The sequence below is a fragment of the Geodermatophilus sp. Leaf369 genome, from assembly GCF_001424455.1.
Lineage (GTDB): Bacteria > Actinomycetota > Actinomycetes > Mycobacteriales > Geodermatophilaceae > Klenkia.
In genome coordinates, this window is record NZ_LMQA01000001.1 from 1361072 (window position 1) to 1417703 (window position 56632).

The 56632-nt window shown below is 74.2% G+C and carries 51 protein-coding genes, 4 tRNA genes, 1 other RNA gene and 1 pseudogene (1 of these 57 only partly in view); 23 read left to right on the top strand and 34 right to left on the bottom strand.

The genetic code is table 11. From position 1 onward, the window contains the following. Positions 1-55: 55 nt before the first annotated feature. Positions 56-1057, top strand: coding sequence for a type IV toxin-antitoxin system AbiEi family antitoxin domain-containing protein (locus ASG36_RS06795; RefSeq protein ID WP_055761062.1), 1002 nt, complete (start codon positions 56-58; stop codon positions 1055-1057). Positions 1058-1134: 77 nt separating this feature from the next. Here the strand turns inward: ASG36_RS06795 and mnhG are convergent, their stop codons facing one another. The 6 genes from mnhG to ASG36_RS06825 are packed head-to-tail and all read right to left on the bottom strand — an operon-like array spanning position 1135 to position 7624. Beyond that, positions 1135-1563 carry a monovalent cation/H(+) antiporter subunit G gene (gene mnhG / locus ASG36_RS06800; protein WP_055761065.1) on the bottom strand — a complete coding sequence of 143 codons (429 nt, stop codon included), beginning with the start codon at positions 1561-1563 and terminating at the stop codon, positions 1135-1137. After that, positions 1560-1901, bottom strand: coding sequence for a monovalent cation/H+ antiporter complex subunit F (locus tag ASG36_RS06805; protein WP_082522831.1), 342 nt, complete (start codon positions 1899-1901; stop codon positions 1560-1562). Before ASG36_RS06805 ends, mnhG begins: the two co-directional genes overlap by 4 nt. Further along, the gene (locus ASG36_RS06810; protein ID WP_055761068.1) at positions 1898-2479 is read right to left on the bottom strand and encodes a Na+/H+ antiporter subunit E; all 582 of its coding nucleotides are present in this window, start codon (positions 2477-2479) and stop codon (positions 1898-1900) included. The genes ASG36_RS06805 and ASG36_RS06810 overlap by 4 nt, the downstream gene beginning before the upstream one ends. Then, the gene (locus ASG36_RS06815; protein WP_055761071.1) at positions 2476-4056 is read right to left on the bottom strand and encodes a Na+/H+ antiporter subunit D; all 1581 of its coding nucleotides are present in this window, start codon (positions 4054-4056) and stop codon (positions 2476-2478) included. The genes ASG36_RS06810 and ASG36_RS06815 overlap by 4 nt, the downstream gene beginning before the upstream one ends. Then, positions 4056-4652, bottom strand: a complete 597-nt coding sequence (locus ASG36_RS06820; RefSeq protein ID WP_082522832.1) for a Na(+)/H(+) antiporter subunit C — start codon at positions 4650-4652, stop codon at positions 4056-4058. The genes ASG36_RS06815 and ASG36_RS06820 overlap by 1 nt, the downstream gene beginning before the upstream one ends. Further along, entirely contained in the window at positions 4649-7624 is a 2976-nt protein-coding gene (locus tag ASG36_RS06825) for a Na+/H+ antiporter subunit A (RefSeq protein ID WP_082522833.1), read from the bottom strand. Before ASG36_RS06825 ends, ASG36_RS06820 begins: the two co-directional genes overlap by 4 nt. 152 nt (positions 7625-7776) lie before the next feature. Between ASG36_RS06825 and ASG36_RS06830 the strand changes: the two genes are divergently transcribed. Beyond that, a complete protein-coding gene (locus tag ASG36_RS06830; protein ID WP_055761074.1) occupies positions 7777-8076 on the top strand; it encodes an excisionase family DNA-binding protein in 300 nt (99 codons plus the stop codon). Positions 8077-8163: 87 nt separating this feature from the next. Here the strand turns inward: ASG36_RS06830 and ASG36_RS06835 are convergent, their stop codons facing one another. The 5 genes from ASG36_RS06835 to ASG36_RS06855 form a co-directional block, all read right to left on the bottom strand. Next, the gene (locus tag ASG36_RS06835; protein WP_055761077.1) at positions 8164-9963 is read right to left on the bottom strand and encodes an ABC-F family ATP-binding cassette domain-containing protein; all 1800 of its coding nucleotides are present in this window, start codon (positions 9961-9963) and stop codon (positions 8164-8166) included. Positions 9964-10012: 49 nt separating this feature from the next. Beyond that, on the bottom strand, positions 10013-10900 hold the full coding sequence (locus ASG36_RS06840; protein WP_055761080.1) for a transglutaminase family protein: 888 nt from the start codon (positions 10898-10900) through the stop codon (positions 10013-10015). A 5-nt stretch (positions 10901-10905) separates the two neighbouring features. Continuing rightward, the gene (locus ASG36_RS06845; RefSeq protein WP_055761083.1) at positions 10906-11856 is read right to left on the bottom strand and encodes an alpha-E domain-containing protein; all 951 of its coding nucleotides are present in this window, start codon (positions 11854-11856) and stop codon (positions 10906-10908) included. Then, entirely contained in the window at positions 11850-13433 is a 1584-nt protein-coding gene (locus ASG36_RS06850; protein ID WP_055761086.1) for a circularly permuted type 2 ATP-grasp protein, read from the bottom strand. Before ASG36_RS06850 ends, ASG36_RS06845 begins: the two co-directional genes overlap by 7 nt. A 65-nt stretch (positions 13434-13498) precedes the next feature. Beyond that, complete coding sequence (locus ASG36_RS06855) at positions 13499-14527, bottom strand: LacI family DNA-binding transcriptional regulator (RefSeq protein ID WP_055761089.1); 1029 nt, start codon at positions 14525-14527, stop codon at positions 13499-13501. A gap of 189 nt (positions 14528-14716) precedes the next feature. Between ASG36_RS06855 and ASG36_RS06860 the strand changes: the two genes are divergently transcribed. The 8 genes from ASG36_RS06860 to ASG36_RS06895 all read left to right on the top strand — a co-directional run bounded on the left by ASG36_RS06860 (position 14717) and on the right by ASG36_RS06895 (position 23100). Then, positions 14717-16036, top strand: coding sequence for an extracellular solute-binding protein (locus tag ASG36_RS06860; RefSeq protein WP_055761092.1), 1320 nt, complete (start codon positions 14717-14719; stop codon positions 16034-16036). Positions 16037-16133: 97 nt separating this feature from the next. Next, positions 16134-17138, top strand: coding sequence for a carbohydrate ABC transporter permease (locus ASG36_RS06865; RefSeq protein ID WP_235494658.1), 1005 nt, complete (start codon positions 16134-16136; stop codon positions 17136-17138). Then, complete coding sequence (locus ASG36_RS06870; RefSeq protein WP_055761095.1) at positions 17135-18022, top strand: carbohydrate ABC transporter permease; 888 nt, start codon at positions 17135-17137, stop codon at positions 18020-18022. Before ASG36_RS06865 ends, ASG36_RS06870 begins: the two co-directional genes overlap by 4 nt. A gap of 38 nt (positions 18023-18060) precedes the next feature. Next, complete coding sequence (locus ASG36_RS06875) at positions 18061-19134, top strand: ABC transporter ATP-binding protein (RefSeq protein WP_055761099.1); 1074 nt, start codon at positions 18061-18063, stop codon at positions 19132-19134. 24 nt (positions 19135-19158) lie between these two features. Beyond that, complete coding sequence (locus ASG36_RS06880) at positions 19159-20547, top strand: GH1 family beta-glucosidase (RefSeq protein ID WP_055761102.1); 1389 nt, start codon at positions 19159-19161, stop codon at positions 20545-20547. Then, entirely contained in the window at positions 20544-21074 is a 531-nt protein-coding gene (locus ASG36_RS06885; RefSeq protein ID WP_055761105.1) for a TMEM175 family protein, read from the top strand. The genes ASG36_RS06880 and ASG36_RS06885 overlap by 4 nt, the downstream gene beginning before the upstream one ends. A 69-nt stretch (positions 21075-21143) precedes the next feature. Further along, positions 21144-22130, top strand: a complete 987-nt coding sequence (locus ASG36_RS06890) for a pirin family protein (RefSeq protein WP_055761108.1) — start codon at positions 21144-21146, stop codon at positions 22128-22130. A gap of 1 nt (position 22131) precedes the next feature. Beyond that, the gene (locus ASG36_RS06895; RefSeq protein WP_055761111.1) at positions 22132-23100 is read left to right on the top strand and encodes a pirin family protein; all 969 of its coding nucleotides are present in this window, start codon (positions 22132-22134) and stop codon (positions 23098-23100) included. 85 nt (positions 23101-23185) lie between these two features. Here ASG36_RS06895 and ASG36_RS06900 read toward each other — a convergent pair whose 3' ends face one another. From ASG36_RS06900 to ASG36_RS06930, 7 genes are all read right to left on the bottom strand, one after another. Next, entirely contained in the window at positions 23186-25198 is a 2013-nt protein-coding gene (locus ASG36_RS06900) for a TPM domain-containing protein (protein WP_055761115.1), read from the bottom strand. Positions 25199-25238: 40 nt separating this feature from the next. Continuing rightward, the gene (locus tag ASG36_RS06905) at positions 25239-27197 is read right to left on the bottom strand and encodes a TPM domain-containing protein (protein WP_055761118.1); all 1959 of its coding nucleotides are present in this window, start codon (positions 27195-27197) and stop codon (positions 25239-25241) included. Positions 27198-27244: 47 nt separating this feature from the next. After that, positions 27245-28372, bottom strand: coding sequence for an ABC transporter ATP-binding protein (locus ASG36_RS06910; RefSeq protein WP_055761120.1), 1128 nt, complete (start codon positions 28370-28372; stop codon positions 27245-27247). After that, on the bottom strand, positions 28369-29403 hold the full coding sequence (locus ASG36_RS06915) for an ABC transporter ATP-binding protein (protein WP_235494660.1): 1035 nt from the start codon (positions 29401-29403) through the stop codon (positions 28369-28371). Before ASG36_RS06915 ends, ASG36_RS06910 begins: the two co-directional genes overlap by 4 nt. Next, the gene (locus tag ASG36_RS06920) at positions 29400-30353 is read right to left on the bottom strand and encodes an ABC transporter permease (RefSeq protein WP_055761123.1); all 954 of its coding nucleotides are present in this window, start codon (positions 30351-30353) and stop codon (positions 29400-29402) included. The genes ASG36_RS06915 and ASG36_RS06920 overlap by 4 nt, the downstream gene beginning before the upstream one ends. Continuing rightward, positions 30350-31354: an ABC transporter permease gene (locus ASG36_RS06925; RefSeq protein WP_055761126.1), complete on the bottom strand. Its 1005-nt coding sequence runs from the start codon at positions 31352-31354 to the stop codon at positions 30350-30352. The genes ASG36_RS06920 and ASG36_RS06925 overlap by 4 nt, the downstream gene beginning before the upstream one ends. Before the next feature lie 99 nt (positions 31355-31453). Beyond that, positions 31454-33133, bottom strand: coding sequence for an ABC transporter substrate-binding protein (locus ASG36_RS06930; protein WP_235494662.1), 1680 nt, complete (start codon positions 33131-33133; stop codon positions 31454-31456). Positions 33134-33368: 235 nt separating this feature from the next. Here ASG36_RS06930 and ASG36_RS06935 point away from each other — a divergent pair, with 235 nt between their 5' ends. Next, positions 33369-34274 carry an aldo/keto reductase gene (locus ASG36_RS06935; protein WP_235494664.1) on the top strand — a complete coding sequence of 302 codons (906 nt, stop codon included), beginning with the start codon at positions 33369-33371 and terminating at the stop codon, positions 34272-34274. Between the two features lie 12 nt (positions 34275-34286). On the opposite strand, the gene recR is transcribed toward ASG36_RS06935, so the two are convergent. The 3 genes from recR to ASG36_RS06950 form a co-directional block, all read right to left on the bottom strand. Next, positions 34287-34880 carry a recombination mediator RecR gene (recR, locus tag ASG36_RS06940; RefSeq protein ID WP_055761134.1) on the bottom strand — a complete coding sequence of 198 codons (594 nt, stop codon included), beginning with the start codon at positions 34878-34880 and terminating at the stop codon, positions 34287-34289. 58 nt (positions 34881-34938) lie between these two features. Then, positions 34939-35271: a YbaB/EbfC family nucleoid-associated protein gene (locus ASG36_RS06945; protein WP_082522835.1), complete on the bottom strand. Its 333-nt coding sequence runs from the start codon at positions 35269-35271 to the stop codon at positions 34939-34941. Between the two features lie 124 nt (positions 35272-35395). Beyond that, positions 35396-36049 carry a TetR/AcrR family transcriptional regulator gene (locus tag ASG36_RS06950; protein ID WP_055761140.1) on the bottom strand — a complete coding sequence of 218 codons (654 nt, stop codon included), beginning with the start codon at positions 36047-36049 and terminating at the stop codon, positions 35396-35398. Positions 36050-36143: 94 nt separating this feature from the next. Here ASG36_RS06950 and ASG36_RS06955 point away from each other — a divergent pair, with 94 nt between their 5' ends. After that, entirely contained in the window at positions 36144-37655 is a 1512-nt protein-coding gene (locus ASG36_RS06955) for an MFS transporter (protein WP_055761143.1), read from the top strand. Between the two features lie 73 nt (positions 37656-37728). On the opposite strand, the gene ASG36_RS06960 is transcribed toward ASG36_RS06955, so the two are convergent. From ASG36_RS06960 to ffs, 3 genes are all read right to left on the bottom strand, one after another. Further along, positions 37729-40008 (bottom strand): DNA polymerase III subunit gamma and tau, encoded by a 2280-nt coding sequence (locus ASG36_RS06960; protein WP_055761148.1) that lies wholly within the window; start codon positions 40006-40008, stop codon positions 37729-37731. Between the two features lie 34 nt (positions 40009-40042). After that, positions 40043-40711 (bottom strand): YceI family protein, encoded by a 669-nt coding sequence (locus ASG36_RS06965; protein ID WP_055761152.1) that lies wholly within the window; start codon positions 40709-40711, stop codon positions 40043-40045. 48 nt (positions 40712-40759) lie between these two features. Beyond that, an RNA gene (gene ffs, locus ASG36_RS21425) (signal recognition particle sRNA small type) lies at positions 40760-40855 on the bottom strand. 57 nt (positions 40856-40912) lie between these two features. On the opposite strand from ffs, the pseudogene ASG36_RS21430 reads away from it, so the two are divergent. Then, positions 40913-41704: pseudogene (locus tag ASG36_RS21430) on the top strand (DMT family transporter); the annotation flags it as partial. Between the two features lie 63 nt (positions 41705-41767). On the opposite strand, the gene ASG36_RS06975 reads toward ASG36_RS21430, so the two are convergent. After that, a tRNA-Ser gene (locus tag ASG36_RS06975) sits at positions 41768-41852 on the bottom strand. 184 nt (positions 41853-42036) lie between these two features. Between ASG36_RS06975 and ASG36_RS06980 the strand changes: the two genes are divergently transcribed. Together ASG36_RS06980 and ASG36_RS06985 are read left to right on the top strand one after the other, a co-directional pair. Further along, entirely contained in the window at positions 42037-42387 is a 351-nt protein-coding gene (locus ASG36_RS06980) for a hypothetical protein (protein ID WP_055761158.1), read from the top strand. A gap of 34 nt (positions 42388-42421) precedes the next feature. After that, positions 42422-43936, top strand: a complete 1515-nt coding sequence (locus ASG36_RS06985; RefSeq protein ID WP_055761161.1) for a serine/threonine-protein kinase — start codon at positions 42422-42424, stop codon at positions 43934-43936. Between the two features lie 51 nt (positions 43937-43987). Here ASG36_RS06985 and ASG36_RS06990 read toward each other — a convergent pair. The 4 genes from ASG36_RS06990 to ASG36_RS07005 all read right to left on the bottom strand — a co-directional run bounded on the left by ASG36_RS06990 (position 43988) and on the right by ASG36_RS07005 (position 45686). Next, a tRNA-Ser gene (locus tag ASG36_RS06990) sits at positions 43988-44076 on the bottom strand. Between the two features lie 10 nt (positions 44077-44086). After that, the gene (locus tag ASG36_RS06995) at positions 44087-44545 is read right to left on the bottom strand and encodes a nucleoside deaminase (RefSeq protein ID WP_082522836.1); all 459 of its coding nucleotides are present in this window, start codon (positions 44543-44545) and stop codon (positions 44087-44089) included. Beyond that, positions 44542-45180, bottom strand: coding sequence for an HAD-IA family hydrolase (locus ASG36_RS07000; protein ID WP_055761164.1), 639 nt, complete (start codon positions 45178-45180; stop codon positions 44542-44544). The genes ASG36_RS06995 and ASG36_RS07000 overlap by 4 nt, the downstream gene beginning before the upstream one ends. Further along, positions 45177-45686: a tRNA adenosine deaminase-associated protein gene (locus ASG36_RS07005; protein ID WP_235494665.1), complete on the bottom strand. Its 510-nt coding sequence runs from the start codon at positions 45684-45686 to the stop codon at positions 45177-45179. The genes ASG36_RS07000 and ASG36_RS07005 overlap by 4 nt, the downstream gene beginning before the upstream one ends. Here ASG36_RS07005 and ASG36_RS07010 point away from each other — a divergent pair. Genes ASG36_RS07010 through ASG36_RS07020 form a run of 3 tightly spaced genes read left to right on the top strand, consistent with a single transcriptional unit; the run spans position 45685 to position 47503 of the window. Next, positions 45685-46278 (top strand): PaaI family thioesterase, encoded by a 594-nt coding sequence (locus ASG36_RS07010; protein WP_157498595.1) that lies wholly within the window; start codon positions 45685-45687, stop codon positions 46276-46278. The genes ASG36_RS07005 and ASG36_RS07010 overlap by 2 nt on opposite strands. Further along, positions 46275-47195, top strand: coding sequence for a prephenate dehydrogenase/arogenate dehydrogenase family protein (locus tag ASG36_RS07015; protein ID WP_055761167.1), 921 nt, complete (start codon positions 46275-46277; stop codon positions 47193-47195). Before ASG36_RS07010 ends, ASG36_RS07015 begins: the two co-directional genes overlap by 4 nt. A gap of 56 nt (positions 47196-47251) precedes the next feature. Beyond that, positions 47252-47503: a DUF2630 family protein gene (locus tag ASG36_RS07020; protein WP_055761169.1), complete on the top strand. Its 252-nt coding sequence runs from the start codon at positions 47252-47254 to the stop codon at positions 47501-47503. Positions 47504-47528: 25 nt separating this feature from the next. On the opposite strand, the gene ASG36_RS07025 is transcribed toward ASG36_RS07020, so the two are convergent. Further along, positions 47529-48638: a hypothetical protein gene (locus ASG36_RS07025; protein WP_157498596.1), complete on the bottom strand. Its 1110-nt coding sequence runs from the start codon at positions 48636-48638 to the stop codon at positions 47529-47531. 147 nt (positions 48639-48785) lie between these two features. On the opposite strand from ASG36_RS07025, the gene ASG36_RS07030 reads away from it, so the two are divergent. The 3 genes from ASG36_RS07030 to ASG36_RS07040 all read left to right on the top strand — a co-directional run bounded on the left by ASG36_RS07030 (position 48786) and on the right by ASG36_RS07040 (position 51974). Beyond that, entirely contained in the window at positions 48786-50066 is a 1281-nt protein-coding gene (locus ASG36_RS07030; protein WP_055761175.1) for an alpha-hydroxy-acid oxidizing protein, read from the top strand. A 131-nt stretch (positions 50067-50197) separates the two neighbouring features. Further along, a complete protein-coding gene (locus tag ASG36_RS07035) occupies positions 50198-50479 on the top strand; it encodes an MSMEG_0570 family nitrogen starvation response protein (RefSeq protein ID WP_055761177.1) in 282 nt (93 codons plus the stop codon). 28 nt (positions 50480-50507) lie between these two features. After that, positions 50508-51974, top strand: a complete 1467-nt coding sequence (locus ASG36_RS07040) for an NAD-dependent succinate-semialdehyde dehydrogenase (RefSeq protein ID WP_055761182.1) — start codon at positions 50508-50510, stop codon at positions 51972-51974. Between the two features lie 68 nt (positions 51975-52042). Here ASG36_RS07040 and ASG36_RS07045 read toward each other — a convergent pair. The 3 genes from ASG36_RS07045 to ASG36_RS07055 all read right to left on the bottom strand — a co-directional run bounded on the left by ASG36_RS07045 (position 52043) and on the right by ASG36_RS07055 (position 53521). After that, a tRNA-Arg gene (locus ASG36_RS07045) sits at positions 52043-52115 on the bottom strand. Positions 52116-52140: 25 nt separating this feature from the next. Further along, positions 52141-52229, bottom strand: a tRNA-Ser gene (locus ASG36_RS07050). A gap of 77 nt (positions 52230-52306) precedes the next feature. Beyond that, positions 52307-53521: an MFS transporter gene (locus ASG36_RS07055; RefSeq protein ID WP_235494667.1), complete on the bottom strand. Its 1215-nt coding sequence runs from the start codon at positions 53519-53521 to the stop codon at positions 52307-52309. A 126-nt stretch (positions 53522-53647) separates the two neighbouring features. On the opposite strand from ASG36_RS07055, the gene ASG36_RS07060 reads away from it, so the two are divergent. Beyond that, positions 53648-54175 carry a CGNR zinc finger domain-containing protein gene (locus ASG36_RS07060; protein ID WP_055761185.1) on the top strand — a complete coding sequence of 176 codons (528 nt, stop codon included), beginning with the start codon at positions 53648-53650 and terminating at the stop codon, positions 54173-54175. A gap of 1 nt (position 54176) precedes the next feature. On the opposite strand, the gene ASG36_RS22285 is transcribed toward ASG36_RS07060, so the two are convergent. Continuing rightward, positions 54177-55196 carry a hypothetical protein gene (locus ASG36_RS22285; RefSeq protein ID WP_055761187.1) on the bottom strand — a complete coding sequence of 340 codons (1020 nt, stop codon included), beginning with the start codon at positions 55194-55196 and terminating at the stop codon, positions 54177-54179. 123 nt (positions 55197-55319) lie between these two features. On the opposite strand from ASG36_RS22285, the gene ASG36_RS07070 reads away from it, so the two are divergent. Beyond that, positions 55320-56632, top strand: partial view of a bifunctional phosphatase PAP2/diacylglycerol kinase family protein gene (locus tag ASG36_RS07070; protein WP_055761190.1) — the 5' portion only. The gene runs 112 nt beyond the window's last position; 1313 of the gene's 1425 nt are visible here — the first part of the coding sequence; it begins with the start codon at positions 55320-55322; its stop codon lies off the right edge, out of view.

Sequence of the window (56632 nt, forward strand, 5' to 3'; positions counted from 1 at the left end):
CCACAGATGCGCCCGGCCCCGCCGCGGGTAGCCCCTGCACCAGCACGCTCGAGGCATGACCGCCCTCCAGCCCCGCCCCTCCACCACCTGGACCGAGCAGGTCTTCAGCCGAGGTCAGGCGCGCGCCGCCGGGTGGACCGACGCGGAGGTGCGCGCGCGGTTGAGCTCCGGCACCTGGACGACGCTCCGCCGGGGTCTCTACTGCGTGACCACCGATCTCGCCGACGAGGTCCGCCGCTTCCACCTGGAGCTGCTCGCCCTGCAGCGTCACCTGGACCGACCGTCGGCTGTCTTCAGCCACCGCACGGCAGCCCGTCTGTCCGGGATCACCACCTTCGGGTGGGGGGCCACGGAACACCGGCTGGTCGACCCGAGCCGATGGCGGACAGGCGTGGGCTACCGGATGACCCGAGCCGGACTCCCCGCCGCCCATCTCGCCCGTCGCGGTCCGTTCCCGGTGACGGCGGCTGCCCGGACCCTCGTCGACCTGTGTCGCGACCTGCCCGAGCTCGACGCGGTGGCCACGCTCGACCGCGCGCTGCTCCGTGGGCAGGTCCATCGGGGGCAGCTGGACGACGCGCTGGAGCGGGCCCGCTTCGCCATCGGCACACCGATCGCCCGACGGGCGGTGGAACGGTCGAACGGCCGGTCCGAGTCGTGGCTCGAGAGCGCCTGGCGGGTCCGTCACCTGGCCGCGGGCCTGCCCGAGCCGGAGCTGCAGGTGGAGATCTGGGCCGACGGGAAGCTCGTCAAGGTCGTCGACGGCTGGCTGCGTGGACACGCCATCGCCTTCGAGGGCGACGGGAAGGTGAAGTACACCGACCCGTACGGCAGGAAGGACCCGGCAGAGGTGCTCTGGGCGGAGAAGCTGGCCGAGGACGCGGTGCGCGCGCTGGGGATCCGGGTCCTGCGGCCGACGATGGCCGACGTCGGGTCGGGGTGGCCCGCCTTCGCCGCCCGGGTGGCTCGGGAGGTGGCGGCGCCCGTGCCCCCGCTGCAGCCGTTCACCGCCGTCCAGCGCGACGTGGGCCGGTTGCGGCCACCGTCCCGCCCCTGAGCCGGGTCGCGGTGGGGTGAGCCGGAGTCGACCGCGGCGCACCCCACCGCACCGCGGCTCACCCTGGGGCGGGGGGGCTAGGAGGTGGTGCGGGGGGTGGCGTCGGGGCCGTCGGCGGGCTCGTCGACGTCGGGGTCGCCCTCGGGGTGCTCGGGGTGCGGGCGGCTGGGCAGCGGGTCCGCTGGCTTGCCGAGCTCGTCGACCAGCAGCAGGTCGCGGCGCACGTGCCGGCGGCGGTAGGCGATCCGGCTGACCATGTGCGCGCTGACCGGGGCGGTGAGCAGCTGGAAGACCCCGACCAGGACCAGCATCCAGACGATCGGCTGGCCGGCGAGCCGGATCACCGCGCCGGTCATCACCAGCAGCACACCGAGCACCTGGGGCTTGGTGGCCGCGTGCATCCGGTTGAGCACGTCGGGGAAGCGGATGAGGCCCAGGCCCGCGGTGAGGCAGAGGAAGCAGCCGGCGACCAGGCAGACCGAGGCGACGACGTCGGCGACGCTCACGACGTCCCCTCGCTCCGTGCGTCGGGCCGACCGGAGAGGTCGGCGTCGCCCCCGCGGGTGGCCGGGTCCCCGGTGCTCACCAGCATGCCGCCGATGTAGCGGGCCACCGAGACCGACCCGACGAAGGCCAGCAGGGCGACGACCAGCAGCACCGGTTCCAGTGAGATGTCCTCGTAGACCGCGCAGTACACGGCGATGCCGCAGGCGATGGTCACCAGCAGCGCGTCGGTGGCGACCACCCGGTCCAGCAGGGAGGGGCCCATCGCGAGGCGGGCGAGGATCAGCACGGCGCCCACCCCCAGCAGGGCGAAGCAGACGAGGGGGACCACGGTCGTCATCGCTGGCTCAGCCTCTCGGTGCCCTGGGTCTCCGGGGTGTCGGTGTCGGGACGGTCGAGCCGGGCGATGTCCTCGGCCGAGCCGAAGGCGCGCACCACGCGGTCCTCCATGCCCAGCACGTTGGCCCGCTGCCGCTCGACGTGCGCCAGGTCGCGCACCTGCACCAGGTGCAGGGCGAGCACCTGCTCCTCGCGGTCCAGGTCGAGCACGAGCGACCCGGGCACCAGCGACAACGCCTCGGCGATGACGGTCAGCAGCAGGTCGGAGTCGGTGCGCAGCTGCACGGTGATGATCGCCGAGCGGTGCCGGCCGGGCCGGAACGCCAGCCACGACACCTCGGCGCTGGACACCAGCAGGTCGACCACGAACCGGCCCAGGAAGCGCAGCGCGGCCAGCGGCCGGAAGCGCCCGGAGGCGGGCACGCTGGGCAGCGGCAGCAGCGTCGTCGCCACGATCGCGATGAGCAGCCCGCTGAGCAGGTTCGCCCAGCTGAACGTGCCCCACAGCATGTTCCAGACCAGCACCAGCCAGACCAGCAGCGGCACCTGCTGGCGCAGCCGGGTCACCCGCGCGGTCACTCGACCACCCGGTCGCCGAAGACCGACTCCAGGTAGGGCGTGCGGTCGACGAGGTCGTCGGCGGCCCGGTCGGCGACGCCGTAGAGCACCCCGCCGAACACGGTGATCGCGACGGTGATGGCGACGAAGCCGGCGGTGGCCGCGACCATGGTCTTGGGGAGCTTGGCGGCCTGCAGCTGCTCGGTGGTGACGGCGGTGCCGGCGGCCGGCCGGATCGCCTCGAGGTCCTCGTCGGCGGTGTCCACCGCACGGGGGCGCCAGAAGGCACGGCCCCAGACGCGGGCGATGGCCACCAGGGTCAGCAGGCTGGTGACGACCGCGCCACCGACCAGCACGTAGGGCCCGACCCCGCCTACGGCGACGCCGGCCTCGATGAGCCCGAGCTTGCCGATGAAGCCCGACAGCGGCGGGATCCCGGCCAGGTTCATCGCCGGGACGAAGAACAGGATCGCCAGCAGCGGGGACGCCTTGGCCAGGCCGCCCAGCTTCTCGGTGTTCGTCGTCCCCCCGCGGCGTTCGACCAGGCCGGTGGCCAGGAAGAGCGTGGTCTGGATGGCGATGTGGTGGACGACGTAGAAGATCGCCCCGGCGAAGCCCGCCGTCGTCCCGAGCGCGACGCCGAAGACCATGTACCCGATGTGGCTGACCAGGGTGAACGACAGCATCCGCTTGACGTCGGTCTGCGCGACCGCACCCAAGATGCCGATGACCATGGTCGCCAGCGCGGCCCACAGCAGCAGGTCGTTCAACGCACCGCTGGGGAACAGCAGCGTGTTCGTCCGGATGATCGCGTAGACGCCGACCTTGGTGAGCAGCCCGGCGAACACCGCGGTGACCGGGGCCGGCGCGGTGGGGTAGCTGTCGGGGAGCCAGGCCGAGAGCGGGAACACCGCTGCCTTGATCCCGAACGCGACCAGCAGCATGGACTGCAGCAGCAGCTGGGTGCCGTCGGGCAGCTCCCCCAGGCGGACGGCGAGCTGGGCCATGTTGACCGTGCCGGTGGCGGCGTAGACCAGCGCGATCGCGGCCAGGAAGACCAGCGAGCTCATCAGGCTGACCACCACGTAGGTGATGCCGGCCCGGATGCGCCCGGCGGTGCCGCCCAAGGTCAGCAGCACGTAGCTGGCGGCCAGCAGCACCTCGAAGCCGACGTAGAGGTTGAAGAGGTCCCCGGCGAGGAACGCGTTGCTCACGCCGGCGACCAGCACCAGGTAGGTCGGGTGGAAGATCGACAACGGGGTGTCGGTCTCGTCGCCGTCGGCCACACCCTGCCCGACGGCGAAGACGAGCACGCCGAGGGTGACGGTGTTCGCCACGACCAGCATCAGCGCGCTGAGCCGGTCGACCACGAGCACGATGCCCAGCGGCACCGGCCACCCGCCGACCGACACCGAGGTGGCGCCCTCGGCGTCGGCGAGGAACAGCAGCGACACCGAGACGGCGAGCACCGCGGTGAGCACCAGGATGCTCAGCGTCCGCTGGAGCTGGGGGTGCCTGCCGACCAGCAGGGCCCCGGCGGCACCCAGCAGCGGCAGCAGCACCGGCAGCGGGGTGAGCACGCGGATCAGGTCGTCCATCAGTGCTCCTCCTCCCGTCGGGCCGACCGGCCGCCGGCCGGGGTCGCGCTGACGTCGCCGACGGCGGCTGCCTCGGCGGACTCGTTCTCGGCCGCCTCGGCGCCGGCCAGGCCCAGCGCGACGTCGTCCGAGGGGGTGTCGGTGTCGGGGTGGTGCGGGGGCGCCTCGACGGTGAGCCCGTCGCCGGGGCCGCGCTCGGCCGGGTGCAGCAGCTCGGGGTCGCGGTCGTCGGCGTCGATCTCCTCGCGGGTGGCCACCCGGAGGTCCTCGGCGTCGTCCTGCACGACCTCGTCACGCACCAGCCGCCACGAGCGGTAGATCATCGCCAGCACGAACGCGGAGATGCCGAACGTGATGACGATGGCGGTGAGCACCAGCGCCTGGGGCAGCGGGTCGTTGATCTGCGACTCGTCGTCGACGGGGAGGATCGGGGCGAGCCCGGCCACCCCGCCGGCCGACAGCAGCAGCACGTTGGTCGCGTTGCCCAGCAGCAGGAACCCCAGCAGCACCCGGGTCAGGCTGCGGTCCAGCAGCAGGTAGACGCCGGCGGCGTAGAGCCCGGCGATGATCACCGGCAGGACGACGGTGGGGGTCATCGGGGTCCTCCCGGGGCGAGGGCGCCGGAGGACTCGCGGGACGACGCGACCGGGCCGCCGTCCTCGACGTGGTGCACGCCGCCGGTGCCCGTGCCGTCGCCGTCCTCCTGCTCGCGGTCGTCGTCCTCGTCGTCGGCGTCGATCTGCGCGCCGAGGCTGCGCAGCACGTCGAGCACGAGGCCGATGACGATCAGGTAGACGCCCATGTCGAAGAACAGCGAGGTGACCAGCTTGACGTCGCCCAGCAGCGGCACGGTGCGCTCGAGGATGGTGGTCTGCAGCGCGTCGGCGCCGAGGACGAGGCCGGCGATGCCGGTGGTGCCGGCCAGCAGCAGGCCGCCGCCGAGCAGCTTGCCGGGGTCGACCGGCGCCGCCTCGCCGAGCTCGTACCGGCCACCGGCCAGGTAGCGCAGCACGAGCGCGAGCCCGGCCACCAGACCGCCGGCGAAGCCGCCACCGGGCACGTTGTGCCCGCTGAACAGCAGGTAGACGCTCAGCACGATGATCGTGTGGAACAGCGCCCGGGTGATCACCTCGAGGATGACCGAGCGGCGCTGCGGGGCCAGGGTCGCGCTCGCGGCCAGCCAGCGGTCGCGCGGTGCGCGGCGGGCCGCGGCGGCGCCGACGTCGGGGGCGTGGGTCGCGCGGGCGACGGCGCCGGTGCGCTCGCGGAGGAAGACCAGGCTGGCCACGCCGGTGGCGACGACGACGAGCAGCGACACCTCGAGCATCGTGTCCCAGGCCCGGATGTCGACCAGGGTCACGTTGACGATGTTCTCGCCGCCGCCGAAGTCGTAGGCCTGCTGGGGGTAGTCCACCGAGACCGGGGTGGCGGTGCGGGCGCCGAGGGCGACCACGCCGACCCCGCCCATGAGCAGGCCGACCGCGACGGCGATGAGGCCGCGGGCGGTGCGCTCCTTGGCCTGGTGCCGGTCGGAGATGTCCTTGGGCAGCTTGCGCAGCACGAGCACGAACGTGACCAGGGTGAGCGTCTCGACCAGGAACTGGGTGAGCGCGAGGTCGGGGGCGCCCTGCAGGGCGAAGAGGACGCCGATGCCGTAGCCGGTGACACCCACGACCAGCACGGCCGACAGCCGCTGCCGGATCCGCACGGCCAGGGCGGCGGCCCCGAGGACGACGACGCCGACCAGGGCCTGCACCGGGGTGTCCCAGAGCCGGACGTCGTCGGGCCAGGGCGCCCGGAACACCAGGATCGAGCCGGGCAGCGCGACCAGCACCACCAGGATCACGCCCAGGTAGGTGGGCAGCGAGCCGCGCTGGGTGGTGCGGGTGGTGACCTGTGCGACGACGTCCAGGCCGCGCATGGTGTGCCAGTAGCCCTCGTCGGCCGAGGCGTCCATGGCGACCCGGCGCTGGAGCCGGGCGACCAGGTCGCGGGCGGCGAACAGCGCCAGACCGCCGACCAGGGTGACCAGCGAGAGCAGCAGCGCCGGCTGCAGGCCGTGCCACAGCGCGAGGGACTCGGCCTCCTCGGCGACCAGCGGCAGCGTGTCGGCGTAGGGGGCGACCAGCGGCTCCAGGGAGGAGCTCAGCGGGCCGGCGGCCAGGCCGAGCAGCGCCAGGACGACGGGGGCGGCGAGGAACGCCGGACCCGGCCGGTGCAGGTGCTCGGGGCTGGGGCGGTCGGCCGCGCAGTGCCGCAGCGAGCCGCCGGTGCCGAAGGCGCCCCAGAGGAAACGGGCGGTGTAGGCCACGGTCAGCACCGAGCCCAGCAGCAGGCCGAGCAGGGTGACCATCGCCCAGACCCGGCTCTCCAGGCCGCCGTCCAGGAACGCGGTGAAGGCCGCCTCCTTGCCGACGAAGCCCAGCAGCGGGGGCAGCCCGGCCATCGAGGCGCCGGCCAGCCCGGCGACGACGGCCAGCACCGGCACCCGGCGTCCCAGGCCGTTGATCTCGCGCAGGTCGCGGGTGCCGCAGGTGTGGTCGATGACGCCGACGGTGAGGAACAGCGTGGACTTGAAGAGCCCGTGCGCCAGGAGCATCGCGATCCCGGCCGCCGCGGCCTCCCGGCTGCCGGTGCCCACCAGCACCATGAGGAAGCCCAGCTGGCTGACCGTGCCGAAGGCCAGCAGCAGCTTGAGGTCGTACTGGCGCAGCGCGCGGTAGCCGCCGAGCAGCATCGTGGCCAGGCCCAACCCGAGGACGACGGGCTTCCAGCCGGGGGTGTCGGCGAACCCGGGGGCCAGCCGGGCGATCAGGTAGATGCCGCCCTTCACCATCGCCGCGGCGTGCAGGTACGCGCTGACCGGGGTGGGGGCCTGCATGGCGCCGGGCAGCCAGAAGTGGAACGGGACCATCGCGGACTTGGTGACCGCGCCGGCGATCACCAGCAGCACGCCGACGGTGACCACCGGGCCGGTGCCCGGGTCCGCCACGACCTCGCTGAGCAGGTAGCTCCCGCTGGCCTGCCCGATCATCACCAGCCCGACGAGCATCGCCAGCCCGCCGGCGGTGGTGACGATCAGCGCCTGCTGGGCGGCCCGCCGGGCGGCCACCGCGGCACCGCTGCCACCGATCAGCAGGAAGGAGAAGACCGTGGTCAGCTCCCAGAACACGTAGAGCAGCAGCATGTCGTCGGCCACGACCAGGCCCAGCATCGACCCGGCGAAGGCCATCAGGACGCCGGCGAAGCGCCGCAGGCCCTCGTCGTCGGGCTCGAAGTAGCGGGCGCAGTAGACGAAGACCAGTGCGCCCACGCCGGTGACCAGGGCGGCGACGGACAGCGCGAGGGCGTCCAACCGCAGGGTGACGTCGAGGTCCAGCGCCGGGATCCACGTGGTGACCTCGTCGACGGTGCCGCCGTCCAGCACCGTGGACAGCTGGGCCATCAGCCAGCCGAAGGCGGCCGCCGGGACCAGGGCGAGCACGTAGTAGGCCGAGCGCCCCCACCAGCGCACCAGGACGGGCGCCAGCACGGCGGCCACCAGGTGTGCGAGGAGGAGCAGGCCCACGGGTCTCCAGGGGGTCTCGGGATGCGGCCGGGCGTGATCACGGCGCGCGCGTTCGATTCGTTCGATTTACAGTCTGCCCCGTGGACCACGGCCTGCGCGAGTCGACGGTGCACCCGCCTGCCGTGTCGCCCCCGTTGCCTGCGGGTCCGTGGGTGCTCACGGGCCCGGACGGGACGGAGATCACGCTGCCGACCGAGCTGGCCGAGGCCCTGGAGTTCGTCGCCGACGCCTTCACCGACGGCGCCGCGGTCACCCTGAGCCGGCACGAGCGGATGGTCACCACCCAGGAGGCCGCCGACCTGCTCGGGGTCAGCCGCCCGACGCTGGTCCGGATGCTCGACCACGGGCTGATCCCCTACGACCAGCCCGGCAGCCACCGGCGGCTGCGGCTCTCCGACGTGCTCGCCCACCAGGCCCGCTGCCACCACGAGGACCCCGCCACCCCGCGCTGACTGCCCCAGGCAGGGGAAGCCCTGCACACACCTGCGGGGCTCCCGGGTGTGTGCAGGGCTTCCCCTGCCTGACGGTGGGCCCGGGTCCTAGGCGAGGTCGGAGGCGACGAGCCAGTCGGTCTCGACCTGTTCCTTCTCGGCCTGCAGCTGCAGCAGCTGGGCGTTGAGGGTGGCGACCTTGGCGTGGTCGGTCGCGGCCGCGGCGAGCTGGTCGTGCAGCTTCTTCTCGTCGCCGTCCAGCTTGAGCATCCGGCGCTCGAGCTTCTGGACCTCCTTGCGGGCGGCGCGGGCGTCGGCGGCCGACACCGCGGGTGCCTGCGCCGTCGTCCCCAGGCCGGACTGGGCCCCGGACGCCGTGGTCAGCGGGGCACCCCCGGCGGCGCGGCGCCGCAGGTACTCCTCGACGCCGCCCGGGAGCTGGGCCAGGGACCCGTCGCCGAGCAGCGCGACGACGGTGTCGCAGACCCGGTCGACGAAGTACCGGTCGTGGCTGACGACCAGCACCGTGCCGGGGAAGGAGTCGAGCAGGTCCTCCAGCGCGGTGAGGGTGTCGATGTCCAGGTCGTTGGTCGGCTCGTCGAGGATCAGCACGTTGGGCTCGGCCATCAGCAGCCGGAGCAGCTGCAGCCGGCGCCGCTCGCCACCGGACAGGTCGCCCACCGGGGTCCACTGCCGGCTCGCCGCGAAGCCGAAGCGCTCGGCCAGCGTGGACGCGGAGATCTCCTGGTTGCCCAGCCGCGCGACGCGGGCGACGTCCTGCACGGCCTCGAGCACGCGCGCCTTGGGCGGCAGCTCGGTGACGTGCTGGGAAAGGTAGGCCTGCGAGACGGTCTGGCCGACCTTGATCGTCCCGGAGTCCGGCCTGTTCTCCCCCACCAGCAGCTTGAGCAGGGAGGTCTTGCCGGCGCCGTTGACCCCGACGATGCCGATCCGGTCGCCCGGGCCGACGTTCCAGTCGAGGTCGGCGAACAACGTGCGCGGGCCGTCCTCGGTGGGGACGGCGTAGTCGACGTGCTCGAGCTCGTAGACCGTCTTGCCCAGCCGGCGGGCGGCGAAGTTCGACAGCGCGAGCTTGTCGCGGGCCGGCGGCTCGTCGGCGATGAGCGCCTGGGCGGCGTCGATGCGGAACTTGGGCTTGCTGGTGCGGGCCGGCGGGCCCCGGCGCAGCCAGGCCAGCTCCTTGCGCACCAGGTTCAGCCGGCGCTCCTCGGTGACGCTGGAGATCCGGGCACGCTCGGCCCGGGCCAGCGTGTAGGCGGAGTAGCCGCCGTCGTAGGCGTAGACCGAGCCGTCGGCGACCTCCCACGTGGTGGTGCAGACCTCGTCGAGGAACCACCGGTCGTGGGTGACGACCACCATGCCGCCGGCGCGCTGCTTGACGTACTCGGCCAGCCACGCGACGCCCTCGACGTCCAGGTGGTTGGTGGGCTCGTCGAGGACCAGCAGGTCCAGCGGCCGCACCAGCTGCGCGGCCAACGCGACGCGGCGGCGCTCGCCACCGGACATCGGGGCGACCGGGGCGTCCAGGCCGAGCCGGTCGAGCTCCAGGCCGGTGAGCACGGAGCGGACGGCGGGGTCGGCGGCCCACTCGTGCTCGGCGGCGTACCCGGAGAGGACGACGTCGTGCACGGTCGTGCCCGCCGGCAGCGTGCCGGCCTGGTCGAGCACGCCCATCGCGATGTCGTTGCGCATGGTGACCCGGCCGGAGTCGGGGGGCTCCACGCCGGTGAGCACCGACAGCAGGGTCGACTTGCCCCCGCCGTTGCGGCCGACGACGCCGATCCGCTCGCCGGCGGAGATGCCGAGGGAGACGTCGTCGAGCAGGGAGGTCGTGCCGTGGGCCTTGGAGACGCGTTCGAGCGAGACCAGGTTGAGCGGAGTCGTCATGAGGACCTCAGTCTCCCAGGTCCCTGCCACCGGACCGACGGCCCCGGCATCAGGCGAGCCGGGTGACCTCCACGACGACCGAGTGCCCCTGGCTGCGCGGCCCGGAGAAGATCCCCTTCAGCGGGGGCACGTCGCGGTAGTCCCGGCCGCGACCCAGGGTCACGTGCCGGGTGCCGATCTCCACGACGTTGGTGGGGTCGTAGCCGGTCCAGCTGCCGTCCCACCACTCGACCCAGGCGTGGCTCTCGCCCTTGACCGGCTCGCCGATCGCCGCGCCGGGCTTGGGGTGCAGGTAGCCCGACACGTAGCGGGCCGGGATGCCGAGTGAGCGCAGCAGCCCGACCGACACGTGCGCCATGTCCTGGCAGACGCCCTTGCCCGACGTCCACGCCTGCATGGCGTTGGTCTTCACGTTCGTCGAGCCGGACAGGTACTGCATGTGGTCGTGCACGAACCGGCACACCCGGTGGCCGGCCTCGCGCGGGTCGGCGTCGCCGACGACGTCCCGGACGGCACGGACGACGGGGGCGTCCATCGCGGTCAGCGGGGTCGGCCGCAGCATCTCCCCGAACCGGTCGACGACGTCGGCGTCGGCCAGCCCCTCCCAGGACACCACCGGCGCCTGGTCGGGCTCGGGCCCGGCCTCGACCACCGAGGTGGCGACGACGGCCAGCTCGCGGTGCGGGCCGTGCAGGTCGAACGCGGTGACCGTGGAGCCCCAGTAGTCCCGGTAGGCGTGGATCGAGGCCGCCGGTTCCACCTCGACCCGGGAGCGCAGCGTGGTCTGCCGGGTGGTGTTCTCCGGGGTCATCCGGGCCTCGTTGTAGGAGGACCGCACGGGCCCGGCGTACTCGAAGCGGGTGCGGTGCACGACCTGCAACCGCCACCGGTCCGGCGCCGGGCGGGACTGGGACTGGGACTGGGACTGCGCGCTCATCGGGCTCATCCCACGCCTTCCGGCACCCACACCTGGGGCGCCTGCTCGGTGAAGAACCTGCTGGTCACGGCCTCACTGGCCGCCGAGCAGGTGCGCTGCAGCTCGTCGAGCCGGGTGGGCAGCTTGGCGAGGATCTCGTCGGTGCCCATGAACTCCAGCATCGTCCGGGCCCGTCCGACGATCCGGTGGGCCTCCCCCGCGACGCCGATCCGGTGCCCGTCGCGGACGTTGGAGCGCTCGAGCTCGGCCAGGCAGCCCTCGGCCTGCTCCAGCGCGGCGAACACCGAGCGGGGGAAGAGCCGGTCCAGCAGCAGGAACTCCGCGGCCCGGCTGGAGTTGACCGCACCCCGGTAGGTGCGCAGGTAGGGCTCGTAGGCCCCGGTCGAGCGCAGCACCAACGTCCAGGACGGCGCCGCGTCACCGGCCAGCACCCGGGTGGAGAGCATCCGGCTGGTCATGTCCACCCGCTCCAGCGAGCGGCCCAGGATGAGGAACAGCCAGCTCTCGTCCCGGCTCATCGTGGCGTCGGCCAGCCCGAACACCATGGCCGAGCGCTCCCGGACGAACCGGAACAGCGAGTGCGGGCCGTAGCGGCGGGCCATCGTGCGCTGCTGGGGCAGCGCGTTGTGGGTGACGTTGAGGGACTCCCAGATCTCCGCCGACAGCACCTCGCGGGCGCCGCGGGCGTTCTCCCGGGCCGCGCTCAGCGCACCGACGATCGAGCTCGGGGCCACCCGGTCGAAGGCCAGCGTGCCGAGCACCCGCTCGGTGTCGGCCTCCTCCAGCGGGCAGGGCACGCCCATCAGCGCGAGCAGGTTGTGGCAGGCCCGCTGCTCGTCGATCCACGGGTCCTCGACCAGCCGCTGGGTGTGCACGTCGAGGATCCGGGCGGTGTCGTCGGCCCGCTCCACGTAGCGCCCGATCCAGAACAGCGACTCGGCGATGCGGCTCAGCACTGCGACACCCCTTGCTGCTGCTGTTGGCCCTGGGCGACGGCGTTGTCGTTGGCCGGGCCGGGGTCCTGGGCGGGGGGCTCGGCGGGCAGGTCGGCGGTGGTGAACTCGATCTGGGTGCGATCGGGGGTGGGCTCGGCCTGTGGGCGGGAACCGGAGATGACCCAGGTGTCCTTGGACCCGCCGCCCTGGCTGGAGTTGACCACCAGCTCGCCCTCGGGCAGCGCGACCCGGGTCAGCCCGCCGGGGAGCACCCACACGTCGGTGCCGTCGTTGACCGCGAAGGGCCGCAGGTCGACGTGCCGCGGGGCGATCTTGCCGTTGATCAGCGTCGGGGACGTCGAGAGCCCGATCGGCTTCTGCGCGATCCAGTCCCGGGGGGAGGCGCGCACCTTCACCGCGAGCTCGGCGAGGGTCTTCTCGTCGGCACGCGGGCCGATCACGATGCCCTTGCCGCCGGAGCCGTCGACCGGCTTGAGCACGAGCTGGTCCAGGCTGGACAGCACCCACTCGGTGGCGTCGGCGTCGTCCAGGCGGTAGGTGTCGGCGTTGGCGAGCACCGGCTCCTCGCCCAGGTAGTAGCGGATGAGGTCGGGCACCCACGTGTAGATGAGCTTGTCGTCGGCTACGCCGTTGCCCACCGCGTTCGCGATGGTCACCCGGCCGGCGCGGGCGGCGTTGAGCACGCCGGCGCAGCCGATCACGGAGTCCGAGCGGAAGTGCACCGGGTCGAGGAACTCGTCGTCGATGCGCCGGTAGACCACGTCCACGCGCTGCTGGCCGTCCGTCGTCCGCATGCTGACCTGGCCGCCGGAGCAGACCAGGTCGCGGCCCTCGACCAGCTCGACGCCCATCTGGCGGGCCAGCAGGGCGTGCTCGAAGTAGGCCGAGTTGTAGACACCGGGGGTGAGGACGACGACGGTCGGGTCGCTCACCCCGGTCGGCGCCGAGGCCTTCAGCGCGGCGAGCAGCTTGGACGGGTAGTCCGCGACCGGCTGGATGCGGTGGTCGCCGAACAGCTCGGGCAGCACCTGGCTCATCGCCGCCCGGTTGGTGATCACGTAGCTGACGCCCGACGGGCTGCGCAGGTTGTCCTCGAGCACCCGGAAGTCCCCGGCCTCGTCGCGGACCAGGTCGATGCCCGAGACGTGCACCCGCACGCCGTTGGGCGGCACCAGGCCGTGCGCGGCGCGGTGGAAGTGCGCGCTGGTGGTGATCACGCTGCGCGGGACGATGCGGTCGGCGAACACCTGGCCGGCGCCGTAGACGTCGGCCAGGAACGCCTCGAGGGCGTGCACCCGCTGGGCGACCCCGCGCTCGACGTGCGCCCACTCGTCGCTGCCGATCACCCGCGGCACGATGTCCAGCGGGAAGGGCTGCTCCTCCCCCGCGTGCGCGAAGGTGACCCCGGCGTCGCGGTAGGTCTGGCTCAGCACGTCTGCGCGGGCCGCGAGCTCCTCCCCGGACATCGGTTGGAGCGAGCTGAAGAGCCCGGCGTACGGCGGCCGCGGTTGGGCCGGTGCGCCGAACATCTCGTCCCACTGCTCCCCGAGGGGGTAGCCGTCGAAGAGGTCCGCCATGCGGGGAACCTATCCAGGGCTCGTGAACGGCGCGTGTCGGCGCGCACAGCCGCTCAGGCAGTGGTTCAGGCGGAGGCGCGGCGGACCAGCTCGGTCGCGCAGACCCGGGACTCCGCGGGCCCGGCGACCCCGTCGATCTGGCGTTGCAGCAGCTCGGTGAGCTGGCGGGTCATCCGGTCCAGCGGCTGGGCCACGGTGGTCAGCGGGGGGTCGCAGGTGCGGGCCACCTCCGCGTCGTCGAAGCCGACGACGGCGACGTCCTCGGGCACCCGGCGTCCGGCCGCGCGCAGCGCCCGCAGCGCGCCCACCGCCATCGGGTCCGAGGCCACGAACACCGCGTCCAGGTCGGGGCACTGCTCCAGCAGCCGGGCCATCGCGGCCTCTCCCCCGGCCTCGGTGAAGTCGCCGTGCGCGACGAGCGCCGGGTCGGTGGGCCGGCCGGCCGCGGTGAGCGCCCGGGCCCAGCCGGCGTGCCGGTCGACCCCGGCGATCATGTCCATCGGGCCGGTGAGCGTGGCGATGCGGGACCGCCCCTGCTCCAGGAGGAACCGGGTGGCCACCCCGGCGCCCCCGGCGTTGTCGGCGTCGACGAAGGCCACCTCGCGCCCGTCGTAGGGCCGACCGCACAGCACCAACGGCACCCCGGCGTCGGTGAGCACGGCGGGCAGCAGGTCCTCGCTGTGCAGGGACATGAGGACGACGCCGTCGACGTGGCCCTGCCGGGCGTAGCGGCCGATCTTCTGCTGCTCGCGCGCGTCCCGGGCGGTGAGCAGCACCAGGGTCAGCTCGGTGTCGGCCAGGGCGGCGGACACCCCGTGCACGATGCTGGCGAAGAACGGGTCGGAGAAGACCTGGCTGTTGGGCTCGGACAGCACCAGCGCGATGGTGTCGGTGCGCCGGGTGACCAGGCTGCGGGCCATCCGGTTGGGCACGTAGTGCAGCTGCTCGATGGCGGCGTGCACGGCCACCCGCGCCTCGGGACTGACCCGCGGGGAGTCGTTGACCACCCGGGAGACGGTCGCCCGGGACACGCCGGCCAGCACCGCCACCTCGTCGAGGGTCGGCAGCGCGGTGCGCGTCCCGGTCGTGGTCACGGGGCCATCGTGCGGCACGAGGGGCGTCCTGGGAAGGGCTCCGTGGAAGCGCTCCCACATTTCCGTGCCGAGTCCTTGACAGCCCCCTGTGACGCCGCCCACTCTCTTCGTCAAGCCCGTGAGAGCGTTCTCACGGCCTCCGCCACCGGGCACCGACGCCCCGGACCGGCGGCTCTCGATGGAGGTCCCATGTTCGATCACCGACGCGGACGCGCGGCTGCGTCCGCCGCCGTCGCCCTCGCCCTGCTGACCGCCGGCTGCGGCGGCGGGAGCGCCGCGGACGGCGGCAGCGCCGACGACCCGATCACCCTGACGATGGGCCTCTACGGCACCTTCGGCTACGAGGAGGCCGGGCTCTACGAGGAGTACATGGAGCTGCACCCGGAGATCCGGATCGAGCAGTCCGTGGTGGCCCAGTCCGGGGCGTACTACCAGGCGCTGCAGACCCGGCTGGCCGCCGGTTCGGGGATGGCAGACGTCCAGGGCATCGAGATCGGCTTCGTCGCCGACGTGACGGCCAACCACGCCGACGCCTTCGTCGACTTCGCCGCGCAGGACAACGCCGACGAGCTCGAGGGCACCTTCTACGACTGGAAGTGGGACCAGGCCAGCACCACCGACGGCCGGGTGATCGGGCTCGGGACCGACGCCGGCCCGCAGGCCATGTGCTACCGCCAGGACCTCTTCGAGGCCGCCGGGCTGCCCACCGACCCGGCCGCGGTCAGCGCGCTGTGGCCCACCTGGGACGACTACCTGGCCACCGGCCAGCAGTACACCGACTCGGCCACCCGCCAGGAGGGCAGCTCGTTCGTCGACAGCCCGAACAGCGTCTTCGCCCCCGCCGTCCGGCAGGGCGACGTCGCCTACGACGACGAGGACGGCAACCCCGTCGTCGAGGACAGCGACGGCGTCGAGACCGCGTGGGACCTGGCCAGCCAGGCCGCGGACGACGGCCTGACGGCGTCGCTGGCCCAGTTCGGCGACGACTGGAACGCCGCCTTCAGCAACGGCGCGTTCGCCACCATCGCCTGCCCGTCCTGGATGTTGGGCTACATCACCTCGCAGATGGGCGACGAGGGGGCGGGGCTCTGGAACGTCGCCACCCTGCCCGGGCAGGCCGAGGCCGGCAGCACCTGGGGCGGCTCGTGGCTCGGGGTGCCCAGCAGCGGTGAGCACGTCGAGGAGGCCACCGCCCTGGTCGAGTGGCTGACCGCCCCCGAGCAGCAGGTGAGGATGTTCACCGACGGTGGGTTCTTCCCCTCCAGCTCGACCGCCGCGGAGAGCCCCGAGGTCGCCGACACCGTCAGCGAGTACTTCAGCGACGCGCCCATCGGGCAGGTCTTCGGCGACGCCGCGGACTCCGTGCGACGGACGCCGATCGGGCCGTACGACACCCAGATCCAGGACGCGTTCTCCGCGGCGCTGACCACGGTGGCCGACGGTGACCGGACCCCCGACGAGGCCTACACCGACGCGCTGAACGCCATCGAGCAGGTCGTCGGCGGCTGACCGGCCGCACCACCCGAGTCGCGGTGCCCGGGGGTGGCCTCCACCCCCGGGCACCTGCACCGGCCCACACACCACCACCCCGACCACCGGGAGCACCGTGACCCTCGCCGACGACAGCCTGCGCACCGCCCTCCCCGTGGCCGTGCCCGAGCCGGTCGCCCCACCACCCGTCGACACCGCAGCGCCCCGCCGTCGCCGGGCCCGGCTGTCGGAGAACCGCTGGGGCTACGCCTACGTCGCCCCCTTCTTCCTCGTGTTCGGCGCCTTCAGCCTCTTCCCCTTCGTCTTCACGCTGTGGATCTCCCTGCACGAGACCCGGCTGTCCGACATCGGCGGGGGCACCTTCGTCGGGCTGGACAACTACGCGGCGCTGCTGGGCAACGCCTACTTCTGGAACGCCCTGCGCAACACGGTCACGATCGGCGTCCTGGCCACCGTGCCCCAGCTGTGCCTGGCCCTGGGGCTGGCCCACCTGCTGCACTACAAGCTCCGGGGCAGGACCTTCTTCCGGGTCGTGATGCTGATGCCCTACGCCACCAGCATCGCCGCCGCGACCCTGGTCTTCGCCACCCTGTTCGGCCGGGACTACGGCCTGATCAACACCGGCCTGGAGGCCGTCGGGCTGGACCGGATCGACTGGGAGTCCGGCAGCCTGACCAGCCAGGTCGCCATCGCGGTCATCGTGACCTGGCGGTGGACGGGCTACAACGCGCTGATCTACCTGGCGGCCATGCAGTCGATCCCCGACGAGCTCTACGAGGCCGCGGAGATGGACGGCGCGAGCCGGTGGCGGCAGTTCCTGCACGTCACGATCCCGTCGCTGCGCCCCACGATCCTGTTCACCGTCGTGGTCTCCACGATCGGGGCGGTGCAGTTGTTCGGCGAGCCGCTGCTGTTCGCCGGCAACGGCAGCACCACCGGCGGCGCCCGGAACCAGTACCAGACCCTGGGCCTGCTGATGTACCAGCAGGGCTGGTCCAACTTCAACATCGGCCAGGCCGCCACCACCGCGTGGGCGATGTTCCTGATCATCCTGCTGGTCGTGGGGCTCGCGGCACTCGCCGGTCGCCTCCGCGCCCGCCGCACCGGAGGCACCCCGTGACCGCCACGCTCGCTCCGCCGTCCGCCCCCGTCACCCCCGCCCCCCGAAAGGCCCGGCGCCGCACCAAGACGGGCAAGGCCGGGCCGGTCACCTACACGCTGCTGGCGCTCTTCGCCCTGGTGTCGGTGTTCCCGCTGTACTGGACGGTGGTCGCCGGGTCGCACACCAACGCCGAGATCGCGGCGACCCCGCCGCCGTTCCTGCCCAACGCGACGCTGTTCGAGAACATCGACGCCGCCCTGGAGCAGGCACCGCTGGGGCTGGCGATCCTGAACTCGGTCATCGTCTCCGGCGCGATCACCGTGGGCACCGTGCTGTTCTGCACGCTGGCCGGGTTCGCCTTCGCCAAGCTGCGGTTCCGCGGCAACGGGCTGCTGCTGTCGCTGGTGGTCGGCACGATGATGGTGCCGACCCAGCTGGCGGTCATCCCGCTGTTCATGATGATCGCCGAGCTGCAGTGGGTCGACCAGCTCCAGGCGGTCGTGCTGCCGACGCTTGTCAGCGCGTTCGGCGTCTTCTTCATGCGCCAGTACCTGGTCTCGGCGCTGCCCGACGAACTGCTCGAGGCCGGCCGGGTCGACGGCGCGAGCACGCACCGGATCTTCTTCTCCATCGTGCTGCCGGTGGCCCGCCCGGCGATGGCGGTGCTGGCGATGCTCACGTTCCTCACCGCCTGGAACGAGTTCTTCTGGCCGATCATCGCGCTCACCGCGGCCAACCCGACGGTGCAGGTGGCGATCGCCAACCTCGGCTCGGGCTACGTGCCCCAGCGCGCCGTGATCATGGCCGGCACCCTGCTCGGCACCCTGCCGGTCCTCGTCGTCTTCGGCGTCCTCGGCAAGCAGATCGTCGGCGGCATCATGGCCGGCGCCGTCAAGGGCTGACCCCCTCCCCCACCCCTCGTTCGGAAGGCAGCTCCCTGATGGCCAGCATCTCCTTCGCCGGCGCCACCCGCGTCTACGACCGCGCGCACGCCCCGGCGGTCGACCGGCTCGACCTCGACGTCGCCGACGGCGAGTTCCTCGTCCTCGTCGGCCCCTCGGGCTGCGGCAAGTCCACCTCGCTCCGGATGCTCGCCGGTCTCGAGGAGGTCGACGAGGGCGCGATCCGGATCGGCGACCGCGACGTCACCGACCTGCCGCCCAAGGACCGCGACATCGCCATGGTGTTCCAGAACTACGCGCTCTACCCGCACATGACGGTCGCGGAGAACATGGGCTTCGCGCTGCGGCTGGCGAAGGTCTCCAAGGCCGAGATCACCCGCCGGGTCACCGAGGCCGCCACCGTGCTGGACCTGGCCGCACACCTCGACCGGCGGCCCAAGGCGCTGTCGGGCGGGCAGCGGCAGCGGGTCGCCATGGGCCGGGCGATCGTGCGCTCCCCGCAGGTCTTCCTGATGGACGAGCCGCTGTCCAACCTCGACGCCAAGCTCCGGGTGCAGACCCGCACCCAGATCGCGGCCCTGCAGCGCCGGCTGGGCACCACCACCGTCTACGTCACCCACGACCAGGTCGAGGCGATGACCATGGGCGACCGGGTCGCCGTGCTCAAGGACGGCGTGCTGCAGCAGTGCGCCCCGCCCGGGGAGCTCTACGACCGCCCGGCCAACGCCTTTGTCGCGGGCTTCATCGGCTCCCCGGCGATGAACCTGGTGACCGGGGACGCCGTCGACGGCGGCGTCCGGGTGGGGACGACGGTGCTGCCGGTGCCCCGCGCCCGGCTCGACCGGGCCGCCGCCGGCACCGGCCGGGCGACCGTCGGCTTCCGGCCGGAGTCCCTCGTCGTCGGCGCCGCGGGCGACGGGCTGCCCGTCGCCGTGACGCTGGTCGAACAGCTCGGCTCGGACGCCTACGTGCACGGCACCTGCGGGGACGACGCCGTCGTCCTGCGGACGGCCTCCCGGGAGGCCCCCGCCGTCGGCGACACCGTCTGGGTCGCGCCCCGGGCCGACGCCCTGCACGTCTTCGACCCCACCACCGGCACCCGCGTCGCCTGACGCGCCCACCCCTTGGAGCACCGCATGACCAGCACCGACACCCGCACCCAGGCCACCGACGGCCTGGTGTTCCCACCCGGCTTCGTCTTCGGCGCCGCCACCGCCGCCTACCAGATCGAGGGCGCGGTGGACGTCGACGGCCGCGGCCCCTCGATCTGGGACGTCTTCAGCCACACGCCGGGGAAGACCCACCTGGGGCACACCGGCGACGTCGCCGTCGAGCACCACGCCCGGTACCGCGAGGACGTCGCCCTGATGGCCGGGCTGGGCCTGTCCGCCTACCGGTTCTCCACCTCGTGGAGCCGGGTGCTCCCCGAGGGCGCCGGCCGGGTCGAGCAGCGCGGGCTGGACTTCTACTCCCGGCTGGTCGACGAGCTGCTCGGCGGCGGCGTCGACCCCTGGCTGACGCTCTACCACTGGGACCTGCCCCAGGCCCTGCAGGAGACCGGCGGCTGGACCTCCCGGGACACCGCCGCCCGCTTCGCCGACTACGCCGCCGTCCTGCACGACGCGCTCGGTGACCGGGTGCGGCACTGGTCGACGCTCAACGAGCCGATGTGCAGCGCCCTGCTCGGGCACATGGCCGGCCAGCACGCCCCCGGCCACACCGACGCCGTCGAGGCCTCCCGGGCCACCCACCACCTGCTGCTCGGGCACGGCCTGGCCGCCCGGGTGCTGCGCGAGCGGGGCGTGGAGTCGCTCGGACTGACGCTGAACTTCACCCCGATGACCCCGGCCACCGACTCGGCCGCCGACGCCGACGCCGCGCGACGGCTCGACGGCCAGCAGAACCGGATGTACCTGCTCCCGGTGGTCACCGGCGAGTACCCGGCCGACGTCGTCGCCGACCTCGCCGCCGCCGGTGCACCGCTCCCGGTCGAGGACGGCGACCTCGAGGTGATCGCCGCCCCGCTGGACTGGCTGGGCGTGAACTTCTACTTCGGCTCGGTCGTGCGGGCCACCGAGGAGCCCACCGGGAAGGCCTCGGCGTTCATCGGCGGCGAGCGGGTGGAGGAGGTCCCGCCGTCCGGCCCGACCACGACGATGGGCTGGGGCGTGACACCCGCGGCGTTCACCGAGCTGCTGCTCCGGCTGCGCGACACCGCCCCGGGCCTGCCCCTGGTGGTCACCGAGAACGGCTCGGCGTGGCCGGACGAGGTCTCGGCCGACGGCGCCGTGCACGACCCCGAGCGGACCGACTACCTGCTCACCCACCTGGCCGCGGTCACCGACGCGATCGAGCAGGGTGCCGACGTCCGGGGCTACTTCGCCTGGTCGTTCCTGGACAACTACGAGTGGGCCCGCGGCTACGACCAGCGCTTCGGCATCGTGCACGTGGACTACGACACCCAGGTGCGGACGCCGAAGGACACCGCCCTGGTCTACGCGGAGGTGCTGCGCCGGCACCGTTGACGGCCGGGCCGCTGGTCGACGTCGCCACCGAGCGCGAGCCCGGCCAGTCGGTCGCCGACCTGCTCGGCGACCACGTGGGCGAACTGGCCGCGTTCACGCTCAGCTTCGTGGTGATCGCCCGGCTGTGGTCGGTGCACCACGCGGTGTTCGAGCGGGTCGGCGGCTACGACCGCACGCTGGTGCGACTCAGCCTGCTGTGGCTGTTCACCATCGTGCTGCTGCCCTTTCCCACGGCGCTGCTGGCCGGGGAGGACGGCGGTCGCACGGTGTTCGCCCTCTACGTCGGCGACCTCACAGCCAGCTCGATCGCGCTCACCCTGATCGTGGTGCACGTGGCCCGCACCCCGGCGGTGCAGCGGGCCGGGTCGGGTGAGGTCTGCCGCGTCGTCCCCTCCGCGGTCACCACCGCGCTGTTCCTGGTGGCCCTGGTGCTGGGCCTGCTGGTGCCGGCGATCGGGTTCTGGGGCCTGCTCCTGCAGTTAGCCACCTCCCCCGTCGTCCGGCTCTGGGGCCGTCTGCGGGGCTGAGGAACACATCCCCGCGCGGGTGGCTTAGAGTGGCCACAAGTAGTTGAGTGCTCAACTCTGGAGGTCGAGATGCCCGCCGTCACCGTCGAGGACACCACCACGCTGGCCCGGGTGCCGGTGCCCGCCCCGAAGACCGTCCGGCGCCGGGTGCGCTCGGTGACCACGGCCCCCCGCGGCTTCGAGGGCGAGGGCTTCCCGGTGCGCCGCGCGTTCGCCGGGGTCGACCTGCGCGACCTGGACCCGTTCATCCACATGGACCAGATGGGCGAGGTCGAGTACGCCCCGGGTGAGCCCAAGGGCACCTCGTGGCACCCGCACCGCGGCTTCGAGACCGTCACCTACATCATCGACGGCACCTTCGAGCACGCCGACAGCCACGGTGGCGGCGGGTCGATCACCAACGGCGACACCCAGTGGATGACCGCCGGCGGCGGTGTCCTGCACATCGAGAAGCCGCCGGAGTCGCTCGTGCTCTCCGGGGGTCTGTTCCACGGCCTGCAGCTCTGGGTGAACCTGCCGAAGGCGCAGAAGTGGGTCGAGCCCCGGTACCAGGACCTGCGCGCCGACCAGTCGGTGCTGCTGGCCAGCCCGGACGCCGGTGCGTTCCTGCGGGTCATCGCCGGTGACGTCGGCGGGCACGCCGGCCCGGGGACGACGTACACCCCGATGGCCATGGTGCACGCGACCATCGCCCCCGGCGCCACCCTGGACCTGCCGTGGAACCCGGACTTCAACGCCCTGGTCTACGTCCTCTCCGGCAACGGCACGGTGGGCGCCGGCGACCAGCCGGTGACCGGAGGCCAGCTCGCCGTCTTCGGCCCCGGCGACACCGTGACCGTCAAGGGCGCCCTGCACCAGGACAGCCGGACGCCGTCCCTGGACGTCGTGATCCTCGGTGGGCAGCCGATCCGCGAGCCCATCGCGATGTACGGCCCCTTCGTGATGAACACCCGCGAGGAGGTCCGGGACGCCTTCACCGACTGGCAGGGCGGGCGCCTCGGGTCGATCCCGGCCCAGCACGTCGCGCACGCCGGCGTGCAGGGGCAGGCTGACTGACGTGAGTGACCTCGAGCCCCGCCCCGCACCGCACCTGCTGGGCGGGCTCGGGGCGGTCGCCCCGAAGCCGGCCCTGGACCTCCTCCCCGGCAAGGCCGTCACCCTGGGCGAGAAGATGCAGGTCCGCCGGCTGCTGCCCACCCTCGGCCGCCGGATGGTCGGCGCCTGGGCGTTCGTGGACCACTACGGGCCCGACGACGTCTCCGGCAGCGACGGCATGCAGGTCCTCCCGCACCCGCACACCGGGTTAGAGACCGTCTCCTGGCTGATCGAGGGCTCGGTGCACCACCGCGACTCCCTCGGCAGCGACGTGCTGTTCCACCCCGGCGAACTGGCGCTGATGACCGCGGGCTCCGCGATCAGCCACAGCGAGCAGTCCCCGGTGACCCACCCCCGGCTGCTGCAGGGCGCCCAGCTGTGGGTGGCCCTCCCCGACGGCACCCGGGACACCGCCCCGGCCTTCGAGCACCACGCCACGCTGCCCGGCTTCATCTCCGACGGCGTCACCGCGACCGTGCTGATGGGCTCGATGGCCGGGCAGACGTCACCCGGGACGACGTACAGCCCGCTGGTCGGTGTCGATCTCGCCCTGGAGGCCGGGGCGGACGTCGAACTGCCGCTGGAGCCGGGCTTCGAGCACGCGGTGCTCGCGTCCTCCGGCGACTCCACCGTCGAGGGCGCCCCCGTGGCCCACGGCTCGATGCTCTACCTGGGCACCGGCCGGACGACGGTGCGGGTGCGCGCCGAGCGGCCCAGCCGGCTGCTGCTGCTCGGGGGCGAGCCGTTCGAGGAGCAGATCGTCATGTGGTGGAACTTCGTCGGCCGCAGCGGCGAGGAGGTCACCGAGGCCCGCGAGCAGTGGGAGGCCGGCGAGCGCTTCGGCCACGTCGACGGCTTCGAGGGCGGCGAGCGCACCGGCGCCCCGCCGATGCCCCCCGTCCCCCTGAGGGCCCGCGGCCGCGAACGCTGACCCCCCTGCGACGAAGGAACCTCTACACCCCCTCCCAGCTCGATCCGGGGGTGTAGAGGTTCCTTCGTCGGGCAGCCGGGTCCTCCTAGAAGCTGCCGCCGCCCCCGAAGTCGCCCCCGCCGAAGTCCCCGCCGCCACCGAAGTCGCCGCCACCACCGAACCCGCCGCCGTTGCCGCCGCCCATGCCACCCAGCAGCAGCCCGCCGAGCAGGCCGCCGGCCAGGCCCGGCCCGAATCCGCTGCCGCCGTACCCGCCGCGGCCGTACCCGGGCCGGCCGTAGCCGCCACCGCCGTACTGGCCGTCCTGGTAGTCCTGCACGTCCTGCTGGGCGGCCTGCATCGCCTGCTGGGCCAACGCGTCGGCCCGCTGGGCGGACCGCAGTGCGGCGATCGGGTCGCTCGACCCGGACCGTGAGGCGTCGTCGAGGTACCGCTCGGCCTCGGCCAGCCGGGTGCGCGCCGAACTGCCGACGGCCCCGCGGCGGGTGGTGATGAAGTCCCCGGCCGCAGCCACCGAGGCGTCGGCCGAGCGGATCGCCTGCTGCAGGTGGGCGGTGGCCCGCTCCTGCTGCTGACGCAGGTCGCGCGCGGGCTCGAGCGCGGCCTCCAGCGCGAGGTCGGCCTCGTCGAGCCGGCGGGTCACCGCGACGGGGTCGGGCAGCGACCCGTCGGTGGGCTGCAGCGTCCCGACCGAGCCGGCCAGTGCTGCCTCCGCGCGGGCCAGCTGCTCGCGCAGACCGGGGGTGTCCACGTTGCGGGCGAGCATGGCCTTCGCCTCGGCGATGTCGCGCTCGGTCTCCGCGCGCACGGCCTCGAAGTGCCCGGGGGCGTCGCGCAGGTCGGCCACGGTGCGGTCGAGCGCGTCCAGCAGCTTGCCGGCCTCGGCCAGGGAGTCCTCCCCGGCCCGGAGGGCGGGGACGGCGCCGTTGGGTCGGCCGGCCTCGATCTCGGCCCGGCCTGCGACGACGAGCTGCTCGGCCCGTTCGATCCGGGCCTGCGCCTCGGCCACGTTGTCGGCCACCGGCGCCCACGCGGAGCGGGCGTAGCGCTCCGCGAGCCAGGTGAGCGTGCGCTCACCGTCGGGCAGCCGACCGCGCAGCCGGGTGGCGACGGGGGTCAGCGCCTCCAGTGCCTCGGGGGCGGAGTCGGCCAGGTGGCGCAGCTCGGCGTAGGACTCCCGCTGGCCCTCCAGCCGGGTGCGGGCGGTGCCGGTGAGCTCGAGCAGCTCGGTGAGCATCCGGCGCTGGGTGGGCTCGTCCTCGGGGATGTCGTCGTCGAGCTCCTGCCGGATGGTGAACGCCCGCGACAGCTCGGCCTTGGACTCCGCCAGCGCGTCGCCGAACCCGGCCACCGGGCCGTCGCCGTACTGCGAGCGGGCGTAGGCGAGGTCCAGCTCGGAGGTCTTGACCGCCTCGTCGAGGGCGAGCAGCTCCTCGCTGGCCCGGAAGGTCAGCTGCTGGGTCGGGGTGCCGTGGTGCGGGTCGGCCGCGGCCGCCTCGGCCTCCTCGCGCTCCCTGCGGGCCTGCGCCGAGGCCGCCGCGACCTTCTTCTTCCGGCGGTTGCGCAGCAGGGCGTACCCGCCACCACCGACGACGGCGATCCCGGCCAGCGCACCCAGGGCGATCGTGCCGCCGTCCCCGGGCTGGAGCTCCTCGGCCAGGGTCGTCGCCGCCCCGGTCCAATCGCTGCTGGAGAGCAGCGGGACGACGTCGGAGGACACGACGGCCTGCAGGTCGGCCTCGGTCGTGCCGTTGGTGTTCCCCGCGAGGCTGTAGTTCTGGTCGTCGACGGCGACGGCGAAGAGCACGTCGTCCCCGCCCATGCCGCGCTCCTGGTAGGCCTGCTCGGCCCAGGTGTCGGCGGTGGCACCGTCGAAGGTGCCCACGAAGACGACGTACAGCTGGGTGCCGTCGGCCTCCTGCAGCTGGGTGATGGCGTCCTGGACCTGCTGCTCCTGGCCGCTGTCGAGGACGTCGGCGTTGTCGGTGAGCTGCTCGGTGGGGGCGAACGGCTCCTCGGCCGCGGCGGGGCCCACGCCACTGAGGAGGACGGTGGCGCCGACGGCGGACCCGGCGAGGAGGCGGTACGGCAGACGCATGGCCCCATCGTCCCTCAGCGAGCTGTGTGCCCGCTGGACGTCAGAAGCGGCCGCCGGAACTCCGTCGTCCACCCGACCGGCCGCCGGAGCTCCGCCGACCCGAGGACGACGACCGGCCCGAGGACCGCGACGAGCGGGACGACGACCGGGTGCGGGAGCTGCGGTAGGACGACCCGCCCGACCAGCCACCCCCGGACCCGCCGAAGAACCCGCCACCCCCGCTGTAGCTCGAGTCCAGGTCCTGCTGCCGGCGCCGGGCCGCGGTGATGATCGAGACGGCCCGCTCGGCCAGCGACGAGGCCTGGCCGGCCTCGCTGGTGGCTGCCGCGGGGTCACCGGCCAGGGCGGCCTCGGCGGCGGCGAGGTGCCGCTCGGCCTCGCTGAGCCGGGTGCGCGACTCGGTGGAGGCGTAGGACCGGCCACCGGCCACGGCGGTGGTGGCGTTGCCGACCGCCATCCGGGCGCTCAGCACGGCCCGCTCGGCCCGCGCGGCGGCGTCCCGGCGGGCGGCGACGGCCTGCTGGGCAGCGCCGAGGGCGGCGTCCAGGGTGTCGTCGGCGGCGTCGAGCCGGGCCAGCGCGGTGAGCGGGTCCGGCGCCGGGCCGGTCGTCAGCTGGTCGGCGACCGCGAGGGCCTCCCGCGCCTGGCGCACCGGCTCGGCGAGGGCGGCGGCGTCGGCGGGGTCGGCCTGACCGGCCGAGACGATGCCGGCCTGCAGGTCGGCGCGGGCCTCGGCGACCCCGGTGGCCGAGGCCTGCACCTCCTGCTCGCGGGCCCCGACCGAGTCCAGCGCGAACTGGGCCGAGGCGACCGCGGCCTCCGCCGCACGCAGCGGGGACACCGCGGCGCCGGGCCGGCCGGCCTGCACCTCGCTGCGCGCCGCGGCGAGCGCCGCCTCGGCGGCGGCGACGTGCTGCCGGGCCTCGGGCACCGCCTGCTCGACCGAGGCCGCTACCGCCGGGGCCCACCGTCGGCGCAGCGCCTCGACCCGCTGCTCCTCGGCTGCGAACCGGCCGGTCAGCGCGGTCACCCGCGGGGTGAGCCCGTCGAGCACCCGGGGCGCGGCGGCCTCCAGGTCCCGCAGCGCGGCGAAGGCCGCCGCCTGGGCGTCGAGCCGGTCGTCGGCGGCCTGCACCAGCTCCAACAGCCGGGCCAGCATCCGCCGCTGGGTGGGCTCGTCCTCCGGTGTCTCGTCGTCGAGCTGCTGGCGGATCGAGAACGCCTCGGCCATCTCCTGCCTCGCCGTCCCCACCGTGCCGGCGAACTCACCGACCGCGGCCTCGCCGTACTGCAGCCGGGCGAAGTCCAGGTCCAGCTGTGAGGTGCGGACGGCCTCGTCGACGGCCAGCAGGCCCTCGCTGGCCCGGGCGGTGAGCTGCTCGGTGCTCTCGTCCGGGTAGGGACCGGCCTCGCGCACCCGCTCGGCCTCCTCGGCGGCGTCCCGGCGGCGCTTGACCACCAGGAACCCGCCGGCACCCACCGCGAGCACGCCGGCCCCGATCCCCAGGGCGGCCCACGGCGGCGAGCCCGGGGTCAGCCCCTCGGCCAGCGCCACCGCCGCAGCACCCCACTCGTCGTCGCCGAGCCGGGGCTCGACGTCGCTGACCGCCAGCTCGTCCATCTCGGCTGCGCTCAGCCGGAACCCGTCGGCCACGTCGATCCCGTAGGCCCGGTCCTCGACAGCGACGGCGAACAGCGCGTCGGAGGTGCCCAGCCCGGACAGCTCGGCGGTCTCGGTGGCCCAGTCGGGGCCGCTCTGCCCGTCGAAGGTGTCCACGAAGACGACGAACAACTGGGTGCCGTCGACGTCCTGCAGCTCCTGGAGTGCGGTCTCCACCTCGGCCCGGTCGGCGTCGGAGAGCACCCCGGCGTCGTCGGTGAGCTGGTCGGCCAGCCGGGACGGCTCCTGCGCCGACGCCGGGGAGGCCAGCAGCACCGGCCCGGCCATCAGCCCGAGGACGACGAGCAGGCGGGCCAGCGGGAGGGGCGGTCGGCGCATGGCGGCCATCCTGGCCCATGCCGGCCGCCCCATCCCCCTGCTCAGCCCTAGCGGCGCTCGATCGGCTGGTCGACCGCCACCATCGAGTCCGGGGCGACGTCGGCGCCGGTGGCCGCGACCGAGACGCCCTGGGTGGCGGCGACCTCCTCGGGGCCCTTGGGCAGCAGTTTCCCGTCCCGGACGTCCTCGGCCCAGTGGCAGGCGACCAGGTGCGCCGGGGCCAGCTCGCGCAGCACCGGCACCTCGGTGTCGCACCGGGTCTCCTGGCGCCACGGGCAGCGGGTGTGGAACCGGCAGCCCGAGGGCGGGTTCGCCGGCGAGGGCAGGTCACCCGAGAGCAGGATCCGCTCGCGGGAGTCCTCCACGACGGGGTCGGGCACCGGGACCGCGCTCATCAGCGACCGGGTGTACGGGTGCAGCGGCTGCTCGTAGAGCGAGTCGGCCGGCGCCTGCTCGACCAGCGAGCCCAGGTACATGACCCCGACGGTGTCGGAGATGTGCCGGACGACGGCCAGGTCGTGCGCGATCACCAGGTAGGTCAGCCCGAGACGGCCCTGCAGCTCCTCGAGCAGGTTGAGCACCTGGGCCTGCACCGAGACGTCGAGGGCCGACACCGGCTCGTCGGCGATGAGCAGGTCGGGTTCGACGGTGATGGCCCGGGCGATGCCGATGCGCTGGCGCTGACCGCCGGAGAACTCGTGCGGGTACCGGCGCAGGGCTGCCGAGGGCAGCCCGACGGCGTCCAGCAGCTCGCGCAGCCGGGTGGAGATGGCCGCCTTGTCCCCGCCCAGGCCGTGCGCCTTGAGCGGTTCGGCCAGCAGCGACTCGACGTCCTGCCGGGGGTCCAGGGAGCCCAGCGGGTCCTGGAAGACCATCTGCATGCGGCGGCGCATGTGCCGCAGCGGCTCGGGCTTCAACGAGGCGACGTCCACCCCGTCGAACCAGACCTGCCCGGCGGTGGGCTCCTCCAGCCGGAGGATCGCCCGCCCCAGGGTCGACTTGCCGCAGCCGGACTCCCCGACCAGGCCGTACGTCGTCCCCCGCTCGATGGACAGGTCCACGCCGTCGACGGCCTTGACGTGCCCGATCGTGCGGTCGATGAAGACCCCGCGCTTGATCGGGAAGTGCACCTTGAGGCCCTCGACCCGCAGCAGGGGTTCGGCGGCGGCGGTCACGAGGGGGCTCCTGCGGTCTGGGCGGCGGGGGTCAGGGGGTGCATGCAGCGCAGCTCGCGGGCGCCGCCGTCGGGGACCAGCGCGACCTCGCTGCCGGACACCTCGACCAGGCAGTCGTCCTCGGCCACGTCGCAGCGGGGGGCGAACGCGCAACCCTGGGCCCAGGGGATGGTGTCGCGGGCCGAGCCGCGGATGGGGGTCAGCGGGGTGCCGCGCCCGCTGTCCAGGCGGGGCACCGAGTTCAGCAGCCCGCCGGTGTAGGGGTGCCGGGGGCGGGCGAAGAGGTCCCGCCGCTCGGCGGTCTCGATGATCCGGCCGGCGTACATGACGTGCACCCGGTCGCACAGCCCGGCGACGACGCCGAGGTCGTGGGTGATCATCACCAGCGCCGTCCCGGAGCCCTGCACCAGGTCGCGCAGCAGCTCCAGGATCTGCGCCTGGATGGTCACGTCGAGGGCGGTGGTCGGCTCGTCGGCGATGAGCAGCCGGGGCGAGCAGGCCAGCGCCATCGCGATGAGCGCGCGCTGACGCATGCCACCGGAGAGCTGGTGCGGGTACTCCCCCAGCCGGCGCCGCGGGTCGGGGATGCCGACCCGGTCGAGCAGGTCGACGGCCTCGGCCTTCGCGGCGTCGCCCTTCATCCCGCGGTGCGCGGCGAGCACCTCGGTGACCTGAACGCCGATGGTGACCGTGGGGTTCAGCGAGGACAGCGGGTCCTGGAAGACCATCGCCATGTCCTTGCCGCGCAGCCTGCGCAGCGTGCGGTCACCGGCGCCGAGCAGCTCCTGGCCGTCCAGCCGCACCGAGCCGGTGACCTGCACACCCCGCTTGGGCAGCAGGCCCATGGTGGCCAGCGAGGTGACCGACTTGCCGCAGCCGGACTCCCCGACCAGGCCGACGGTCTCGCCCGGGGCGACGGCGAAGCTGACGCCGTCCACCGCGAGGGTGGCGGGCTCGCCACGTCGCTGGAACCGGACCCGGAGGTCGTCGACCTCGAGCACGGGTGTCTGGGGCACCTGCACGCCGCTCACCGCCGGAACTTGGGGTCGAGGGCCTCGCGCAGCGACTCCCCGAGCAGGGTGAAGCCGAGCGCGACCACGATGATGCACAGCGCCGGGTAGACCGCCAGCTCCGGACGGACCGAGAGCACCGCCTGCGCACTGGCGAGCATGGCTCCCCACTCGGGCCGGCTGATGTCGGGGTCACCGAGACCCAGGAAGCTCAGCGCCGCGGCCTCGATGATCGCCGTGGCCAGCGACAGCGTCGCCTGCACGATCACCGGGGACAGCGAGTTGGGCAGCACGTGGCCCAGCACGATCTTCCGGCGCTTGACGCCCAGCGCGCGGGCGGCCAGGGCGTAGTCGCTGTCCCGCTGGACCAGCATCGACCCGCGCAGCAGGCGGGCGAACACCGGCACCTGGGTCACCGCGATCGCGATCATCAGCGACAGCTGGTTGGCCCCCAGCAGCACCGAGACACTGATCGCCATGAGCAGGCCGGGGATGGACAGCAGGATGTCGACGAACCGCATGACGATCGTGTCGACCTTGCCGCCCAGCCCGCCGGCCAGGATGCCCAGCACCATGCCGACGGCCGCGCCGAGCACGGTGGAGACCACGCCGATGACCAGCGACTGCCGCGACCCGACGATCAGCCGCGAGAGGACGTCGCGGCCGAGCTGGTCCACGCCCAGCGGGAAGCCCTCCCGGGCGCCGGGGATGGAACCCTGCCGGACCTCCGAGAGCAGTGTCTGGGCGTAGGGGTCCCGGGGCGCGAGGAACGGCGCCAGGATCGCCACGACCAGGAACACGACGACGATGACCGCGCCGATGATGGCCACCGGGTCGCGGCGCAGGCGGCGGACGGCGCTGCGGAACAGCGACTCGCCACCGGCACCGGCCGACAGCGCACCGGCCCGGGCGGCCAGCTCGTCGATCTTCTCCCGGCGGCGTCCGCCGGGGACCAGGGTCGGGGCGCTCATCGGGTGCGCACCCGGGGGTCGAGCAGCCCGTAGGAGACGTCGACCAGCAGGTTCACCAGAACGTAGACCACCGCCAGGATGAGGATGAAGCCCTGCAGCAGGGCGTAGTCACGGTCGCTGATCGCCTGCCGCAACGCCGAGCCCACCCCACCGAAGGCGAAGACGGTCTCGGTGAGCACGGCCCCGCTCAGCAGCAGGCCGGTCTGCAGCCCGATGGTGGTGGAGACCGGGAGCAGGGCGTTGCGGACGACGTGCCGGTTGCGCACCGTCGTCGTGGCCAGGCCCTTGGCGTTCGCCGTCCGCACGTAGTCCTCGTTCACCACGTCCAGGACCGCGGCCCGGGTGATCCGCACGATGATCGCTAGCGGGATGGTGCCCAGCGCGACGCCGGGCAGCACGAGGTGGGTCAGGGCGTCCCAGGCGGCGTCCCACTCCCGGGTGAGCAGGCCGTCCAGGACGTAGAAGTTGGTGATGTGGGTGGCGTCGATGCGGACGTCCTGGCGGCCGGAGCCGGGCAGCCAGCCCAGCTCGACGGCGAACACCAGGCGCAGTAGGTAGGCCAGGAAGAAGACCGGGATGGTGACCCCGAGCAGTGAGCCGATGACCGAGGCGTTGTCGACGAAGCCGCCGTGCTTCTTCGCGGCCAGGTAGCCCAGCGGGATGCCGACGCCGATGGCGAAGGCCATCGCGAAGAGGGTCAGCTCGATGGTGCCGGGGAAGCGGAGGAAGAACTCCGAGGTGACCGACTGGCCGGTGCGGGCCGAGGTGCCGAAGTCCAGCTGGACCGCGCGGCCCAGGAACTTGAGGTACTGGACGTAGACCGGCTCGTTGAGACCGAAGGCCTCGTTGTACTCGGCGATGCGCTGCGGCGTGGCGCGCTCACCGAGGGCGGCGAGCGCGGGGCCACCGGGCAGTGCCCGCAGCCACGCGAAGAGCAGGATCGACAGCCCCAGCAGGATCGGGATCAGCTGCAGGAGCCGGCGGACGATGAAGCGCAGCACGCGTCGGTCAGCCTCTCGGGTCGGGAGCCGGGCCCGGCGGGGCCCGGACGGACCTCCGGCCGGCACCCCCGCGGAGGGGGCACCGGCCGGAGGGGTGGGTCAGTTGCCGATCGTGACGGTGGAGAAGTCCTCCGCCGACAGCGGGCTGGGGACCAGACCGTCGACGTCGTCGGCGACGACGAGCGCGTTCGGGCTGTGCGAGACCGGGACCGCCGGGAGGAAGTCCATGATCGCCGCGTTCGCCTCGGCGTACAGCTCGCCGCGGGCGTCGATGTCGGCCTCGCCGTCACCGGCAGCCAGCGCGTCGAAGACCGCCTGGTCGGACCAGCCGCCGAACTCGGCCTTCATCTGCCCACCACCGGCGTCGGCGAAGAACGTGCCGATGAAGTTGTAGGCGTCGTTGTAGTCACCGGTCCAGCCCAGCAGGTGGAGGTCGGCCTGCCCGGCGCTGACCGCGTCGAGGTAGTCCGGGTTCCAGGGCAGCGAGACGGGCTCGATGGTGAAGCCGGCGTCGGTCAGGTTCTGGCTGATGACCTCGAACATGGCGGCCGGGTCGGGCAGGTAGGGCCGGCTGACGTCGGTCGGGTAGTAGAAGCGCAGCGTGGTGTTCAGCGCACCGGCCTCGGTGAGCAGCTGACGCGACAGGTCGGGGTCGTAGTCGTAGGTGGTGACGTCCTCGGTCCACCCGTCGACGGCCGGCGGTACGAACTCGATGGCCTCCTCGGCGCCCTCGGGGAGCAGCGAGTTGACGATGGTCTCGCGGTCGATGGCGTGCGCGATGGCCTGCCGCACCCGGATGTCCTGCAGGGCCGGGTTGGCGTTGGTGCCCTCGACGTTGCCGCCGTTCATGCCCAGGTACAGCACGTTGAACGGGTCACGGGGCAGCACCTGGAACCCGCCGTCCTCCAGCGTCTGGTAGTCCGCCGGGGCGACCAGGTCGTAGCCGTCGATCGAGCCGGCCTGCAGCTCCTGGCGGCGGGTGTTGCCGTCGGCGATGGAGCGGAAGACGATCTCGGAGACCCCGGGCGCGTCGCCCCAGTAGTCCTCGTTGGCCACGATGGTGACCTCGCCGTTGCCCTGGTCCCAGCTGTCGAACCGGAAGGGCCCGGTGCCGGTCGGGTGCTCGAGGGCGTACTCGGTGTAGGTCAGCGCGTCGCCGTTGCCACCGAGCTCGTCGGCGTCGTACTGCTCGAGGGCCTCGGGGCTCTGCATGGCGAACGAGGGCAGCGCGAGGACGGCCGGGAACCGGCTGGTGACCTGGCTGATCTGCACCTCGGCGGTGAACTCGTCGGTCGCCTCGCAGCCGGCGTACAGGCTGGGGACGTCGGGCGTGCTGGCGAACCCGCCGAAGTTGTTCTGGTAGTACTCCGAGGCCGCGGGGCTGGCCGCGAGGCCCTCGAAGTTGTACCAACGCTCGAAGTTGAAGCAGACGGCCTCGGCGTTGAACGGCGTCCCGTCGTGGAACGTCACGTCGTCGCGCAGGTCGAAGGTGTAGGTCAGCCCGTCCTCGGAGGCCTCGTAGCTCTCGGCCAGCGACGGCGCGAGGTCCGCGGAGCCCTCCTCGTTGGTCAGCAGGCCCTCGTAGATCTGCCGGGTGACCCGGAAGGACTCACCGTCGGTGGCGAAGGCCGGGTCGAACATCGTCGGGTCGCCGGCCGCGCCGAAGACGAAGGTGCCCCCGGACGACTCACCGCCCCCGGCGCTGGTCTCCTCCCGGTCGCTGGAGGCGCAGGCCGCCATCGACAGAGCGGTGAGGGTGGCGGCCGAGACGGCCAACACACGTGTGGGGCGACGGTGCATCGCGGAAGACCTGCCTTCTCGGCCCGAGCGGGCCGGATGAGCTGATGCGTGACGGACCGAGGACGAGAGGACGTCCCGACGGCGAACGGGACGTTAAGCCCCGCCTGTGACAGTCGTGTGACCCGTCCGGGTGATCGTCACCGGATCGAGACCAACCCCGGCCCTTCGCCGGGGCAATGACGTGGGTCACCAGGAGAGGGGGCAGGATGGCCGGGTGAGCGCCGTCCTGGGACTCGGTCTGGCCGCGGTCGGCCGCCCCGCCTACATCACCCTGGGGCGCTCGGCCGACCTGCCCGCCGACCGCTCCCCCGCCGTACTGCAGGCCCGCGCGCACGAGCTGCTCGACGCCGCCACCGACCTCGAGATCTCCTACCTGGACACCGCCCGGTCCTACGGCCGGGCCGAGGAGTTCCTCGCCTCGTGGCTGCGCGGCCGGGACGACGACCCGTTCGTGGCCAGCAAGTGGGGCTACACGTACACCGCCGAGGACCCGACGGTGGACGCCGACGAGGTCAAGACGCACGACCTGCCCACCCTGGAGCGCCAGTGGGGCGAGACGCAGGCGCTGCTCGGGGACCGGCTGCGGCTCTACCAGGTGCACTCGCTGACCGCCGACAGCCCGCTCTGGGACGACGAGGCCCTGCTCCACCGCCTGGCCGGGCTGCGCGACGCCGGCACCGAGCTGGGCTTCTCCACCTCCGGGCCGGCCCAGGCCGACGCAGTGCGCCGCGGGACCACGCTGGAGGTCGACGGCGCGCGGCTCTTCGGCACCGTGCAGAGCACCTGGAACCTGCTGGAGACCTCAGCCGGCCCGGCGCTGGCCGACGCCCACGCCGCCGGGCTGCGCGTGGTGGTCAAGGAGGGCGTGGCCAACGGCCGGCTCACCGACCGCGGCCTGCCCGCCGACTCCCCCGTGCGCGGGGCCGGGGCGTCCCCCGACGCCGTCGCCCTGGCCGCGGTGCTGGCCCAGCCGTGGGTGGACGTCGTCCTCAGCGGTGCCGTCACGGTCGGGCAGCTGCGCTCCAACGCCGACGCCCGCGGACTGGACGTCGACCTGCCCGACCTCGCTGAGGAGCCGACGACCTACTGGGCGACCCGCAGCGCGCTGGCCTGGGCCTAGACCTCCGTCGCCTCAGACCCGCCGGCGGCCCTCGAAGGCCCGCCCGAGGGTGACCTCGTCGGCGTACTCCAGGTCGCCACCCACCGGCAGGCCGCTGGCCAGCCGGGAGACCGCCATGCCCATCGGGCTGATCAACCGCGCCAGGTAGGCCGCGGTCGCCTCGCCCTCCAGGTTGGGGTCCGTGGCGATGATCAGCTCGGTGACCGAGCCGTCCATCAGCCGGGTCATCAGCTCCTTGACCCGCAGGTCGTCGGGGCCGATGCCCTCGATCGGGCTGATCGCCCCGCCGAGCACGTGGTAGCGGCCGCGGAACTCCCGGGTGCGCTCGATGGCCACCACGTCCTTGGGCTCCTCGACCACGCAGATCACGTCCAGCGTGCGGCGCGGGTCGCGGCAGATCCGGCACTGCTCGCCCTCGGCCACGTTGAAGCAGGTCACGCAGAACCGGACCTCGGCCTGCACCCGCTGCAGCGCGGCGACCAGCCGACCGACGTCGGTGGCGTCCGCGGCGAGCAGGTGGAAGGCGATCCGCTGCGCGCTCTTGGGGCCGACGCCGGGCAGCCGGCCCAGCTCGTCGATCAGGTCCTGGACGGCGCCTTCGTACACGGGTGCTCCTGCGCTCGTCGGGTCGTGCTCGTGGTGCAGTGGCTCCTGGTGCTGCGGCTCAGAAGCCGGGCAGCCCCATCCCGCCCATGCCGCCGGCCAGCGGTCCCATGGTCGCCTGGGTCAGCTCACCGGCGGCGCGGTTGGCGTCGCGCACGGCGGCGACGACGAGGTCCTGCAGCGTCTCGACGTCGTCGGGGTCGACGGCGTCCTTCGAGATGGTGATCGAGGTCAGCTCACCGCTGCCGGTCATCGTCGCCGAGACCATGCCGCCGCCGGCGGTGCCGGTGACCTCGGCCTGGGCGAGCTCCTCCTGCGCGGACGCGAGCTGCTGCTGCATGGCCTGCGCCTGCTTGAGGATCTGCGCCATGTCGGGGGCTCCACCGGGTTGCATGCCCCGAGGGTAGGGGGTGGGTCCGACACCCTCGCCCCGGCGTCGATCAGCTCCGACGACCACCGTGCGTCCTCCTCCACCGACGTCGGTGGAGGAGGACGCACGGTGGCGGAGGAGGACGGGTCTAGCGGGCGGGGCGGGCGAGCTCGGCGACGCAGCCCAGGTCGTGCTGGGAGGGCTGCCGGGCCGGCAGCGGGCTGGGGGCCTCCCGGCGCGTGGCCAGCCCGTCGAGGGCCAGGGTCAGGAACCGCTCGCGGAGCTCGTGGTCCCCGGGGCCGCCGATCCGGCTGACCATCGCCACCGTCATGCCCAGGTCGAGCTCGGTGACGTCGGGGCGCAGCGCACCGGCCTGCTGGGCCCGCCGCACCAGCACCCGGACGGCGGGTTCGATCCGCTCCCGCCCGGCGGCGACCCGGTCGTGCCCGTGCCCGGCCGAGGACAGCACCTGCGCGAGCCCCCGGTCGGCCGCCTGGGTCTGCACCCCCCAGCGGGCGAAGGCGCAGAGCCCCTCCCACGCGTCCGCGTGGTCGGCCGCGGCCTCCACCCGGGCGACGACGTCGTCGACCTGCTGGTCGAAGAGCGCCTCGACCAGGTCGGCACGGTCGGGGAAGCGCCGGTAGACGGTGCCCACACCCACCCCGGCGACCCGGGCGATCTCGTCGAACCCGGCGGTCAGCCCGCGGTCGGCGTAGACCTCGCGGGCCGCCTCGAGGATCAGCAGGCGGTTGCGCTCGGCGTCGCGCCGCAACGGGCGCGCGGCCGGCGTGACGGAGGACATGACGCCATCGTAACCGAAGCGGAACAACCTCTCCGTTTTCCTTGCTACCGTCTCGACCGAACCGGAACGACCTTTCCACTTCCCCGGAGGACGCATGACCAGCACCACCCGCACCGGCCCGGAGGCGACTCCGCCCGGCGCGACCCCGGCCACCGACGGCGGCGACCGCCGCCGCTGGCTGGTGCTCGGCGTCGTCGCGCTCGCCCAGCTCATGGTCGTCCTCGACGCCACCATCGTGAACATCGCACTGCCCACCGCCCAGGCCGACCTGGGCTTCGGCAACGACTCCCGGCAGTGGATCGTCACCGCCTACGCCCTCGCCTTCGGCTCCCTGCTGCTGGTCGGTGGGCGCCTGGCCGACCTGGTCGGTCGCAAGCCGGTCTTCCTCGTCGGGCTGATCGGCTTCGCGCTGGCCTCCGCGGTCGGTGGCGCTGCCGACGGCTTCGGCGTGCTCGTCGCCGCCCGTGGTGCCCAGGGCGTGTTCGGCGCCCTGCTGGCCCCCGCGGCTCTCTCGCTGCTGACCGTCACCTTCACCGACGGCCGCGAGCGCGGCCGGGCCTTTGCCGTGTTCGGCGCCATCTCCGGCGCCGGTGGCGCGATCGGGCTGATCCTCGGTGGCGCGCTCACCGAGTACCTGTCGTGGCGCTGGTGCCTCTACGTGAACATCCCGATCGCGATCGTCGCCGTCGTCGGCGCGCTGGTGTTCCTGCCCCGCCGCGGCACCCGCGCCGCCGACGCCCCCGGCCTGGACGTCCCCGGTGCGCTGCTCAGCGTCGCCGGCCTGGTGTCCCTGGTCTACGGCCTGGCCAGCGCCGAGACCGAGGGCTGGACGTCGGGCACCACGCTGGGGTTCATCGCCGCCGGCATCGTGCTGCTCATCGCCTTCGTCGTCGTCGAGACCCGGGTGGCCCACCCGCTGCTGCCCATGCGCGTGGTCACCGACCGCGCCCGGGGTGGTGCGTTCGTGGCCGTCGGGCTGGTCGGGGCCGGCATGTTCGGCGTCTTCCTGTTCCTCACCTACTACCTGACCCAGGTGCTGGGCTACGAGCCCCTGCCCACCGGCGTCGCCTTCCTGCCGATGATCGTCGCGCTGACCATCGCCGCCCAGACCTCCCCGGCGATCGTCGCCCGGGTCGGGGTCAAGGTGCCCGTCGCCCTCGGCTTCGCCGTCGGCGCGGTCGGCCTGTTGATCTTCACGACGCTCGGTGTGGACAGCGGTTACTGGACCCACGTCTTCCCCGGCCTGGTCGTCGTGGGCCTGGGCATCGGGCTGGTCATCGCCCCCGCCTTCGCCGCCGCGACCCTCGGGGTGCGGGCCGACGACGCCGGGGTCGCCTCGGCCGCGGTGAACACCTTCCAGCAGATCGGTGGCTCCATCGCGACCGCGGTGCTCAGCGCCCTGGCTGCAGCTGCCGCCACCGACGCCCTGGTCGGCGTGGACCCCAGCGACCCGGCCGCCCTGCTGCAGGCCTCGGTCGCCAGCTACACGACCGTCTTCGCCTGGTCGGCGGGCATCTTCGCCGCCGGTGCCGTCGTCTGCGGCCTGCTCCTGCCGCACGGCGCCGTCCAGCGCGACCCGGAGTCCGCCCCGGTCATGGCGCACTGAGGAAGGACCCCCTCGCTTCCGGCGAGGGGGCCGGGGACGGGCGCTCACCCTGCGGGGTGGGCGCCCGTCGTCGTCAGCCCTCCAGCGGGCGGGCGCCGAGCTGGGTGCGCAGCAGCTGCAGCGCGGCCTGCTCGGGGTCGACCGGGGGCGGGGCGTCCTGGCCGGCGGCAGCGTCGACGTCGGCCCGGCGCTCGGCCATCAGCTCGTCGGCCTCGGCGCTCTCCGCGGCCCGTGCCGCGGCGCGGACCTGCTCGGGCGCCGGCGGGGGCGTCCCGGCCGGGGCCTGACCGGGGGCGTCGACGATCGCGGTCACCCGCCACCGCACCCCGAGCAGCTCGTTCAGCGCCTCGCGGACGACGTCCTTGTTCAGGTCGTCGCCCAGCCTGCGCGACAGCGCCGGCGAGGTGGTGGACAGCGTCAGCACGCCGTTGGACAGCTCGTGCACCTGGGCGTTCTTCAGCAGCGCCTCGGTGGTCCGCTTGTGCCGCTTGACCACGGCCATCAGCTCGGGCCAGATCCGCCGGACGTCGGCGGTGGTCAACGCGCCGTCCTCGGCCTGGTCGGGCGGGTTGGCGGTGACCAGCGGGGTGGGCTCCCCGCCGCGAGGAGCGGGTGAGGACTCCGCGGCCGCCCGCGGCTGCGGTGCGGGCTGCGCGGCGGGAGCGGCAGGACGGCTGGGGGCGGGCCAGTCCTCGTCGTCGGTGGGCTCGGGCGGCAACGGGACATCGGGCTCGGACGACGCCTCCGCGGGCCGGGGTGTGGGCGCGGGCGCAGCCGGCGGTGCACCGGGCACCGCGGTCTCCGGCCAGCCGTCCACCTCCGCAGCTGCGGCCGGGGCAGGCCGGGCAGCAGCGGCCGCCGCCGCGGTCGACCGGTCCAGCGAGGACACCGGCGCCCCGGGGGTCGCGGTCTCCGGCCAGCCGTCGTCCTCCGCCGCCGGTGCGGCCGGGGCGGGGGTGGGGGCACGGGCCGGAGCAGCCGGCGTCGGGTCCGGCGCAGGGGTCGGCGCGGCCGGCCGGGGCTCGGGCGCCGGAGCGGGGGGCGGGGTCGGAGCTGGCGCCGGGGTGGGCTCGGACCGCGTCTGCGAGGGCCGGACGTACGCCCGCGAGGCACTCGGGGCCGGGGCCTCCTCCGCAGCGGGAGCCCGCACCGGTGCTGGCGCGACCTCCGGACGGCCCGCGTGCTCCCCGGCGATCGACATCCGTCGCTCGAGCCGCTCCAGGCGCTGCAGGGTGGCCACCGCCGAGCCGTCGACCCCGGGCAGGAGCATCCGGGCGCAGACCAGCTCCAGGAGCAGCCGCGGCGCGGTCGTGCCGCGCATCTCGGTGAGGCCCTCGTGCACGGTGTCGGCGAGCCGGGACAGCGTCGCGGCGCCCATCGAGGTGGCCTGCCGGCTCATCAGGTCCAGCCGGTCGGGCGGGCAGTCGAGCAGCCCGTTGCCACCGGCCTCGGGGACGGCCTCCAGCACGATCAGGTCGCGCAGCCGGTCGAGCAGGTCGGTGGCGAACCGGCGGGGGTCGTGCCCGGCCTCGACCACCCGGTCGACGGCCTGGAACACCCCGGGGGCGTCGCTGGCGGCCAGTGCGTCGAGGGTCTCGTCGAGCAGCGCGTCGTCGGTGACCCCGAGCAGGCCGACCGCGGTCTTGTAGGTGACGCCCTCGGGCCCGGCGCCGGCCAGCAGCTGGTCCAGGATCGACAGCGAGTCACGCACCGACCCGCCGCCGGCCCGCACCACCAGCGGGAACACGGTCTGCTCGACCTCGACGCCCTCCCGCTCGCAGGTGCTCTCCAGCAGCTTGCGCAGCGTGGTCGGCGGGACCAGCCGGAACGGGTAGTGGTGGGTGCGCGACCGGATGGTCGGCAGCACCTTCTCCGGTTCCGTGGTGGCGAAGACGAAGACCAGGAACTCCGGCGGCTCCTCGACCACCTTGAGCAGCGCGTTGAAGCCCGCCGTCGTGACCATGTGGGCCTCGTCGACGATGTAGACCTTGTAGCGGCTGTGCACCGGCGCGAAGAAGGCCCGTTCCCGCAGGTCACGGGCATCGTCCACGCCACCGTGGCTGGCGGCGTCGATCTCGATGACGTCGATCGAGCCCGGGCCGTCCGGCGCCAGCGCCACGCAGGAGACACAGACCCCGCACGGCGTCGCCGTGGGGCCCTGCTCGCAGTTCAGCGAGCGGGCCAGGATGCGCGCCGAGGAGGTCTTCCCGCAGCCCCGGGGGCCGCTGAAGAGGTAGGCGTGGTTGATCCGCCCGCTCTCCACCGCGTTCACCAGCGGGGTGGTGACGTGCTCCTGCCCGACCACCTCGGCGAAGGTCGCCGGACGGTACTTGCGGTAGAGCGCCAGAGCCACACCCCGAGGCTACGGGTCTCCTCCGACACTCCTGCTACTGCGCGAGCACCAGGAAGAGCTCGACCGAGCCGGCGTCCTCGACGGAGACGAAGCCCAGGTCCGGCGCGGTCACGTCGTAGTCGCTGAAGGTCACCGGGATCGAGCCGGAGGCCTCGACGCCGTCGGCGGTCCGGACGACGGACAGGTCCACCGTCACGTCCCGGGTGACCCCGTGCAGCGCGAGCGTCCCGGCGACGGGCACGGTCACCGGCGTCCCGGTCAGCTCGGGCAGGTCCACGGCCCGGTCCACGACGAAGGAGGCGGTCGGGAACTCCCCGACCTCCATCACGTCGTCCCGGAAGTAGGAGTCCCGCCGGTCGCTGTCGGTGGTGACGGAGGCGACGTCGACGTCCACCTCGGCCGAGGCCAGGTCCCCTCCGCTGACGACGACGGTGCCGGTCACCTGGTCGGTCGTGCCGGCCACGGTCACGTCGGCGCCGTTGAGCACCTCGTCGACCCGGTAGCCGGCCGACGAGCCGCTGCTCACGGTCCAGGTGCCGTCGGTGGTCTCGACGAGCGGCGCGTCGGAGTCCTGCGCCTGCACGGTGGTCGCCGGGGCGGCGTCCTCCTGCAGCGCGGCGTAGACGAGCGGTCCGCCGACGGCACCGACCACGACGAGCGCGGCGACACCCCCGACGACGGTCCAGGTGCGGCGACTGGGCACGAACACTCCCGATGATGAAGGTTCAAGCAGTCTAGCCGTGCCGGGAACGCAAGGGACCCCCCGCACACCCGCCAGAGCCCGCTTATCCTTGCTGCCTTCCGGCCCTGGGGAGGTTCACAGGATGACGCCGCACGAGGGGTCTGCCGGTGAGTCTAGAGGACGCCCGGGGAACCCGGTGGACGCCTCCGCGATCATCACCGGGTGACCACCCCGGCCCGCGGTTTCGCCCTCGTCGTCGCCGCGGCACTGGCCTGGGGCACCTCCGGGGTCGCCGGGGACGCCGTGCTGCGCCGCACCGACCTCGACCCGCTCGACGTCGCCTGGCACCGGATGGCGATCGGGGCGGCCCTGCTGGTCGCCCTGCAGCTGGCCCGCCGCACGCCGTTCGGCACCGGGGGCGCACGGGCCGGGCTCGCGGTCGTCGGCGTCGGTCTGGCGGTCTACCAGGCCGCCTACTTCCTCGCCGTGGGCACCGCGGGCGTCTCGATCGCCACCCTGGTCGCCCTGGGCGCCGCCCCGCTGCTCATCGCGGTCGGCGGCAGCCTGCTGGGCCACGGCCGGCCCGACACCACGACCTGGGCCGCGCTGGCCGTCGCCCTGGTCGGTCTGGTGCTGCTGGTCGGGGTGTCCGCGACCGGGGACGGCGGGGACGCCGTCGTGCTGGGGGCGCTCACCGCGCTGGGCTGCGCGGTCGCGTACGCGGCCGTCGTCCTCACCTCGTCGCGGGTGCCGGCCGGGGTGCCGACGACCACGATCGGCTTCGCCGTGGGCGCCGTCGTGCTGACCCCGGTCGCCCTGGCCGTCGGGCTGGACTCCACCACCGACCCGGTGGCCCTGGCGCTGCTGGTCTACCTGGGCGCGGTGCCCACGGCACTGGCCTACGGGCTGTTCTTCACCGGGGTGCGGGCGGTGCCCGCCGCAGTGGTGTCGATCGTGACGCTGCTCGAACCGCTCACCGCGACCGCGTTGGCCACGGTGCTGCTGGGCGAGCGGCTAGCCCCCACCGCACTGGTGGGGGGCCTGCTCATGCTCGGCGCGGTGGCCGGGCTGTACCTGCGGAGGATGGGAGATTCGAACTCCCGAGGGCTTGCACCCAACCCGCTTTCCAAGCGAGCGCCATAGGCCACTAGGCGAATCCTCCAACTGCGCCGACCAGACTACCGGGCGGCCCGGGGCGGTTCGGCCCCGGCTCTCGGCGGCCGGCACCGGGTGGGCCGCCCGAGGGTGCGGACGTCGGATGCGGCGGGGTCACCGGTGTGGTCAGCGGGGGCGGGACCGGGCAAGCTCGGGCCCGACACCGCAGCACCGACCCGGGAGAGCACGCGATGAGCAGCGACGCCGAACAGATCCGCCCCGAGGTGGTGGACGCGATCGTGGCTGCGCTCACCGAGACCGACCCCAGCGACCTCCCCGAGGACGCGACGCGCGCGGAGAAGGACGCCGCCAAGGACCGGTACTTCACCCGGATGGTCGCCGGCCGCGACCAGCGCGACCGGCAGGTGCGGGCCTGGGAGCTGCTGCTCACCAGGAGCTACGAGGACCCGCCCACCTGGGCGCAGCTGTTCGACGACCTGCCGGCCGGCACCGAGACCGAGCTCGCCGAGCTGTACGACGCCCTCCCGGAGGGCGCCCAGACCGAGTACGCCCAGCGGTACGGCACGCCCGCCCAGGCCTGAGCGCCCGACCGGCACCGCCGGTAGCGTCGCCGGGATGACGAGCGCCGGGATCGGCCCCGGGTACCGGGTGGCCGGGCGCTACCGGCTGCTGTCCCGGCTCGGTGGCGGCGGGATGGGCGCCGTCTGGCTGGCCACCGACGAGCGGCTGGGCCGCGAGGTCGCGGTCAAGCAGGTGGTGCTGCCCCCCGGCGTGGAGCCCGCGGTCGCCGCGGAGCACCGGGCCCGCACGATGCGGGAGGGCAGGATCGCCGCGCGGGTCAGCCACCCGCACGCGATCAGCGTCTACGACGTCGCCGAGGACGGCGGCCAGCCGTGGCTGGTCATGGAGCACCTGCCCTCGCGCAGCCTGGCCGACGTGCTGTCCGCCGACGGGGTGCTGCCGGTGCAGCAGGTCGCCCAGATCGGTGCCCAGCTGGCCGACGCCCTGGTCGCCACGCACGCCGCCGGGATCGTGCACCGGGACGTGAAGCCGGGCAACGTGCTGGTCGGGCAGGGCGCCCGGCTCGAGGGCCTGGTCAAGATCACTGACTTCGGCATCTCGCACGCCCAGGGCGACGTCCGGCTGACCCAGACCGGGATGCTCACCGGCACCCCGGCGTTCCTGTCTCCCGAAGTCGCCCGCGGCCAGGAGCCGGGCCCGGCCGGCGACGTGTTCAGCCTCGGCGCGACGCTCTACACCTGCCTGGAGGGCGACCCGCCGTTCGGCTCGTCGGGCAACTCCCTGGAGATGCTGCACCGGGCCGCGGCCGGCGACGTCCGCCCGCCGCAGCGCTCGGGTGCGCTCACCGCGACGATCGAGCGGATGCTCGGCACCGACCCGGCCGCCCGCCCCACGATGGCCCAGGTGCGCGACGAGCTGGCCGGCCTGGCCGCGGGACGCGGGGGCGACGTCACCGCCGTGCTCACCGCCCGGACGCCGCTGCAGACGGTGCCGGCACCGCCCCGCGCGCCCACCCGCACCGACCTGCCCGCTCCCCCGCGCCGGACGGCGGTCGCCCCGGCCCCGGCACCCCGCCGGTCACACGGCGGGCTGGTGGCCGCCGGCCTCGTGCTGGTCCTGCTGCTGGTCGCCGGCGGGGTCTTCCTTGTCACCCGGCCCGACGACGCGTCCACGACGACGGCCGACCCCACGACGTCCGCCCCGGCGACGTCGGCCGCCCAGCCGGTCGCCCCCACCGAGGACCCGACCACCGAGGCCGCGCCCACCACGGAGGCCACCACCGAGCCGACCGAGGACGTCGTCACCGCCGCCGAGGTGGCCACCGCGATCCAGGGCTACTACGCGCTGCTGCCCGGTGACCCGCAGACCGCCTACGGCCTGACCGGCCCGACGCTGCAGGAGGCCTCGAGCCGCGGCGACTACACGTCGTTCTGGAACCGGTTCGACGACGTCGTGCTCGGCCCGGTCAGCGCCACCGACGGGTCGCTGGAGGCCACCGGGCAGGTCACCTTCGTCGAGGACGGCGAGGAGCAGGTCGAGCAGCACCGCTTCGTGCTGGTCGAGGGCGCGGACGGCGCGCTGCTCATGGACGTCGACGTCATCGCCTGAGGGCCGGGACGACGAGAGGGCGGCACCCGCGTGGGTGCCGCCCTCTCGTGCTGGCGGTGGCGGTGGGATTTGAACCCACGGAGGCTGTGAACCTCACACGCTTTCGAGGCGTGCTCCTTCGGCCGCTCGGACACGCCACCGTGGAGCAGACTACAGGCCCCGCTGGGCGCGGAAGAAGGCGCGTAGGAGCTCCCCGGACTCCGCCGCCCGCAGCCCGGCGAGCACCTCGGGACGGTGGTTGAGCCGGCGGTCCCGGACGACGTCCCACAGCGAGCCGGCCGCCCCGGCCTTGGGGTCGTCGGCGCCGTAGACCACCCGGGCGACCCGGGACAGCACGGCCGCCCCGGCGCACATCGTGCACGGCTCCAGGGTCACCACCAGGGTCGCGCCGGTGAGCCGCCAGCCGTCCCCGTGCGCGGCCGCCGCTGCCCGCAGCGCGAGCACCTCGGCGTGCGCGGTGGGGTCGCCGGTCCTCTCCCGCTCGTTGGCCGCCTCGGCCAGCACGGTGCCGTCGGACCCGAGGACGACGGCACCGATCGGTGCGTCGCCCCAGCCCGGCGCCGCGGCGGCGAGCTCGAGCGCGCGGTCCATCGCCTGCTCGGGGGTCATGCCAGCCGCACCCCGGTGAGCCGGGCCAGCTCGGCGAGCGCCTCGGCCGGGTCGACGACCTTGACCGTCTGCCAGCCCAGCGCTCGGGCCGGCTTCAGGTTGGGGCCCAGGTCGTCGAGGTAGACCACCGCGAGCGGCTCGATCTCCTTGGCGACGGCGCGGGACAGCCGCTCCAGGGTCAGCGGGTAGATGTCGGGCTCGGGCTTGCGGATGCCCTCCACCGAGCTCTCCACGACGACGTCGAAGAGCTCCATCAGCGCGCCGTGCTCGGACGCCGGGTCCATCGGGGCGGCGTTGTTGGTCAGCAGGGCCAGCGGCACCCCCGCCGTCCCCAGGTGCCGGATCGCGGTGACCACCTCGGGCCGCACGCTGCCCTTCAGCGCGGCGAGCACCCGGGTGGCGTCGACGTCGTGGCCGGCCGCGCGCGCCTCGGCCTCGAAGACCTCGACGAACCCGTCGCGGTCGAGCTCGCTGCGCTCGAAGCGGGCCCAGGCGTTGGTGTGCGCGTTCTCGGTGTTGAGCCGGGCGATCAACCCCACCGGCAGGCCGGCGTCGCGCTCGTAGTCACCGAAGGCTGCCAGCGGGCTGGTGGTGATCACCCCGCCCAGGTCGAAGACGACCGCGGAGACGGTCACGGCGCGATCGCCGCGGCCAGCTCGTCGGCGAAGCCGAGCCGCGTGGCGATCGCGGCGACCATCTCGTCGGCCCAGAGGTCGGCGGTGAGGATCGGCTGGAGCTCGGCGGCGGGCAGCCCGCCGTCGCTGAAGAGGTCCAGGTCGCCGGCGGGGAAGCCGTCCTCGTCGTCGTCGTCCGTGGCGTCCTCGTCGACCTCGATGCCGTAGCGCTCCACGACCTCGCTGGCCAGCACCCACTCCTGCAGGGTCACGTCGCTGATCAGCGCGCGGACCATCCCGCCCGGACCGTGGGTGAGGGCGACGAAGTACAGCCGGGTGTCGACCACGAACACGTAGGGCCCGGGCCAGCTCGCACCCGGCTCGCCGAGCGCGCGCTCGAGCACCGGCAGCTCGTCGGAGGCGTCCTGGGCGAGCAGCTCGACCACCCAGCGGTCGGACTGCTTCTCCACCCGCACCGCCCAGGAGGGCAGCACCTCGGTCATCGGGCCGGTCATCGGGTCGCTCATGGGTGCGATCATCGCCGACGTGGCCGACCCCGACAGCACCGCGCCCGCCCCCGACGTCCCGCCGGCGCTGTTCGCTGCCCTGGCCGCCGACCCGCTGGCCGCCCACCTGGGCATCACCCTGGAGCAGGTGGCACCGGGGTACGCCCGGGCGTCGATGACGGTCGGCCCGGCACAGCTCAACGCGGTGGGGACGGCGCACGGCGGGGCGACCATGGCCCTGCTGGACGTGGTGCACGCCGCGGTGAGCAACAGCCACGGCACGGTCGCCGTCGCCCAGGACGTGCACACCGAGTTCCTCGCCCCCGGCCGCCCGGGCGACCACCTGGTCGCCGAGGGCACCGAGCTGCACCGCAGCAGCCGGACGGCGGTCTACCGCATCGAGGCGCGCGCCCAGGACGGCCGCATGGTGGCCACCGCGCTGGCCCGGGTGTTCCGCACCGACCGCGACTGGGAGCTGGCCGGCCCCGCCGCTCCCCCGACGATGCAGCTCACCCCGGTCGACGCCGACGCCGCTCCCCCGCCACCCCCGCCGGTGGGCGGGCCCGGCACCCGCCCGGCCGGCCCGACGCCGGCCCCGGACGAGCTGCGGTGAGCCGGCTCCCGGTGCCGACCATGCCCGCGCCCCCGGTCGCCGTCGTGGGGCTGGGCCAGCTGGGTGGCTCGCTGGCCGCCGCGCTGGTGGCCGCGGGCAGGCCGGTGACCGGCTGGGACACCGACCCGGCCGCTCGGGACGCCGCCGCTGCGCGTGGGGTGACCGTCGGCCGGGAGCTGTCCGGGGTGGTCGTGCTGGCCACCCCGCTGCCGGTGCTGGCCACCGCCCTGGAGGACCTCGACGTCGACGACGACGCGACAGTCACCGACCTGGGCTCGGTGAAGGCCCCGGTGCTGGCCGCGCTGCGCGAGCGGTTCGGCACCCGGGTGGTCGGCGGGCACCCGATGTGCGGCACCGAACGCAGCGGGCACGCCGCCACCGACCCCGAGCTGTTCCGCGGTGCCCGCTGGGCGGTCTGCCTGGAGGCCGACACCCAGCTGCCCCGCTGGCTGCGGGTCGCCGAGCTGGCGCTGGCCGTCGGCGCCCAGGTGGTGCCGGTGACCGCCGCCGAGCACGACGCCGCGGTCGCCGCCATCAGCCACGTCCCGCACCTGCTGGCTGCCGCCCTCGCGGCGGCCGCGGGTGACGCCGGCCCGCTCACCCTGGGGCTGGCTGCCGGCAGCTTCGCCAGCGGCACCCGGGTGGTGGGCAGCGACCCGGCGTTCGTCACCGCGATGGTCGAGGGCAACGCCGGGCCGACGGCAGCCGCGCTGGACGCGGTGCGGGCCCAGCTGGACCGGCCGTGGCCCGAGCTGGTCGAGGCGGGGCACGCCGTCGTGACCGGGCGGTCCGCGCAGCGGCGCACCGTGCGGGTGCCGCTGGACCGGGCCGCGCTGCTCGCGCTGGGCCGCGCCGGCGGCGCGGTGGACCGGCGGCTGGCGGCCTTCGTGGAGGGCTGGGTGCCCGCCGGGGCGTAGGCCGGCGCCCGGAGGGGCAGGGTGGGGGCTCACCCACGACGAGAAGAGGCCACCCCGTGACCGCACCCGACCCCACCGAGGCCGACGTCCTCGGCCGCATCCACAGCCTCGTCGAGGAGGAGCACCAGCTCCGCGAGAGCGCCGCCGAGCACGGCGAGGACCAGCGCGCCCGGATGGCCGAGCTGGAGAAGCACCTCGACCAGGCCTGGGACCTGCTGCGCCAGCGGCGGGCCAAGCGCCAGTACGGCAACGACCCGGCCGAGGCCGACGACCGCCCGGAGTCCCAGGTGGAGAGCTACCTGCAGTAGCGGTCCTGGCCGGCGCCCCCCGCGATCAGCTGGGGGCGCCGCCCGGCGCCTGCCAGTCGTCGCGCCGGGGACGACGGGCCGCGGCCGAGGCCAGCGCGACGGCCACCCCGAGCAGCCCCAGCCCGGCAGCGAGCAGCGGCCACGGCGTGCCGCCGGTCGCCGCGGGCACCTCGACGGCGGCGACCTCGAGGTCGACCCCCGCGGTCTGGGCCGACTGCACCCCGACCAGCTGGACGACGGCGGCACCCAGGTCGGTGTCCTGCGGGATCTGCACGACCGCCTCGACCGCGCCGTCGGAGTCGGCGGTCACCGTGGCCAACGGCGTGACAACGCCGGCCAGCGTCACCGTGACCTGCTCGCCCGGGGTGAACCCGGTGCCGCGGATGGTGACCACGCTGCCCGGGGAGACCTGCCCGTTCGAGGACGAACCGCCCAGCGGACCGCTCGGGCTGCCCGGTGTCGACGGGGTGGCCGGGGTCGTCGGGGCGGACGTCGACGGGCTCGGCGTGGTCGGCCGCGGGGTGGTCGACGGCCCGGTCGACGACGGACCGGACGACGACGGCGGGGTGGTCGGGACCGGGGTCGTCGACGGCGGGGCCGTGGTCGGGGCGCTGCTGCTGGGCGGGGTGGTGCCCGGGGTCGGCGTCGTGGTCGGCGGGCTCGTCGGCGGCGGCGTGAGGACCGCGTCGCAGTCGGCCTCGCTGGGGCGCACCCGGGAGCCGATGACGATCGGGGACCGCGGGCCGGCGGCGGTGGTGACCGCGACGGCGATGTCGACCGACGTGCCCCAGTCGACCTCGGCGCCCTCGAGCTCCACGGTCTGCCCCGGGTCCAGGGACGCCTGGTCGCCGGCCGGTGCACCGTCGTAGGTGAGCTCGACGGTCGCGGCCTCGCTGCCGGCCGTGACCTCGACGCGGACGTACCCGTCGACGCAGTTGGGCCCGTACGTGAGCCGCGCGGAGGCCGGTGCCACGAGGGCGGGCGCCGAGCTCGGGGTGGGCGTCGCGGTCGTCGCGCTCGCCGTCGGGGAGGGTGCCACCGGCGCCGCCCACGCGGGGCCGACCGGGCCCGCGACCAGGGCTGCCGCGAGCACCACGAGCAGCACGGACCGGTGCGCCGACACTGCGCTGCGCACTGCTCCCCACCCCCGTCGTCCTGCTCGTCCCTGCTGTGTTCCCGGCCCATCATCCCGGTTGACCACCCAGGGTTGTCGAGTCGTGACCGGGTTCCCGGGCGTGTCGGCCGCGCCGCACGGGGTGGCGCCGGTCACTAGCGTCGGGCCATGAGCGCAGGCGCAGGGACCGGACGGCGACGGCAGGACGAGGTCTACCGGGCAGGGGTCTACGGCCGCCGTCCGACCGTGCCCACCGTGCACACCCGGCTGGCCGCCGCGGCCGGGCGGAAGCTGACCGCACGGGCGCTGGGGTACGTGGCCGGCGGCGCGGGCGGGGAGTCGACGGTGCGCGCCGACCGGGCCGCGTTCGACCGCTGGCAGGTGGTACCACGGGTGCTGCGCGACGTCAGCGCACGGGACACCTCGGTCGAGCTGTTCGGCCGACGCCTGCCCGCCCCGCTGCTGCTCGGCCCGGTCGGGGCGCTGGAGCTGGTGCACCGCGACGCCGACCTCGCCGTCGCCCGGGCCGCCGCGGCGACCGGGGTGCCGATGGTGTTCTCCAACCAGGCCTCGGTGCCGATGGAGACCACCGCGGCCGCGATGGGCGACTCGCCGCGGTGGATGCAGCTGTACTGGTCGACGTCGGACGAGCTGGTGACCTCGATGCTGCGCCGGGCCGAGGCCAGCGGCTGCGAGGCCGTCGTCGTCACCCTGGACACCACGATGCTGGGCTGGCGCCCGCGGGACCTGGACCTGGGCCACCTCCCGTTCGCCCTGGGCAAGGGCATCGCGCAGTACACCTCCGACCCGGTGTTCCGCAGGCTCGTCGAGGAGCGGGCGGCCGCCGCCGGGCCGCGCGGACCGCAGCCCCGACCCACCGCGGCCGCCGTCGCCGCGATGGTCGGGATGGCGCGGGCCTGGCCGGGGTCGCTGCGGGAGAACCTGCGCTCCCCGCTCCCCCGCGCCGCCGTCGAGACCTTCCTGGGCATCTACTCCCGGCCCTCGATCACCTGGACCGACCTGGCCTGGCTGCGCGCCCAGACCCGGCTCCCGCTGCTGCTCAAGGGCGTCCTGCACCCCGACGACGCCCGGCAGGCGGTGGATGCCGGCGTCGACGGGCTGGTGGTCAGCACGCACGGCGGCCGGCAGGTGGACCGCTCGATCGGCGCCCTGGACGCCCTCCCCGACGTGCTCGCCGCGGTCGACGGCCGGGTGCCGGTGCTGCTGGACAGCGGGGTGCGCAGCGGCGCCGACGTGTTCTTCGCCGTCGCCCTGGGCGCCCGGGCCTGCCTGCTGGGCCGCTCCTACGTCTACGGGCTCGGTCTGGCCGGGGAGGCCGGCGTCCGGCAGGTGGTGGAGGACGTGGTCGGCGAGTTCGACCTGACCCTGGGGCTCTCCGGGCACACGTCGGTCGACCAGCTCTCCCCGGCGGTGCTGCGCAGGTCTTGACGAGGTTGTGTGGCGTGGGTCACAGTGGTCGTGGGCGGGGCAGCCGGCAAACGAAGGCTCCTCACCGACGAGCGCAGCCGACCAACGCGGCCAGACCGCCAGGACCGGCGCCCCGCCCCACACTCGTCTCCATGCCGGAGGTGGAGTTCGACGTGCACTGGCCCGACGGACGCTCGGGGTGGGTGTACTCGCCCTCCCTGGTGGTGGAGGACGTCTTCACCGTCGGGCACCCGTACCCGGTCGCCGAGTTCGTCGCGCTGAGCCGGGAGGCGATGCGGACCGCCAGCGACCGGGTGCAGTCGCGGTGGGGGTTCCCCTGCTCCCGCGCGGCGGCGACGCTGGCCGGCATCGAGGCCCGGGCAGCCGGGTTCGCCGACGGCGAGGTCACCGTGGCCGGCTTCCGCCGCTGCTGAGCGGGGCCGGTGGTGGTGGGATGACCCGGTGACGACCGACGTGCAGATCCCCGGCATCTCCTCCCCCGTGCCCACCGGCGTGTTCATCGGCGGGAGCTGGCGCGACGCCTCGTCCGGGGCGACCTTCGACGTGCTCGACCCGGCCGACGAGACCGTGCTGGCCACCGTCGCCGACGGCACCACCGACGACGTGACCGCCGCGGTCGACGCCGCCCACGCCGCCCTGCCCGGGTTCGCCGCGACCCCGCCCCGTCAGCGCGGGGAGATGCTGCGCCGGGCGTTCGAGGCGATGACCGCCCGGGCCGACGAGTTCGCGCTGCTGATGACCCGGGAGAACGGCAAGGCCACCGCCGACGCCAAGGCCGAGCTGACCTACGCCGCGGAGTTCTTCCGCTGGTTCGCCGAGGAGGCCGTGCGGATCGACGGCGACTACCGGGTCGCGCCCGCCGGCGGCACCCGCACGATCGTGACCCGCCAGCCCGTCGGGGTCTGCCTGCTGGTCACGCCGTGGAACTTCCCGGCCGCGATGCTCACCCGCAAGCTCGGCCCGGCCATCGCCGCCGGCTGCACCGTGGTGGTCAAGCCGGCCGAGGACACCCCGCTCACCGCGCTGCTGCTGGCCCAGGTGCTCGCCGAGGCCGGGGTGCCCGACGGCGTGGTCAACATCGTCCCCACGCTGAACGCGAAGGACGTCGTGGCCACCGCGATGGCCGACCCCCGACTGCGCAAGATCAGCTTCACCGGGTCGACCGAGGTGGGCAAGATCCTGCTCAAGCAGGCCGCCGACCAGGTGCTGGTCTCCTCCATGGAGCTCGGCGGCAACGCCCCGTTCGTCGTCTGCGACGACGCCGACCTCGACGCCGCCGTCGACGGCGCGATGCTGGCCAAGATGCGCAACGGCGGCGAGGCCTGCACCGCGGCCAACCGCTTCTACGTGCAGTCCTCGGTCGCCGACGCGTTCGCCGAGAAGCTGGCCGCCCGGATGGGCGCGGTGCAGGTCGGGCGTGGGGACGACGAGGGCGTCGGCCTGGGCCCGCTGGTCAACGAGGAGACCGTCGCCAAGGTGGACCGGATCGTGCAGGCCACCGTCGAGGCCGGCGCCCGGGTGGTCACCGGCGGCACCCGGCCGTCCGGTCCCGGCTTCTTCTACCCGCCGACCGTGCTGGTGGACGTGCCCGCGGGCTCGGCCGCCGTGGTCGAGGAGACCTTCGGCCCGGTCGCCCCGATCGCGACCTTCTCCGACGACGCCGAGGTGCTCGAGCTGGCCAACTCCACGCCCTTCGGGCTGGTCGCCTACGTCTTCACGCAGGACCTGGCGCGCGGCCTGCGCCTCTCCGAGGCCCTGGAGTTCGGCATGGTCGGCGTCAACCGCGGCGTGGTCAGCGACCCGGCCGCCCCGTTCGGCGGCGTGAAGCAGTCGGGACTGGGCCGGGAGGGCGCCCACGAGGGCCTGGCCGAGTACCTGTCGACGAAGTACGTCAGCTTCCCGCTGTAAGGCCCCCGGACAGTCGTCAGCCCCCGCACTCCGAGGAGTGCGGGGGCCGGCGCTGTCTCAACCAGACGTGCACCCGAAGGGATTCGAACCCCTAACCTTCTGATCCGTAGTCAGATGCTCTATCCGTTGAGCTACGGGTGCCTGGTGGTGCTGTTCAGTTGTTGCGCGGAGGCTCCGGGATTTGAACCCGGGATGGGCCAAAACCCAAACCGCATTAGCAGTGCGGCGCCATAGACCGGACTAGGCGAAGCCTCCCCGGGCTCCAGGTTCCCCCGGGAGCACCGAGGACGAAGACTACCAGCGCCTCCGACCCCGGGCTCCCGGGGGGTGCCTCAGGCCGCGACGGGTTCGCGCACGACCGGCGCCGGCACCCGCCGACCCGGCAGCAGGGTCACCGCGACGGCCAGCGCAGCCGCGGTCGCGGCCATCACGAGCGCACCACCGACGCCGTAGGAGGTCTCCACGATCGCCCCGCCGACGGCCGCACCGACCGCGGAGGCGCCGAACGCGATCGTCGACAGCCAGGTGAACGCCTCGGTGGTGGCGTCGGCCGGGGCGATCGAGCCGACCAGGGAGTTCTGCACGGTCAACGTCGGGGCGATCGCGGTGCCGCCCAGGAACAGCAGCGCACCGAGCACGAGCGGGCTGGAGACCGCGGCGAGCGGCACCATGCCGATCGTCGTCCCCAGCAGGCCCCAGCGGTAGAGCCGCGGCAGCGAGACCGACAGGACCCGGGCGCCGAACCAGAGCCCGCCGGCGACCGACCCGAGGGACCAGGTCGCGAGCAGCACGCCGGACAGCCCGGGGCTGCCGGCGGCGTCGGCGAACGCCGGTACGGCGACCTCGATCGCGCCGAACCCGAGCATCAGCGCGGTGCCGCTGACCAGGACGCGGGGCATGCCCGGCACCCGGACGGTGGAGAACAGGCTGCGCTGCACCGGGACGGCGGGCTGCCAGGCGCGCATGGCGCCGGAGAACGCGATGCCCAGGGTGCCGACGACGGTGAGCACGCCGGCCAGCGCGATGGCCGCGACCGGGCTGGCGAGCAGGGTGAGCGCGGCGACCGTGGTGGGGCCGGCGACGAAGACCAGCTCGGTGGTGGTGGCGTCCAGGGCGTAGGCGGTGGGGCGGACCCGGGGGTCGACGCGGGACCACAGCGCGCGCACGGTGCCGCTGACCAGCGGCGTGCTCATGCCGGCGGCGGCCGAGGCCACCACCATCAGCGGCACCGACGTGGTGGTCAGCACGGTGGAGGCCAGCACGACCAGCAGCAGCGGGTAGGCCACGGCCTGGGAGAGCAGGATGACGCGGGCGCCGCGGCGGTCGGCCAGCCGGCCGAGCACGGGGGCCATGACCGCCATCGCGATGCCGTAGGTGGCCGAGGCCAGGCCCGCGACGGCGTAGGAACCGGTCTGCTGCTGCACCAGCAGGAGCAGCGCGAGGGGGACCATGGCGGACGGCAGCCGACCGGCGAAGCCGGCGACGAGCAGCACCGGGGCGGACGGCAGCCGCCACACGGTGAGGTACTGGCGCATGACGGAGCTCACTTCGAACGTACGAGAGGGGAATCGTAGGGTGCAAACCACCGTTGGCCCCCTACGTGTTCCCGACGGTACGAGCCGGTTCGTAGGGAGTCAAATGCGTGACGACGCCTACACGGCGGGAGGGTCCTGATGGACTACGACGACTACGGCTCCAACGCCGTCGAGCTGGCGATCGACCTGGCCAACGCCGACCGGACGGACTCCTGGGTGCCGGAGTTCCTGACCGCGCACGACGAGTGGTTCACCGACGGGACGGCGCTCGAGCTGTCGGCGCGGCAGGCACGCGCGGTCGCCGAGACCGCCGACCTGGTGCGCGAGGTGGCGCTGGCGGAGTCCCAGGACGAGGTGGTGGCGCGGCTCAACGCACTGCTCGCGATGGCCGCCCCCAAGCCCTACGCCACCGACCACGACGGCGAGCTGCACCTGCACTACGCCGCCGCCGAGGCCGGCGCGCTGGAGCAGCTGACCACCACGGTGGCGATGGGCCTCTCGCAGGTGGTCGTGCAGCACGGCTGGCAGCGGCTGGGGGTCTGCGCGGCCGAGGGGTGCGGGAACGTCTACGTGGACACCTCGCGCAACGCCAGCCGGCGGTACTGCTCGAACACCTGCGCGTCCCGGTCGTCGGTGGCGGCCTACCGGGCGCGGCAGAGGTCCTGACTCAGGCGAACCGGCGGCGCCCGTGGTGGGTGCGCGCGTGCCCGACGGCGACGACGCCGGCGACGCCCGCCCCGAGGAGCACGACCCCGCCGAGGGCGTAGACGGCGGCGACGTCGGGCAGCGGGGTGCTGCTGGCGGCCGGGTCGAGCCGGTCGGCCAGCGCGGTCAGGGTGCGGACGGCGTCGTCGACGGGCGCGGTGAACGAGCCGATCGAGGCCAGTGCGGCCGCCGACCGGTCGACCGAGACCTGCGCGGCGGCGACGACCTGGGCGACGTACTCGGCCTGCGCGGCGACACCGCGGGCCCCCTGCGGGAGGGTGAGGACCTGGTCGCGGTTCGCCGCAGCGGTGGCCAGGGCGGCCTGGGCCTGCTCGACCGAGGTGGTGACGGCGGTGACCTGGTCGGCGAGGAGGTCACGAGCGGTGCCGGCGTCGGCGAGCGCGGCGGCGACCTGATCGCGGGTGTACGTGGCGTCGGCGAGGGCCGCGGCGTTGGCCCGGTCGGCGTAGCCGGCGGCCAGCAGCTGACCGGCCTCGGCCTCCGCGGCGTGCCGCGCGCCGTCGGTGGCGGCCGTTGCCGCGGTGGCGGCCAGCGCGGTCGCGGTGTCGGCCTCCGCCGAGCCGCCGGTGCTGGGCTGCTCGGGGACGACGACGGGACCCTGCTGCTGGGACGGGCGGCTGGAGCCGGTGCCCTGGGTGGTCGGACGGGGGGTCGCGCGCTGCGTCGGAGCCGGGGCCTGCTGCGTCTGCGGGGCCGCGGTCTCGGGAGCAGGTGCCGGCGCGGGGGCGGGCTCGGGCGCGGGGGCCGGCTGGGGCGCCGGTGCCGGTGCTGGTGCCGGTGCTGGTGCCGGGGCGGGCGTGGGCGCCGGGGTGACGGGCTCCGGCTCGGGGGCAGGGGTCGGCGCCGTCTCCTCGGCCGGCGCCGGGGTCGGCGCGACCTCGGCCAGCGCGGGGCCCGCGGTGGCGGTCGCGCCGATCAGCGTGGCGGCGAGCAGTGGGAGCAGTCGGACCCTGGTGCGCACGTCGTGTCAGTCCCTCGTGGTGGTGGAGATGGCGTCCCCCTCCCATCGACCGGTGCACGGCGGGTCCGCACCGGTCGTCCCTCGGAGGGGTGAGGGCCCAGGTCGGCGTCGTAGCGTCCTCGCGTGCCCTCCCCCCGCCGCCTCGACGCCCGCCTGCAGGCCGCCGTCCACCGCCTGCCGCAGACCCGCGCCGACGGGACGTTGCGCCGGCTGTCCGAGCTGGCCGACCACGGCAAGCTCTGGGTGGGCGTCGGGCTCGTGCTGGCCGCCAAGCAGGGCGCACCCCGGCGTGCGGCGATCCGGGGGCTGGGGTCGATGGCGGTGTCCAGCGCGCTGGTGAACGTCGTCCTCAAGCCGGTGTTCCGGCGGGGGCGGCCCGAGAGCGGGGCGCTGTCCTCGCGGGCGCTGGACCGCGAGCTCACCACTCTGTCGTTCCCGAGCGGGCACTCCGCGTCGGCGGCGGCGTTCGCGACCGGGGTGGCCATGGAGAGCGCGTGGGCCGGGGCCCTGGTCGCGCCGGTGGCGTTGGGGGTCGGCTACTCGCGGGTGCACGTGGGCGTGCACTACCCCGGTGACGTGCTGGCCGGGATGGCGGTCGGGGGTGCGATCGCGGCGGCCAGCCAGCACTGGTGGCACGTGCGGCCGACGACGCCGGCGAAGGTGCGGACGTCGTTCGCGGCACCCGCGCTCCCTCGCGGCGAGGGACTGACGGTGGCGGTGAACCCGCGCTCGGGCCGGGAGGACTACGACCCGGCCGAGGACATCCAGGGCCTGCTGCCCGGGGCGACGGTCGTCGACATCACGCCGGAGCAGTCGGTGACCGACGTGCTGACCGAGGCGGCGCAGAACGGTGCGCGGGCGCTGGGCGTGGCCGGCGGCGACGGCAGCGTCACAGCGGCCGCGGCGGTGGCGCTCACCCACGGGCTGCCGTTGGCGGTCCTGCCGGCCGGGACGCTGAACCACTTCGCGCGGGACGTCGGGGTGGCGACGCCGGTGGAGGCGGCACAGGCGGTCGAGGCCGGGCACGGGGTGCAGGTGGACGTGGCGACGGTGAACGGGACGCCGTTCCTGAACACAGCGAGCATCGGGCTGTACCCGGAGATGGTGCGGCGGCGGGACGCGATGAAGGGCCGCATCGGCAAGTGGGCGGCGCTGACGGTGGCGGCGGGCCAGGTGCTGCGGACCGGTTCGCCGATCGAGCTGGTCGTGAACGGGCAGCCGATCCGCGCGTGGATCCTCTTCGTCGGCAACGGGGTCTACACCCCGCGGGGACTGTCGCCGGCCTGGCGCCCGTCCCTGGCCGACGGGATGCTGGACGTGCAGTACCTGCGGGCCGACCTGCGCTTCGGCCGGACCCGGGCGGTGCTCGCCACGCTGTTGGGGGTCAGCGAGCACAGCCGTTCGTACGCGCAGTTCCAGGTGGAGCAGCTGCGGGT

Bases quoted from the DNA above. Each gene is read 5' to 3' on its own strand.
- ASG36_RS06995 (WP_082522836.1), bottom strand. From the start codon at position 44,545: ATGACCCCCGAGCAGGCGATGGACCGCGCGCTCGAGCTCGCCGCCGCG.
- ASG36_RS06905 (WP_055761118.1), bottom strand. From the start codon at position 27,197: ATGCGCCGACCGCCCCTCCCGCTGGCCCGCCTGCTCGTCGTCCTCGGG.
- ASG36_RS06920 (WP_055761123.1), bottom strand. From the start codon at position 30,353: ATGAGCGCCCCGACCCTGGTCCCCGGCGGACGCCGCCGGGAGAAGATC.
- ASG36_RS06860 (WP_055761092.1), top strand. From the start codon at position 14,717: ATGTTCGATCACCGACGCGGACGCGCGGCTGCGTCCGCCGCCGTCGCC.
- ASG36_RS07010 (WP_157498595.1), top strand. From the start codon at position 45,685: ATGGGTGCGATCATCGCCGACGTGGCCGACCCCGACAGCACCGCGCCC.
- ASG36_RS06890 (WP_055761108.1), top strand. From the start codon at position 21,144: ATGCCCGCCGTCACCGTCGAGGACACCACCACGCTGGCCCGGGTGCCG.
- ASG36_RS06955 (WP_055761143.1), top strand. From the start codon at position 36,144: ATGACCAGCACCACCCGCACCGGCCCGGAGGCGACTCCGCCCGGCGCG.
- ASG36_RS06950 (WP_055761140.1), bottom strand. From the start codon at position 36,049: ATGTCCTCCGTCACGCCGGCCGCGCGCCCGTTGCGGCGCGACGCCGAG.
- ASG36_RS06875 (WP_055761099.1), top strand. From the start codon at position 18,061: ATGGCCAGCATCTCCTTCGCCGGCGCCACCCGCGTCTACGACCGCGCG.
- ASG36_RS06815 (WP_055761071.1), bottom strand. From the start codon at position 4,056: ATGGACGACCTGATCCGCGTGCTCACCCCGCTGCCGGTGCTGCTGCCG.
- ASG36_RS06840 (WP_055761080.1), bottom strand. From the start codon at position 10,900: ATGAGCGCGCAGTCCCAGTCCCAGTCCCAGTCCCGCCCGGCGCCGGAC.
- ASG36_RS06820 (WP_082522832.1), bottom strand. From the start codon at position 4,652: ATGACCCCCACCGTCGTCCTGCCGGTGATCATCGCCGGGCTCTACGCC.
- ASG36_RS06985 (WP_055761161.1), top strand. From the start codon at position 42,422: ATGACGAGCGCCGGGATCGGCCCCGGGTACCGGGTGGCCGGGCGCTAC.
- ASG36_RS06900 (WP_055761115.1), bottom strand. From the start codon at position 25,198: ATGCGTCTGCCGTACCGCCTCCTCGCCGGGTCCGCCGTCGGCGCCACC.
- ASG36_RS06795 (WP_055761062.1), top strand. From the start codon at position 56: ATGACCGCCCTCCAGCCCCGCCCCTCCACCACCTGGACCGAGCAGGTC.
- ASG36_RS06980 (WP_055761158.1), top strand. From the start codon at position 42,037: ATGAGCAGCGACGCCGAACAGATCCGCCCCGAGGTGGTGGACGCGATC.
- ASG36_RS06850 (WP_055761086.1), bottom strand. From the start codon at position 13,433: ATGGCGGACCTCTTCGACGGCTACCCCCTCGGGGAGCAGTGGGACGAG.
- ASG36_RS07005 (WP_235494665.1), bottom strand. From the start codon at position 45,686: ATGAGCGACCCGATGACCGGCCCGATGACCGAGGTGCTGCCCTCCTGG.
- ASG36_RS06805 (WP_082522831.1), bottom strand. From the start codon at position 1,901: ATGACGACCGTGGTCCCCCTCGTCTGCTTCGCCCTGCTGGGGGTGGGC.
- ASG36_RS06880 (WP_055761102.1), top strand. From the start codon at position 19,159: ATGACCAGCACCGACACCCGCACCCAGGCCACCGACGGCCTGGTGTTC.
- ASG36_RS07030 (WP_055761175.1), top strand. From the start codon at position 48,786: ATGAGCGCAGGCGCAGGGACCGGACGGCGACGGCAGGACGAGGTCTAC.
- ASG36_RS06945 (WP_082522835.1), bottom strand. From the start codon at position 35,271: ATGCAACCCGGTGGAGCCCCCGACATGGCGCAGATCCTCAAGCAGGCG.
- ASG36_RS06835 (WP_055761077.1), bottom strand. From the start codon at position 9,963: ATGACGACTCCGCTCAACCTGGTCTCGCTCGAACGCGTCTCCAAGGCC.
- ASG36_RS07060 (WP_055761185.1), top strand. From the start codon at position 53,648: ATGGACTACGACGACTACGGCTCCAACGCCGTCGAGCTGGCGATCGAC.
- ASG36_RS07035 (WP_055761177.1), top strand. From the start codon at position 50,198: ATGCCGGAGGTGGAGTTCGACGTGCACTGGCCCGACGGACGCTCGGGG.